Consider the following 57,671-nt stretch of genomic DNA (forward strand, 5'->3'; position numbering starts at 1 on the left):
ACTTGTTCAATATTATTTCCAAAGGAATCTCTTAGCTGCACCCCGCTAGAAACGGGCCACAACCACGAGGTTTTTGGCATTTGACATTGTGCACGCTGTTGAGTTCTCAAGGATCGGACACACCCAGCCGCCGGCCACAAAGACCATTGCACTGGAGTACTTCTCTTATTTCTTGTCGTTCAGCCGAAAGGCAATCACTCGCACTTTCGATGAACTTCATCAAGCCAGTGTCACGCGGAAATTCCGGGCGATATTGACTTGGGATTGGTCCCGCTTGAGGCCGGAAGCACTTGGCTTTTTCCGAACCTGTGGGGTGACTTAGATGACATTACGGTGAATCCTGATACCCCGCAACTCACCACTGCATCCCGGGCGTGTCGGGGGCGGACATCCGCTAAACCCTGCTCGGAATACCACGGTCAGGGTTCGGGGGCGAACGCCACGAATAGTTCGCTCACGGAGTTGTAGTACTGGTCGGTGCGGCCCTGATGTGTCATGCCGACGCGCAGGCATACCCGCTGTGACGGTCGGTTGTTCGGGGTCGTGACGGCCACGACCCGATCGAGACCGGTCTTCCAGCCTTCGGCCAGCACAGCGGATGCCGCTTCGGTCGCGTAGCCCTGGTGCCACGCGTTCGGGTGAAAGTGCCAGCCGATCTCGGTGTCCCCCGACGGCTCCATCGGGGTGACAGCGCTCGACGCGGGGATGGACTTCAGCAGCAGGTTGCCGAAGATCTCACCGGTGTCGGCGTCCGTCACCGCCCGGATGGCATGAATGGGATGCTCCATTCCCTGCCAGCGCTTGATCACGGCGATTGCCTCGGCGCGTTCGGTCATCACCCGCGGGTGCAGTCCGATGTGTTGTTGCACAGACCACAGGGAGTACAGCCCGAAGACGAAGTCGGTGTCATCGAGGGTCCAGGGGCGCAGCAGCAGGCGTTGGGTTCGGAGAGTTTCCACGTCGACATCTTGCCACCCGAGCATCCGCGCCTCCTGCAACCGGGCCGTTCTTCAGTGAAGCCGGCCGGTCCACAAACCCGTGGCGGCGGCAGGATTATTCGCGGAGTTGCGAGTTATGTCTGAGCGGGGAGCTGATGACCCTGTCGCCGCCGTTGCACCACCGCAAGAGCTATTCGACGAAGATGCCCGCGAGCGTCTTCTTGCCGCGACGCAGCACTGCTACTCCCCCGGGCAACACAGATCCTTCGATGGTCAGGTCGACACTCGTGACCTTTTCGTTGTTCAGGTAGACCCCACCCTGCTGCACGGCACGTCGGGCATCACCGAGGCTCTTCGACAGCTCGGTGTCGACGAGTAGCTGCAGCACGGTCGCGTGCGGCGCCGTTGTCGTGTTCGGCAGTTCGCGCAGCGCAGCCTCGAGGGTGTCGGGGTCAAGTTCGGCGAGGTCGCCTTGGCCGAACAGGGCCTCGGCGGCGTGGATGGCAGCATCCGTCGCAGCTTGCCCGTGCACGAGGCTGGTCACCTCGAGGGCGAGCCGGCGCTGCGCCTCGCGGCGGAACGGTTCGTTTTCGACGAGTTCGGCGAACCCCTCAATCTCCAAGCGCGACAGAAACGTGAAGACCTTGAGCCGAAAGACCACGTCGGCATCGTCGGTGTTGAGCCAGAACTGGTAGAAGGCATAGGGGCTCGTGAGGTTCGGGTCGAGCCACACCGCGTTCCCCTCGCTCTTACCGAACTTGGTGCCGTCGCTGTTGGTGATGAGCGGGGTGCCGATGGCATGCACGGTGCCGCTTTCAGCGCGACGAATGAGGTCGGTTCCGCTCGTGAGGTTGCCCCATTGGTCGCTTCCGCCGGTTTGCAGCACACAGCCGTAGCTCCGGAACAGCTCGAGGTAGTCGAGGCCCTGCAGAATCTGGTAGCTGAATTCGGTATAGCTGATGCCGGCGTCGGAATTGAGACGAGCGCTGACGGCATCCTTTTTGAGCATGGTACCCACGCGGTAGTACTTGCCGATTTCGCGCAAAAAGTCGATGGCGCTCAAGGGCGCGGTCCAGTCCAAGTTGTTCACGAGCGTGACGGCGTTGTCGCCCTCGGAGCTCAGGAACCGCGAGACCTGCGCCTGCAGGTAACCGACCCATTCGGCGACGGTGTCGGTGGGAGTCAGCGTGCGCTCGGCGGTGGGTCGCGGGTCGCCGATGAGTCCGGTGGAGCCGCCGACCAGGCCGAGCGGATGATGCCCCGCCAGTTGCAGGCGCCGCATCAGCAGCAGCTGTACCAGGTTGCCGAGGTGCAGGCTCGACGCGGTCGGGTCGAATCCGCAGTAGTACGTGATCGGGTCACCATCGAGCAGCGCTTTGAGCTCGGTCGCGTCGGTGGAGACGTGCACGAGGCCGCGCCAGTTGATCTCCTCCCAGACGGAATCGAAGGAGGGATCATTGGTCTGCTGGGCGAGGATGGCGGGGTCTGACACGCGTTCAGATTACCAGCCGGGGGCGTCTTGCCGAATTGCCGGCAACATCCGCTCGCAGGCCGCAGGGATTCAGGCTAGAGACTGAAGCTGGGTTGATTTAGCCTGTAGGCTCAATTACACTGAATGCAGGACGGAGCCTCACACCATGTTTGTCATCACCGCTGACCAGATCGACAGCCGCAATGATCACGATCGTGCGCGCGAGATGATCGCTCACTTGGTGGCGCAGAACCAACACGCGTTCAGCTTGCCGCCCGACCAGACCGCGGGTGACGAGATTCAGCTGCTGGTGTCGGCTGCCGGCCCGGCGCTCGACGCGATCCTCGCCCTGCACCGTTCCGGCCACTGGAGCATCGGGCTCGGCGTGGGAACCGTGCGCACCCCCCTGCCGGCTTCGACCCGACAGGCCACCGGTGACGCGTTCATCGCGGCACGCGATGCCGTGCTGCGGGCGAAGAAGACCGAGGCCCATTTCGCGCTCGAGCCGGGTCGAACGGATGCTGCCGCCCCCGGCATCGAAGCGCTCCTCACCATGCTTCTGCTGTTGCGTCAACGGCGCACCCCCCAGGGGTGGCAGGCCGGCGACCTGTTCGAGCGCGGACTGCCCCAGACGGATATCGCTGCACAGCTCGGCATCACCACCGGAGCAGTGAGCCAGCGGCTCAAGGCAGCACAGTACCGCGTCGAGCAGGCGGCGCGACCGGCGTTGGCTAGGCTGCTGGAGCAGCTTGATGTTTGCCCGAACGTTGCCACGAACGAAACGGCCAAAATCGAAACGGAAAGCAGGCCATGACCTTCACCATTCTCACGTTCCTATACTGGGTCGCGCTGCTCCTGGTCACGCTCGCCTCGCTCACCTTCGCGGCAATCGCGTTCAAATTGCACCGCCAGCTGTACGCGATCGCCGCCACGGCGGGCCTTGCCGTTGCCCTCGTGCTCGCCGCCGTTCCGGTCGGACCCGGTCCGAGCGCCTTCGGCATCGTGCTCGGAATGCTCGCCCTCGCCCTCGCCGTGATCGGCGGTGGCCCGGCAGCGGTACTCGCCCTCGATCTCGCGACCAACAACTCGGTGCCGCCGGGCCAGCACGGCGGAATTATGGTGCTCAACGCCGGCAAACCGGCCCCCACCATGGCCGGAGTGAGCAACGCTGACACCCACGAGGTGCTGCGCGGCGGGGTGACCATCGGTATCCTGGAGCGTCTCGCCGTGGCCGGCGCGATTCTGGCCGGTTTTCCCGAGGCGATCGCCGTGGTCGTGGCCATCAAGGGCGTTGGCCGGTTCACGGAGCTTGCCGCGGCCGAGTCCCGCGAACGGTTTATCATCGGCACCCTGTCAAGTCTCACCTGGGCCTGCGCCTGCGCTGCGCTCGTGCCGATGGCCCTGGTCTAGGTGATCTTTTCGGCACGTGCGCGCTTGGCCGCGTGCCGTCGATATGGCGAAACGGATGCCTCTCCCGGCACCCGGAACCTTCCCCGGGTGAGCACCGCGCCGAGCAGCAGCGGGGCGACCTCGAGTGCGGGTCGATCGAGCACGCCCGGCGCGAGCGACACTACCGGCTGAGCGCGGCCGTCAGGTCGCGCACGCGGGCCACGAGGTGGGCGCGCTGCTCGGCGACCCGCACCGGGGCGGTTCCGCCGGCGCCGTCGCGGCTGTCGACCGATCCGCGAATGGTGAGCACCTCGCGCACCTCGGCAACGAGGTGCGGGGACAGGGCCAAGAGATCGTCGTCGCTGACCTCGTGCAGATCGAGATTGTGCGTTTCGGCGAACTTCACCAGGGACCCGGTGATTTCGTGCGCATCACGGAACGAGACGTGGCGTTTGACCAGCCACTCCGCGACATCCGTGGCGAGGGAGAATCCCTGCGGCGCGAGTTCAGCCATCCGCTCGGTGTGAAAAGTGAGGGTGGCGACCATGCCGGTGAAGGCGGGCAGCAGCACTTCCAGAGTGTTGATCGAGTCGAGGACCGGCTCTTTGTCTTCCTGCAGGTCCCGGTTGTAGGCCAAAGGCAGACCCTTGAGGGTGGTCAGCAGCCCGGTGAGATTGCCGATCATGCGACCGGACTTGCCGCGCGCAAGCTCGGCGATGTCGGGGTTCTTCTTCTGCGGCATGATCGAGGAGCCCGTGGAGTAGGCGTCGTCGAGGGTGACGAAACCGAATTCGCGGGTGTTCCAGAGAATGATCTCCTCGGCCAGCCGGGACATGTCGATGCCGATTTGGGCGGTGATGTAGGCGAATTCAGCGACCAGGTCGCGGCTTGCCGTGCCGTCGATGGAGTTCTCGACCACGGCAGCGAAGCCGAGGTCTGCGGCGACGAGGCGCGCGTCGAGACCGAGGGTGTTGCCGGCGAGGGCGCCGGAACCGTAGGGGGACGCATCCGCTCTGCGGTTCCAGTCCGCGAAACGGTCGATGTCGCGCACGAGGGGCCAGCAGTGCGCCAGCAGGTGGTGGGCCAGCAGCACCGGCTGGGCGTGCTGCAGGTGGGTGCGGCCGGGCATGATGGCGTCGTCGTGCGCTTCCGCCTGCGCGGCGAGGGCGTCAATCAGTTCGATAACGAGCGACGCGAGGATGGCGGCGTGGTCGCGCAGCCACATGCGCACGAGCGTGGCGACCTGATCGTTACGGCTGCGGCCGGCGCGGAGTTTGCCACCCACTTCGACGCCGATGATGTCGATCAAACCCCGTTCGAGGGCAGAGTGCACGTCTTCATCGGCTTCGGCCGGCAGAAAATCGCCGGCCACGACGGCGCGCTCGAGTTCTTCGAGCGCGCCGACCATCTGGGTCAATTCGGTGTCGGTGAGATACCCGGCGGCGGCGAGGGCCCTGGCATGCGCGCGGCTGCCCTGCAGGTCGTATTCCGCCAGCATCCAATCGAACTGGGTCGACTTGCTCAGCCGCGCCAGTTCCGGCGAGGGTCCCCCGGCGAAACGGCCGCCCCAGAGGGCGCCCGCCTTTCCGGCGCGGTTCGCGTTCTGCTCACTCGACACGCTGCCGCCCTACTTGCTGGTGGCGTCGCGGCGAGCCGCGATCTTGCTCGGCAGCGACCACAGTTCGATGAATCCCTTGGCCATGGACTGGTCGAAGGAGTCACCGGTGTCGTAGGTGGCGAGGTTGAAGTCGTACAGGCTGGTCGTGCTGGAGCGGCCGGTGACGACGGCGGAGCCGGCGTGCATTTTCAAGCGGATGTCGCCGGTCACGTGCTTCTGCGTGTCCTCGATGAACACGTCGAGGCTCTTCTTCAGACCCGAGAACCAGAGGCCGTCGTAGACGAGCTCGGCCCACTTGCTCTCGACGCCGCGCTTGTAGCGGGCGACGTCACGTTCGACGGTCATGTTCTCGAGCTCTTCGTGCGCGGCAATCAGAGCGATACCGGCTGGAGCCTCGTAGATCTCGCGACTCTTGATGCCGACGAGACGGTCCTCGACGATGTCGATGCGACCGACCCCCTGGTCGCCGGCGAGACGGTTCATGAGCTGGATCATCTGCAGCGGGGTGACCTTCTTGCCGTCAATGGCGACGGGCACTCCCTGTTCGAACGAGATGACGACCTCGGTGGGGGCGCGCGTGACCGACGGATCCTGGGTGTAGGTGTAGAGGTCTTCGATCGGCGCGTTCCACGGGTCTTCGAGGAATCCGGTTTCAACGGCGCGACCCCAGACGTTCTGATCAACCGAGTATGGGCTCTTCTTGGACTGCACGATGGGCAGGTCGTGCTTGGCGGCATACTCGATGGCTTTGTCGCGGGTCAGCGCGAAGTCGCGCACCGGGGCGAGCGAGGTCAGGTCTGGCGCGAGGGCCGCGACGGCCGCCTCGAACCGCACCTGGTCGTTGCCCTTGCCGGTGCAGCCGTGGGCGACGCTGTCGGCACCGAGTTCCTTGGCAGTCGAGGCGAGGTACTTGGCGATGAGCGGACGACTGATGGCCGAGACGAGCGGGTAGCGCTTCTGGTACAGGGCGTTCGCCTTGAGCGTCGGCACGATGTAGTCGTTCGCGAACTCGTCCTTGGCGTCGATGACGATGGATTCGACGGCGCCGCAGTCGAGGGCGCGCTGACGGATCACGTCCATGTCTTCGCCCTCCTGTCCGACGTCGACGGCGAGGGCTACGACCTCTTTGCCGGTGGCATCCTTGAGCCAGCCGATGCCGACCGAGGTATCCAGTCCACCCGAGTATGCGAGTACAACGCGTTCCGCCATGCTTCTCCCTAAATCTTGATCTGTCTAAAGTTTACGTGCTGCGGCGCTGGGCCCGGTCAGGCCGCGTTTTGCGCGAGCAGCCAGACCAGCAGGGCCTTCTGGGCATGCAGGCGGTTCTCCGCCTCGTCCCAGATGATGCTCTGCGGGCCGTCGATGACGTCGGCGGTCACCTCGTAGCCGCGGTCGGCAGGCAGGCAGTGCATGAAGTGCGCGCCCGGCTTGGCCTGTGCCATCAGCTCAGCGTCGACCCGGTACTGGCCGAGATCGCCGAGCCGCGTGGCCTTCTCTTCTTCCTTGCCCATTGACACCCACGTGTCGGTGATGACCACGTCGACGCCGGTGACGGCCTCACGCGGGTCGGTGAACAGCGCGACCGAACCGCCGGTGCGCACGGCGATGGCCGTCGCATCCGCTACCACCTGGTCGGTCGGGGTGTACCCGACCGGAGACGCGATGCGCACGTGCATCCCGGCGGTCGCACCGGCGAGCAGGTAGGACTGCCCCATGTTGCAGGCTCCGTCGCCGAGAAAGGCGAGGGTCTGGCCGGCGAGGGCGCCTCGGTGTTCGCGAATGGTGAGCAGGTCAGCGAGCAGCTGGCACGGGTGAAAATCATCGCTGAGCGCGTTGACGACGGGCACGGTCGTGCCGAGTGCCATTTCTTCGAGTCCGGCCTGGCCGTAGGTGCGCCAGACGATCGCGGCCACCTGGCGTTCGAGCACACGGGCGGTGTCGGAGGCGGTCTCTTTGCCGCCCAACTGGCTGTTTGCGGTGCTGATGATGAGCGGGCTACCGCCGAGATCGGCGATTCCGACCGCGAACGACACCCGGGTGCGGGTTGACGACTTGTCGAAAATGACCGCCACGGTCTGCGGGCCGGCGAGCGGGCGAACCGCGAATCGGTCTCGCTTCAGCTCCAGGGCCAGATCGAGAATCTCGGCCTGTTCGGCCGGGGAGATATCGTCGTCGCGCAGGAAATGGCGGGTCACGGTGTCACTTTCGGTTGTCGTTTGAGCACTAGGTGAGCGGATGCCGCTCTCCCCGTTGATAGCCCCCGCGCCGGCAAAACCCGCGCAAAGTGGGATTCGCCCAGCCTAGAGGCTGGCCAGGGCGCGCCCGAACCGCTCCGCGAAGTCGACGAGTTCGGCGTCGCCGATGATCAACGGCGGGGCGATGCGAATACTGGTCTCGTTAGCGGCGTTCACGATGAGGCCGTTGGCGAAAGCGGCAGCGGCCAGTTTTAGCGCAACCGGTTCGGTCAGGCCGACGCCGAGCAGCAGGCCACGTCCGCGTACCTCGTCGATCAGTGGTGAGTTAAAGGCGAGAATGATCTCGCGCAGCTGCTGGCCACGACGGGCGGCGTTGGCGGCGAGGTCGTCACGTTCGATCACGCCGAGCACGGCGTTGGCGGTCGCGGTGACGAGCGGGTTACCGGCGAAGGTCGAGCCGTGCTGGCCGCGGCTAAACAGCAGGGAGGCCCAACCGAAGGTGACGAGTGCACCGATGGGGACACCGCCGCCCATCCCTTTGGCGATGGTGACGGCATCCGGAAGGATGTCGTCGTGGTTGTAGGCGAACCAGGCGCCTGTGCGGGCGATGCCGGTCTGGATTTCGTCGAGGATGAGCAGCACGCCGTGCTCGGTGCACAACTCGCGGGCGCGCTTCAAAAAACCCTCGGGCAGGTCGATGACGCCCGCCTCGCCCTTGACCGGCTCCAGGAACAGGGCGGCGACGGTGTTGTCGATGGTCGCTTCGAGCGCTTTGATCGTGGTGTCGATGTGTTCGACACCGCCGGGCACCGGTTCGAAAGCCTCACGCATGTGCGGTTTGCCGGAGAGGGCGAGCGCGCCCATCGTACGACCGTGAAAAGAGTCGTGCAGTGAGATGATGCGGGTGCGGTGGCCCGTGTTGTTGAGCCTGGCCAGTTTGAACGCGGCCTCGTTGGCCTCGGCGCCGGAGTTGCAGAAGTACACGCGGCCAGCCGAGCCCGCACCGGTGATGCGCTTGAGGCGCTCGGCCAGTTCAATCTGCGGCGGCGTGGCGAAATAGTTGGAGACGTGGCTGATCGTGCCGATCTGCTTCGTCACGGCCGACACGACCTCGGGGTGGGCGTGGCCGAGCGAATTCACGGCGATACCGGCGAGAAAATCGAGGTATTGCGTGCCCTGGTCATCCCAGACGTAGCAGCCCTCCCCGCGCACGAGCATGGCCAGCGGCGGACTGAAGGTGCGCATCATCGAGTCGGCGAACCGGTTCTGCCAGGAAACTTCAGTCATGCGGGTACTACCTCCGTGCCAATGCCGCTTCCAGTGAAAATTTCGAGCAGGATCGAGTGCGGCACTCGCCCATCGATGATCGCAGCCTTGGCCACGCCGCCGTCGACGGCGTCGAGACAGGCCGTCATCTTGGGGATCATGCCCGATTCCAGCTCGGGCAGCAGGTCGCGCAACTCGACCACGTCGATGATCGAAACGAGCGAATCCCGATTCGGCCAGTCGCGGTACAGCCCGGCCACGTCGGTGAGAATCACGAGCTTCGCCGCGCCGAGCGCGATCGCGAGGGCGGCAGCAGCAGCGTCGGCGTTGACGTTGAGGGACTGGCCCGGAACATCCGTATCGGGAGCGATCGAGGAGACCACGGGAATGCGGCCGGCCGCGAGTTGCGCGAGCACCGCTTCGGGGTCGACGCCGATGACGTCGCCGACCAGTCCGAGGTCGACCTCTTCGCCGTCGATGATCACCCCGCGGCGCCGCCCGCGGAACAGGCCGGCGTCTTCACCGGAGAGTCCGGCGGCGAGCGGGCCATGCTGGTTGATGTGACTGACCAGGTCGCGATTGATCTGGCCGGTGAGCACCATGCGCACCACGTCCATCGCCTCGGGCGTAGTCACCCGGTAGCCGCCACGAAATTCGCTCTCGATACCCAGGCGCGCCAGCATGGATGAGATCTGCGGACCGCCGCCGTGCACGACGACCGGGCGGATGCCCGCGTACCGCAGGTAGACCATGTCTTCGGCGAAGGCACGCTGCAGGTCTTCGCTCACCATGGCGTTGCCGCCAAACTTCACGACGATGATCTGGTCGTGAAAACGCTTGAGCCATGGCAGCGCTTCAATCAGCGTTGCCGCTTTAACGGATGCCTCGGCCTGGCTGGTTTCGTCGGCGCTGGTACTCAGTTTCTCGGTCATGATCAGCTCGAGTACGCGCTGTTCTCTTCGACGTAGTCGTGGGTGAGGTCGTTGGTCCACAGGGTGGCCGTTTCGCTACCGGCGTGCAGGTCGATGAGCACAGTCACGCCGCGGCCCGAGAGGTCGACAAGGTCGCGCGGCTGGTCCGGCTCGCCCGCGGTGCACACCTGCACGCCGTTGATGGCAACATCGATGCCGTAGGGGTCGAAGGCGGCGTCCTTGACCGGCACGGTTCCGGCGGCGGCGAGCACGCGGCCCCAATTCGGGTCGTTGCCGAAGATGGCCGACTTGAACAAATTGCTGCGCGAGACCGCGCGGGCCACGGTGACGGCTTCGTCTTCGGAGACCGCGTTGGTGACCGTGATCGCCACGTCGTGCGCGGCGCCCTCGGCGTCGCCCTGCAGCTGCAGCGTGAGGTCGCGACAGATTTCGACGAGCGCCGCCGTGAATTCGGTCAGGTCGGCGGCAACGCCGCTCGCGCCGGAGCACAGCAGGCTCACGGTGTCGTTGGTCGACATGCAGCCGTCGGAGTCGAGGCGGTCGAAGGTGACCCGGGTGGCCGCGTGCAGGGCCGTGTCCAGTTCGGCCGACTCGAGCACGGCGTCGGTCGTGATGACGACGAGCATGGTGGCGAGCCCGGGCGCGAGCATGCCGGCGCCCTTGGCCATGGCGCCGATGCTCCAGCCGGCGGGCGACTCGTGCGACGCCTGCTTCGGACGAGTGTCGGTGGTCATGATGGCCTGCGCGGCCAGAAGGCCGGCGGCGGGCGTGGTGGCGGCATCCGCTTTGATGGCGAGGGTGGCTTCAAAGACGCCCGCGGTAACGAGGTCGAGGTCGAGCTGTTCGCCGATCAGGCCGGTCGAACAAACCAGAACGTCGCCCGCGGAGATGTTGAGGCGGGTCGCGACGGCTTCGGCAGTGGCGTGGGTAATCTGAAAGCCGATGCTGCCGGTGTAGCAGTTGGCGCCGCCGGAGTTCAACACGATCGCGCTGACACGGCCGTCGCTCATGACCTGGGTGCTCCAGATGACCGGGTTGGCCTGGCAGCGGTTGCTCGTGAACACGGTGGCGGCGTTCTGCAGCGGGCCAAGGTTCTGCACGAGGGCGAGGTCGAGCCCGCCGGACTTCTTCAGGCCGGCGGTGACGCCGGCAGCGGCAAAACCGGCGGGAAGGGTGACACTCACGGAGCAACTCCATTCATGGTCAGACCGAGCGTTTCGGTCAGGCCGAGGGCGATATTGGCGGATTGGATGGCGGCTCCGGCGGTGCCCTTGACAAGATTGTCAATGGCCGTGACCGTGACGACACGACCGGCTGCTTCATCGACGGCCAGTCCGATCAGCGCGGTGTTGGCGCCCAGCACGTCATTCGTACGCGGGAAGTGTCCCTCGGGCAGCAGGTGCACGAACGGTTCGTCTGCGTAGGCGTTCTCCCAGGCGGCACGCACGGCGGCGGCGCTCGTGCCCGGGACCAGCCGCGCGGTCGCCGTGGCGAGGATGCCGCGGGCCATCGGCACGATCACCGGGGTGAACGAAATCGTGGCATCGATGGTGCTACCGGCCCAGCGCAGCGACTGCACGATCTCGGGGATGTGCCGGTGGGTGCCGCCGACCGCATACGGGTTGGCCGAGCCGAGAATCTCGGCCGCGAGGTTTGGCAGTTTGAGGCTTTTACCGGCGCCGCTCGGTCCGACGGCGAGCACGGCGACGAGGTCCTGCGCTTCGATCACGCCGGCGTGGATGCCGGGGGCGAGGGCGAGGGCGACCGTGCTGGCGTTGCAGCCGGGAGCGGCGATGCGCCGGGCGCCGACAATTCTTTCGCGCTGTTTGCCCTGCGCGGTGGGCAGCTCAGGAACGCCATAGGTCCAGGCGCCGAAGTGGTCGCCGCCGTAGAACGCGGCCCAGTCGTAGGCACTTTCAAGGCGGTGGTCGGCGCCGCAGTCCACGACGAGGGTCTCGGCGGGCAGGTGCGCGGTGAGCTCGCCGGATTTTCCGTGTGGCAGGGCCACAAAAACCACGTCGTGACCGGTGAGATTCTCCGGCGTCGTATCGACGAGGGTCAGGTGCGCGAGGGAACGCAGCGATGGTTGCACATCGACCAGGCGCTGCCCAGCGTTGCTGTGCGCGGTGACCGTGCGCACCTCGAATTGCGGGTGACCGGCGAGCAGCCGCAGCAGTTCGCCGCCCGCATACCCGCTCGCGCCCGCCACTGCCACCGAAAAAACCATGTGTTAAACCTAGCGCGGCCCCGGCGGCCCCGTTTCCGCGTGCCGCGCGCGGCGTCACGCGCGGGATTGGCCTCCCCCGGCCGTCGCGGTACCCCTGGCACCGGGTGCCCGCTTCCCTGAAGAGTGCCGCGAGACAGCGGATGCCGCGGGCCGACCCCGAGAGGGCGACTTGCGGCATCCGCTGCGCGCTCGCTACGCGGGCACCGAAGGGCTACTCGCGCAGGGTTGCACCGAAGCGCTCGGCGGCGACCGCGACGCCGGCCAGGCGGGCAGCGCTCGCCTCGGCGGCGGTCAGCGTGCGTTCCTCTCGGCGAAAACGCAGCGCGAAGGTAAGCGACTTCTGGCCGGGTTCGACGCCGGCACCGCGGTAATCGTCGACCAGTTCGATGCTCTCGAGCAGGTCGGCGGCGCCCTCGGCGACGGCCGTGCGCACGGCGGCAGCCGGCACGGAGGCCGCGACGACGAGGGAGAGATCCTGTGTGGCCGCCGGCATCGTGCGGATCGGCGTGACCGTGAGGTCCCCGTCAGCCTGCGCGAAGACCAACCCGAGGTTGATCTCGGCGACGGCGACGACGGTGGGCAGGTCATAGTCGTCGGCGACTGCGGGAAGCAGCTCGCCGGCGAATCCAACCGACACCGTCGAGGCGGCGGCGGTCGCGGCGGCAACCGTGACGAACAGCTCGGCGGTGCGCCCCGGGTGCATCGCCGGGTGCCGGCCCTGGCGCACCTCGATGCGCACGCCGGTGGCCAATGCCAGCTGCTGCACGGCGGCCAACGCCGACTGCCAGCCAGCGGCAACCGCGGGCAAGGCCGGCTGGTGCCGCACATCGTTGCCGACGAGAACGACGCCGACCAGCAGCGGCTGCGGCACAATTCCGGTATTCAGTGCCGCCTCAGCCTCGGTGCTCGGACGCTCGGCCCCGGCCGGCAGCACTACCGTGCCGTAGGTCACCCCGACCTCGGGGCGGAAGACCAGTCCCTGCTCGTAGATGGCGACGTCGACCAGTCCGCGTGAACGGTTGCGGTGCGCGATCTGCAACAGGCCCGGCAGCATCGAGGTGCGCAGGAACGGCGCCTCGCCGTCGAGCGGGTTGGCGACCTTCATCTGCGGTACCGGAACCGGGGCAGCGGATGCCGCGTCGGCCATGGGCGCGCCGGCATCCGTTTGAGTCGACATCACGGCCACACCAAACAGGTTGTTTGCCCGCTCCGAAACGAACGGGTAGGTGAGCACCTCGGTGTGCCCGGTAGCGGCCAGGGTCTGCGCGACGGTACGGCGCAGCGTCTGCGTGCGGGTCAGGCCGCGGCCGGGCGGGGCGACGGGCAACACGGAGGGGATGCGGTCGTAGCCGACGATGCGTGCGACCTCCTCGGCGAGGGTCCACTTGTCGGTGAGGTCGGGGCGCCAACTCGGCGGGGTCACCTGCAGGTCGCCATCGGCTTCGACCAACGAAGCACCGACGTCGACCAGGGCATCACGCACCTCGTCGTCGGTGTAGGCGAGGCCGATAAGGCCAGACACGAACCCGGTCGGCAGGAGAATCGGCTGCGGGGCCGGAGCCTCGTCGTAGACCGATCCGAGGTCGTCGGCGACTCCTCCGGCAAGGTCGACGAGCAGCTGCACCACGCGGGCGGCGGCAACGGCAGCAACGCGGGGGTCGACGCCGCGTTCGAACCGCTTGCTCGCCTCGCTCGGCAGCTTGTGGCGGCGGGCAGAGCGTGCGATCGACACCGGGTCGAAGTTGGCCGCCTCGACGAGCACGTTGACGGTCTGCGTGGTGATCTCGGTGCTCGCCCCACCCATCACGCCGGCCAGGCCGATCGGCCCGGATTCGTCGGTGATCAAGAGATCCTCGACGTTGAGCGTGCGAGAGACCGCGTCGAGCGTCGTGAATTTCTCCCCAATGGTCGCGCGCCGCACGATGATTCCGCCGGCCAACTTGTCGAGGTCGTAGCCGTGCAACGGCTGGCCGAGCTCGAACATCACATAGTTGGTGACGTCGACGATGAGGGAGATCGAGCGGATGCCGACCAGCCCGAGCCGAGCGATCATCCACGCCGGGGTCGGGCGGGTCGGGTCGACCCCGCGCACGACGCGGGTGACGAACACGGTCGCGCCGGTTTGCTCGCGAATCGGAGCCTGATCGTCGATCGTCACGGGGAAAAGGGTGACCGGCGCCACGACCGTCAGGGCGAGCGCGGGGTCGCGAAACGGCACTCCGGTGGCGTGCGAGTATTCGCGGGCGACGCCGCGAATGGAGAACGCGTAGCCGCGGTCGGGGGTGACGTTGATCTCGACGGCGCTGTCATCGAGACCGAGCAGGGCGATCGCATCCGTTCCGACCGGGGCATCGATGCCGAGGTTCTTCAGCAGCAGAATTCCGTCGTGCTCGTCTCCGAGTCCGAGTTCGCGGGCCGAAGCGATCATGCCGTCGGACGTGTGGCCGTAGGTCTTTCGGGCGGCGATGGGAAACGGTCCTGGCAGCGAGGCGCCGGGCAGGGTCACGACGACCTTATCGCCCACGGCGAAGTTGTGAGCTCCGCAGATGATGCCATGCACGGCCGGGCCGTCGTCAGCGGCGAGTTCACCATCGGGTGCAACTTGCACCTGGCACCAGTTGATGGTCTTGCCGTTGGTCTGCTCTTCGCCGACGAATTCGAGTACCTCGCCGACCACGATCGGGCCGGACACCTCGAATCGGTGGATGTCTTCCTCTTCGAGGCCGACGCTCACGAGTGCGGCGTGCACGTCTTCCGGCGTGGTGCCGGGCGCGAGGTCGACGAATTCGCCGAGCCAGCTCAGTGGTACCCGCATTAGACCGTCATCCCATACTGCTGGCTGAATCTGATATCGCCCTCGACCATGTCGTGCATGTCCTTTACGTCATTTCTAAACATCACCGCTCGCTCCACACCAACTCCGAACGCGAACCCGGAATACACCTCGGGGTCGATCCCGGCCGAACGCAGCACATTGGCGTGCACCATTCCGCAACCGCCCCACTCGATCCAACGTGCGCCGTCCTTGAAGGTCGGGTGCCAGACGTCGAGCTCGGCGCTCGGTTCGGTGAACGGAAAGTAGTTGGGGCGCAGACGCACCTTGGCTTCGGGGCCAAACAGGGCCTGCACGAAGTGGTCGAGCGTGCCGCGCAGGTGAGCCATGGTGAGGCCCTTGTCGATGGCGATGCCCTCGATCTGGTGGAACACCGGGGTGTGCGTCGCGTCGAGTTCATCGGTGCGAAAGACGCGTCCGGGTGCGACGACGTACACCGGCAGTTCCCGGCTGAGCAACGCCCGCAGCTGCACGGGCGAGGTCTGCGTGCGCAAAACGAGGTGGGCATCCGTCGGTTCGACGAAAAAGGTGTCCTGCATGGCGCGGGCGGGGTGGTCCTCGTCGAAGTTGAGTCCGTCGAAGTTGAACCATTCGCTCTCGAGCTCTGGTCCCTCCGCCACTTCCCAGCCCATCGCGACGAACACGTCCGCGGCACGTTCGCTGAGCAGCGAGATCGGGTGCCGCGCCCCGGCTTTCCACGCGGATGCCGCAGCGGTCACGTCGACCGTCTCGGCGAGCAGCCGGGCGGCCGCTTCGGCCGTGCCGATCTCGTCTTCACGAGCGGTCAACGCCTTCGTGACGGCGCCGCGCGCCTGGCCGACGAGCTTGCCTGCCGCAGCCTTCTGGTTGCCGGGCACGCTGCGCATCAGGGCATTGAGCTTTGACAGCGGTGACGACTCCCCCGCGTGCTCGCTGCGCACTCGCCTGAGGGCGGCGGTCGTGTCGGCGGCGGCAATGGCGGCCAGTCCGGCGTCAACCGCGATGTTGACGGCGGCTTCGGTAATGGCGGGTGGGTCGATGGGACCAGCGGAATCAGACACAGTCCCTGAGTTTAGCCGCCTTGCGACGCGTGGCTTCTGCTCTGGGCATCCACCGCATATGGGTCGCCCGAGTGGGGGTCGACCGGAGGGGCGGAGTCCGTGGTGACGCTGCCAGCCTGCGGCCCGGTGCGCTTGGCGATTCTGCGTGCCAGCCAGGACAGAGACAAGTTCATGGCCAGATAGATGGCGAGCACAATGAAGAAGAACGAGAATTTATATTGATCGCCGAAGAAGTTGGCGAGCTGGTTCAGTCCGGCCCGGAGGAGTTCGTTGTAGCCCACAATGAAAGCCAAGGACGTGTCCTTAAGCAGCACCACCAGCTGGGCGATGATGATCGGCAGCATCTGACGAAATGCCTGCGGAAACTCGATGCGGAACCGGGTGGCCACCGGGGTAAGGCCGATAGCGAGTCCGGCCTCGCGCTGACCACGCGGCAGGGCGTTGATTCCCGCGCGGAGGGCCTCGCCAATGATGGCACCGTTGTACACGGACAGAGCCGCTACACCCGCCCAGAACGACCCGGTGGCGAACACCAACAGGATGAAGAGCATCATGAGCAGTACGGGCATACCGCGGAAGAATTCAAGCAGCACTGTGGTGGGCACCCGAATCCATGCGGATGCCGACAAACGCCCGAAGGAAAACAGTACTCCGATCAGGAGCGCGAAAACGGCGGCGACCGCCGCCATGCGCAGGGTCGCAAGGGCGCCGAACCCGAGGGTACGCCAGACCAGCAGGTCGTTGAAAACGTCCCAGCGGCTGATATCCCAGAGCCCCGGCTGCACTGCGCCGTTGGCGCTGGTCTTGGGCAGGCCGAGCACCACGATCAGAGCGAGCAAGCCAACGATCAAGATAATCGTGCCGATAACGGAGATGAGACGCGATCGCGCGCGGGACTTCGGTCCGGGGGAATCGTACAGGACAGAACTCATCGGAGCACCGCCACCTTCTTCTCGATCCTGCCGGCGATGAGGCCGAGAGGAATGGTGACGACCAGGTAGAACGCCGCGACCGCGAGCAGAATGGGGATCACCGCATCACCCCGGTCGTTGGTAACCCTACGTGCGGCGCCGAAAAGTTCGAATACGAAGAACGCACCGGCGACCGAAGTGTTCTTGGTGAGGGCGATGATCACATTGATCAGGGGTGGCACCACCATGCGGATGGCTTGGGGCATCACCACGAAGGTGAGTGTCTGTCCGAAGGTGAGGCCCACGCTGCGTGCCGCTTCGGCTTGCCCCACGTGCACGCCGTTCACGCCAGACCGAAGGGCCTCGGCTACAAACGGAGAGGTGTAGACCGTGAGCCCGATGGCGGCCAGCTGGAAGTATCCCGGGCTGTACTCGAGAAGGGGCAGAAGGTAGGCGCAAAAGAATAATACGAGCGTAAGCGGGGTGTTGCGAACAAGTTCCGTATAGGCGGTTGCGAAGACGCGGAATGACGAGATCGGTGAGATGCGCATGGCTGCGACGATCAGCCCGAGTACGGATGCGCCCACTCCGGCGATGATGAGCAGGCCCAGAGTGTTCCGGAAACCTTCCAGGAACAGCGGCAGGTTGTCGATCACTGCGTCCACAACTCACCTCCTCGTCTTTTGTATGTCTGTCTGTCGGGCAATGCGTGGAACATGCTGGTTGTTCACTGTAGAGACCCGCCCACTGGGCGGGTCTCTACAGCTCAAAGCTGGCTAACGAATCCGAAGAAAGTAGGCCTAGTAGCGGTCGACGACCGGAGGGGTGGGGGTGTCGAGCACAGCACCCGCGGTGGACTCCCAAGCCGAGACCCAGCTACCGTCCGCATAAGCCGCTTCGAGCACGTCGTTGATGAACGAGCGAAATTCGGTATCGTCATGCGCGAGGCCGATGCCGTAGGGCTCTTCGGTGAATGCGTTATTGACGACCTCGAACTGACCGGAGTTCTGGTCGGCCAGACCGGCCAGGATTACGTTGTCGGTGGTGACAGCGACGACCTCGCCGCTGCGCAGCGGACCGAGGCAGTTGGAGTAGGTATCCGAGGCGATGATATCGGTCGTGAATTCGGCGATGTTCTTCTCCGAGGTGGAACCGCTCACGGTACACACCTTCTTGCCGGCAAGGTCCTCGGGACCGGTGATCTTGTCCGGGTTTCCCGCAAGTACGAGCAGGTCCTGCCCGGCAGAGTAGTACGGTCCGGCGAAGGACACGACCTCCTTGCGGGTGTCATTGATCGTATAGGTTGCGATCACGAGGTCGACCTGACCGTTCTCAATGAACGGCTCGCGGTTGGCAGAAACCGTCTCGCTCCATTTGATGCCCGATGCCGGGATGCCGAGCTTGGCTGCGATGAGCTTCCCCATCTCAACGTCGAAGCCGACTGGATCGCCGCTGGGGCCGAGCAGGCCGAACAGCGGCTGATCGAACTTGGTTCCAATGTTGATGGAACCAGCGTCGGCCAGGCGGGCCATGGTGCTTCCCTCAGGGAACGACACCGCCGTCTCCACTGGGGCGGCGGCATCGGTTGGGGCACCCGAGTCCGCGCAGCCGCTAAGCACGAGCGCACTTGCGATCGCAATGGCCGAAATCACTAGACCTTTTTTGAGTCTCATGGTTTTTCTCCTGATTGCTGGTACTGCTGCTGTGTAAACCCTGTCCACCGATTAGTGGGCAAGTATTTTGGAGAGGAAGTCTTTCGCTCTCGTGCTTTGGGGGTTGGTGAAGAATTCCTCGGGAGTGGTCTCCTCCACGATCTCGCCCTCCGCCATAAAGATGACGCGGTCTGCAGCCTTGCGGGCGAAGCCCATCTCGTGCGTGACGACGATCATGGTCATGCCGTCGTTGGCGAGGTCGACCATGACCTCGAGCACCTCATTGATCATCTCCGGGTCAAGGGCACTAGTCGGCTCGTCGAGCAGGATGACCTTCGGATCCATGGCAAGGGCACGCGCGATGGCGACTCGCTGTTGCTGCCCACCGGACAACTGGGCCGGCATCTTCTTGGCCTGGTTGGCCACGCCGACGCGCTCCAGCAGGGCCATGGCCTTTTTCTCAGCGTCCGCCTTCGACAAGCCACGCACTTTGATCGGGCCGAGCGTGACGTTCTCAAGCACCGTCTTGTGCGCGAACAGGTTGAACGCCTGAAAGACCATGCCGACGTCAGCGCGCAAGTGGGCCAGGGCTTTGCCCTCTTCCGGCAACTTCACGCCGTCGATGGTGATCAAGCCGTCATCGATGGTCTCGAGGCGGTTGATGGCCCGACACAGGGTAGATTTGCCCGACCCACTTGGACCGATGACTACGACAACCTCGCCGCGGTTGACCACGGCGTTGATGTTCTTGAGAACGTGCAGTTCTCCGTAGTGCTTGTTGATGTTCTTGACGACGACTAGCGGTTCACCCCGACGAACGGTGATGTTCGACGTAGCCGGGGACGAATCTGTTGGCTCCATGTCCCCCAACTTAGGTCAGAATAGGAGTTTAGGCATGCCAAATGCCCGGACAGTAACGCATTTGTAACAGTCCGGGCATGGGGAGTTTGTGCTATGGGACAGGTCAGGCGCGCTGGGCGAACGCACTCTCGTACAGGCAGACGGATGCTGCAGTGGCGAGGTTCATCGACTCAGCTTCACCGTAGATCGGCACGCTGATGCTGCGGTCGACCTTGGCCAGGTCCTCGTCGGTCAGGCCGCGTGCCTCGTTGCCGAACAGCCACACGGTCGGAGCGGCGAGCAGCCCCTCGTTGCGCGCACTGAGCAGGTCGGAACCCTTGATGTCCGCCGCGAACAATTGCAGACCAGCGGAACGGGCACGGTCGAGCACGTCGGACAGGTCGGCCGCGATGGCTACGGGCAGGTGAAAGATGGAGCCGGTCGAGGAGCGGATCACCTTGGGGTTGTACAGGTCGACGCTGCGACCGGTGAGAATGACGGCGTCCGCGCCGGCGGCATCCGCTGCCCGGATGATGGTGCCGGCGTTGCCCGGGTCGCGCACCTCTTCGAGGATGGCGACGAGCTTGGGGCCTGCGTTGAAGATTTTCTTCACCGAGGTGGGGAACTGGTGACAGACGGCCACAAACCCCTGCGGGGTGACCGTGTCGGCCATCGCCTCGAGCACCTCCTCGGAGACGAACTCCACCTCCACCTGGGCCTCGACGGCCTTCTGGGCCACGTCGGTGTAGCGGTCGAGAGCTGTGGGCGTGGCAAACAGCTCCACGACGAGCTCTGGACGAAAGGTGAGGGCTTCGGAAACGGCCTGCGGGCCTTCGAGCAGAAAGAGACCGGACTCGAGGCGCGCGTCGCGCTTGGCAAGTTTTGCGACGGCACGGACGCGCGGTGAACGTGGATTATCAAGCATGCCCCCAGTTTAGGTGCACAACGATGCGGTACAGAAAAGGAGCGGGCGACCAGGTCGCCCGCTCCTCATTCTAAAATTTCGGACCGGTCACCACATTCATGCCCAGGAGGCGGCCCGTGATGATCCGATCGGTTGAAGCTACGCCGTGACGGCGACCTTCGGTGCCGATGTGTCGGCGGGAAGGGCTGCCTTGGCGCTCTCGACGAGGGCGGCGAACGTCGCTGCCTCGTTGACGGCCAGGTCGGCGAGGATACGACGGTCAACCTCGATGCCAGCCAGGCCGAGGCCCTGGATCAGACGGTTGTAGGTGAGGCCGTTGGCGCGCGACGCAGCGTTGATCCGCTGGATCCACAGGCGACGGAAGTCACCCTTGCGTGCACGACGGTCACGGTAGCTGTAGGTGAAGGAGTGAGTGAGCTGCTCCTTCGCCTTGGTGACCAGGCGTGAACGCTGACCGCGGTAGCCCTTGGCGCGTTCGAGAATAACGCGGCGACTCTTGTGGGCGTTTACGGCCCTCTTTACTCTTGCCATTTTTTACAAATCCTTATTCGTTTACGAGGCTTGGTATTTACAGACCGAGAAGCTTCTTGATGGTCTTCTGATCCGACTTGGCCAGCACCTGGTCCTGGTTCAAACGGGACTTGCGCTGCGTGCTCTTGACCTCGAGATTGTGACGAAGTCCGGCCTGCTGCTTCATGATCTTTCCGCTTCCGGTGACCTTGAAACGCTTCTTGGTTCCGGAGTGGGTCTTCATCTTAGGCATGTGGTTCCTCCTGTTTTGCTGCCTTATCGGCAACCTTGTCTGCCTTATCGGCTACCTTGTCTGCCTTCTCGGCAGCCTTGTGGGCGTTGATCTCAGCCTTGGCTTCTGACTTGTTCTTCAACGGGCCAATCACCATGACCATGTTTCGACCGTCGATCATCGGAGTAGATTCCACGGAACCGTACTCGGCGACATCCTCGGCAAATTTTTGGAGCAGACGTACGCCCTGGTCGGGTCGGGACTGTTCACGGCCACGAAAAAGAATCATGGCCTTGACCTTGTCACCGCTCTTCAGGAAGCCTTCGGCGCGTTTGCGCTTGGTCTCGTAGTCGTGCGTGTCAATCTTGAGACGGAAACGAACCTCCTTGAGGATCGTGTTCGCCTGGTTGCGCCTGGCCTCCTTGGCCTTCTGCGCAGCCTCGTACTTGAACTTGCCGTAGTCCATGATCTTGGCCACGGGCGGCTTGGCTTCGGGTGCGACTTCGACAAGGTCGAGGTCGGCATCCTGTGCTAGGCGTAGGGCAACATCAATCGCCACGACCCCGACCTGCTCGCCGTTGGGACCAACGAGACGAACTTCGGGGACGCGTATACGGTCATTTGTACGGGGATCGCTGATGCGTCTCTCCTCTTGGTTAACTCCGTGATCACAACCAGACAGCGGATGCCGACTGGGGACGAAGAGAGGAAAATCACGCGTTCTCCAGATCAATTTTTCATTGGACTGCAGAACACGACACCCTGTCTACCTTCGCTTTGCCACCTTCCCGGAGGAGGTGAAAACGCGACGGCGGAGTGCGAACTACCCGGTAACCTTAATGAAGCGGTATGCGCGGGTGGGAGATTCTCCACTTTCGTACCGAGACTATTGTCTCGGAACCGATGATGAGCCTAGCAGAGGAATGCAGTGAGCCAAAGTTTTGAGCACGATACGGGTCTTGAGCAGAATGCGGCACAGGCGACACGCGACATCGCCGATGTGGCCGCGGTGGAGATCATCACCACGGCCGCGGTGCACCTGATGAGTGCCGCCGCCGTGAAGTGCGGGCTCGCCGAAGATCCCGATGCCCAGATCGACCTTGACGAAGCCCGCAAACTCATCACGGCCCTCGCCGGCCTGGTGACGGCCGCGGCCCCCGACATCGCCGACATGCACGCCCGCAGCCTGCGTGACGGCCTGCGTTCCCTGCAGCTCGCGTTCCGCGAGGCCTCCTTCGTACAGGACCCGATCGGCGAGGGCCCCGGCGAGAAATACACCGGCCCGGTCAACTAACCCACTTCCCGACGAGCGGATGCCGCCGGTCACCCCGACCGACGGCATCCGCTTTTCGTTCCCCCGGCAGCAGCTCGAGTCAGGTCTGACAGTGCGGGCACCAGAAGGTGTTGCGCTGCTCGACATCGCTGCGGCCCAGGGTGCTGCGTTGTATGCGGGTGCCGCAGCGCCGGCACGCTTGACCGCTTCGCCCGTAGACCCACAGCTGGGCTCCGCGGCGCAGGTTGCCGGTGGTCGTGCGTTCGTCGCGGTCTTTGTTCGCCAGGAGCAGGCGCCGGGCCAGGCTCACGATCCCGGGTACGTCCGTGACCTCGGCCATGGACCGGGCCGGTAATAGTCCGCGCAGAAAGCAGAGCTCGTTGACGTAAACATTGCCGAGCCCGGCCAAGTTGCGCTGGTCGGCGAGGGCTAGGATGACGGGTTGTTCGGGCCGGGCAGCGAGCCGAGTGGCGGCCTCGTCGCTGTCACCCACGCTCCAGCCGGCATCGAGCAGATCGGGTCCCAGATAGCCGACCACCTCGGACTCGGCCCGGGTCGGAACGAGCTCCAGCACACCGAGGTCGAACCCGACCGCGACCCACTCCGACGTCTGCAGCACGATGCGAGCCTGGAACGCCGGCCGCTGCCACCGTGTGTTTGGCCGGTAGAGGTGCCAGGCACCCTCCATCTTGAGGTGGGAGTGGATGCTCGTCTCGCCGATCCGGTGCAGCAGGTGTTTGCCGCGACTGACGACCTCGAGCACGCTCTGCCCCGCCAGGTCGACGGTGGCGAAAGCGGGTACCCGAATGTCACAGCCGGTCAGGATTCTGCCGCGCAGGGCCTGGTCGAGGGTGCGCGCCGTGCGGTAAACGGTGTCGCCCTCAGGCACGCAGCCTCAGTCCTCTCGGAGTCTCGGTGAACCCGGCGGTGCGCAGGGCCGCACCCACGTCGGTGCCGATCACGAACACACCGTTGGCCGTTTCGACCGCGATCTTCTGCACGCGACCGGTCGTGACCAGGGCGGCCAGGGTCAGGGTGGCCGCCGCGAGCACGGCCTCATCCGTTTCGAAGGCGACCACGGTTTTGCCGCCACGCTCGACATAGAGCACGAGGGCACCGTCGACCAGCACGACGAGCGCACCCGCCTTACGGCCCGGGCGATGGGTGGTGTCGCCGGGCAGGGTCGGCCACGGCAGCGCGGCGCCGTATGCGTTCGCCGGGTCGGTCGCGGCCAGGGCAACCGCGACCAACCGTTCTGTAGGGCGTTGCTTGCTCGACATATCAGACACCCCGGCAGCGAAGGTGCGCAGCCGGTCGATGGTGCCGCCGGTGGCGAACTGGGCCGCGCCGAGCCCCTCGATGAAATACCCGCGTCGACAGCGTGCCATTTCTTCGAACCCGGTGAGCGTGCGGTAGACGAGGGAGAATCCGCCGATGACGCTCTCGGCCATCACCGCCCCACGCGTGACGACGCCATAGCGTTCAAGCAGAGTCTCGCCCAGGGCGTGCGCGCGACGCGTGGGCGAGTCGTCGGCCACCGGCAGGATCGACCAGCGACCCGAGACCGTCGGTGGGCCGCTGCGACTGGGCAGGTTCGGCCGCGGCATCGACCGCCCGCGATGCAGGCGGGTGCGCGGCGCGGCCCGGCTCTGCCGGTGGGCGGTATGGCCGCCGGCCAGAAGCGATCGCACCGGGGCGAAGGTGTCGTTGTTGATCAGCCCGGCCCAGACCAGTTCCCACAGTGCCTGCACCAGTGCGGCGTCATCCTGACTGCCGACGGCATCCGCCAGCTGCCGAAAGAAGTAGGCGCCGCCGCCGCCCAGGGTAGCTAGGATCTCCTGCTGCAGTGGCGTCGTCTCTACGTCGATGGGCAGCGGCAGGGTGAGCTGGGCGGTCTCGGCGAGGTGCAGGCTGACCCAGCCGTCGTTGCCGGCGAGAGGTCCGGCGCCCGCCCAGAGCACCTCCCCCGCGTTGGTGAGTTCATCGAGCATTCCCGGCTGGTAGTCGCTGACGCGGGAGGGCAGAATGAGCGTCTCCCACGCGGAGGCCGGAATGCGCGCACCCTCGAGCTGCTCCACAACGGATGCGACGCCGTCTATTCCGCGCAACTTGCCGCCCACGTGTTGCCACGCCGGCAGGAACCGGCCGATGGCCTGCTGGTCCACCGGTTCGACCTCGTGCCTCAGCGCCGCGAGGGAACGTCGGCGGAGCCGCCGCAGCACCTCAGCGTCGCACCATTCCGGGCCGGTGCCGTTCGGTCGGAATTCGCCGGCCACGATGCGCCGGGCGTCGGCGAGGCGGCCGAGGGCAATCTTTACGACGGCGGTGCCGAGACCGAACCGGTCGGCGACGGCGCTGGTGGTGAACGGTCCGTGCGAGCGTGCGTAGCGGCTCACCAGATCGCCGAGCGGATCCGCGACGGGTTCGGTGAACGCGGCCGACACCCCTATCGGCAGGGGAACGCCGAGGGCGTCGCGCAACCGACTGGCGTCTTCAACCGCTGCCCAGCGCTGTTCACCTCCCATGCTCATGCGCATTGCGCGGCGCGCGTCGACGAGACTGAGCAGCGCCTGCTCGGCCAGGAGGAGTCCAGGCGCATCGGTCGCGGACGGCGACTCGGGCAGGAGCATCCGCTCGGCGACCTCGCTGGTGCTGAGCGGGCCGAGGGTGCGCAGCAGATCGGCGACGCCTTCGACCCCCTTGGCCAGGTAGTCGGGGGCGAGTCGTTGCAGTTCCCGGTCGGTCTGGTCGATGACGCTCGGATCGAGGAGTTCACGAAGTTCGACCCGCCCGAGCAGTTCGGCGAGCAGGCTCGAGTCGATCGCGAGGGCGGTGGCGCGCCTTTCCGCCAGTGGGGTGTCTCCCTCGTACATGAAGGCGGCGACGTAGCCGAACAACAGGGTGCTCGCGAACGGGCTGGCGGTGTCGGTCGTGGTCTCGACCAGGCGCAGTTCGCGCGAGGCGATCTGTCGCGCCAGCGCCCCGAGGGCCGGAAGGTCGTAGACGTCTTGCAGGCATTCCCGCAGGGTCTCGAGAATGATGGGAAAGGTGGGAAAGGTGCGGGCGACGTCGAGCAGCTGCGCGGCCTTTTGCCGTTGCTGCCAGAGCGGCGAGCGGGCACCGGGCTTGTATCGGGGCAGGAGCAGGGCCCGGGCCGCGCACTCGCGAAACCGGGAGGCGAACAGAGCCGAACCGCCAACCTCCTCGGTGACCAGCTGCTCGAGCTCATCGGGGTCGAAGATGAACAGTTCGCTGCCGGGTGGTTCGGTTTCGGTGTCGGGGATGCGCACGACGATACCGTCGTCGCTCGCGACGCAGGAACCGTCGATTCCGTAGCGTTCGCGCACGCGGGCCCCGACCGCGAGTGCCCACGGTGCGTGCACCGGCGCGCCGAACGGGGAGTGCAGCACGACGCGCCAGTCCCCGAGTTCATCGCGGAACCGTTCGACCACGAGGGTTCGGTCGGTCGGCAGCTGGCCGGTGGCGGCGCGCTGCTCATCGAGGAAGGCTAGCAGGTTGGTGGTGGCGCGCGCGTCGAGGCCGCCAACAGCGCAGCGGGCCCGTGCGTCGGCGGGTGGCAGGCTCCCGACCTCGCGTACGAAAGCACCGATGGCCTGGCCGAGTTCGGTCGGGCGGCCGAGACCATCACCCTTCCAGAAGGGCAGCCGCCCCGGCTGCCCGAAGGCCGGTACGACAAGAACCCGATCGTGGGTGATCTCCTGGATGCGCCAGCTCGTGGTGCCGAGCGCGAACACATCATTCACGCGTGACTCGTAGACCATCTCCTCGTCGAGTTCACCGACGCGTTTGCCGGTGACCTGTTCACCACCCACCATGAAGACGCCGAACAATCCGCGGTCGGGTATGGTGCCGCCACTCGTCACTGCGAGCCGTTGTGCTCCCGGGCGGCCCGTGAGCGTGCCGGCGTCGCGATCCCAGACGATGCGCGGGCGGAGTTCGGCGAACCGGTCGGAGGGGTACCGACCGGCGAGCAGATCGAGGGTCGCCTCATAGGCGGAGCGCGGCAGGGTCGCGAACGGCGCACTGCGCCGTACAGAGTCGAACCACGTTTCTACGTCGATGGGCTCGAGCGCGCAGGCCGCCACGGTCTGCTGGGCGAGGATGTCGAGTGGGTTGGTGGGCACCCGCAGCGATTCGATCGCACCGGCAACCATGCGTTCGGCGGCGACCGCTGCATGGATGAGGTCGGCCCGATGCTTGGGGTAGATCACCCCGCGAGAAATCTCACCGACCTGGTGCCCGGCCCGGCCCAGCCGCTGCAGTCCGCTAGACACCGACGGTGGTGACTCCACCTGCACGACCAGGTCGACGGCGCCCATGTCGATGCCGAGTTCGAGGCTCGACGTGGCGACGACGCAGCGCAGCCGTCCCGATTTCAAGTCGTCTTCAATGAGCGACCGCTGCTCTTTGCTGACCGAACCGTGATGCGCGCGTGCGAGCAGCGGTTCAGCGCCCGCACTCTCGCCGCTGGCCCCCATCAACTCGGCCGGCGGGCGCACTGCCGGCGCGGCGCCCACCATGCTGAGTTCTCCCCGCGAATCGGGCACTAAAGTCGGCACCGGCACCAGAGCGGATGACTCCTCCCCGGCCAACCGTTCGGCATAGATCTCGTTGAACCGGGCCGTGAGCCGTTCGGTGAGCCGCCGCGAATTCGCGAAGACGATGCTCGAGGAATGCGCGAGCACCTCGTCGACTATGGCCTCCTCGACGTGCGGCCAGATCGACCCGGTCTGCGGTGCCGCGGCCGAGGTGACACCCTCGCGTTGCGGAACTGGCCCGAGGTCGCTCATGTCGTCGACCGGAACGACCACGCGCAGGTCGAAGCGTTTCAGCGCCGGCGGTGCCACGACTTGCACGGGGGCAGCTCCACCGAGAAAGCGTGCCACTTCGCTCTGCGGGCGCACGGTGGCCGACAGCCCGATGCGTTGGGCCGGGTGGCTGAGCAGGGCATCGAGTCGTTCCAGCGAGACGGCCAGGTGGGCGCCGCGCTTGCTTGCCGCCACCGCGTGCACCTCGTCGATGATGACGGTCTGCACACCGCGCAGCGATTCGCGCGCCGCCGAGGTCAGCATGAGAAACAGCGACTCCGGAGTGGTGATGAGGATATCGGGCGGCGAGGTGACCAGTTTGCGCCGGTCGGCGGCTGGGGTGTCTCCCGACCGTACGCCGACAGAGACGTGCGGCGGCTCCAGGCCGAGCCGCTCGGCCTGGCGGCTGATTCCCACGAGCGGAGCGGTGAGGTTGCGTTCCACGTCGACGCCGAGAGCCTTCAACGGCGAAATATAGAGCACACGGGTGCCGGTCTCGGCCCCTGTCGTCACGTCGGTCGCCAACCGGTCAATTGCCCACAGAAAGGCAGCAAGGGTCTTCCCCGACCCGGTCGGCGCCACGACGAGGGCGTGCGAACCCTCAGAAATGGCATTCCACGCGCCCAGCTGCGCGGCCGTCGGCGCGGCGAACGCCTCGGCGAACCAGGCCCGAGCTGCCGGGGAGAAGCGATTGAGAACGTCGGTCATACCGTCATTCTCACCGAAGCCGCCGACAATACCCTTAATACGCCAGACCCTCGTGCTACGCCGACGCGACGAGCTTGACCCGCAGCGAATCGACGCCGGCCGTGATGATCTCGTTCTCAGACCACCGGATGCCGAGCCGGCTCAAAATCGCGTCGAGATCTGCTTGGGTCAGCCCGTCGACCAGCTCGAGCTGCACCACGAGTTCGGGGCCGGCAAGCCGTGCCAGCGGATCACCGGCGGAGAGTGCAACGGTCAGGACCGAGAGCTCAGTCGCGATCGACGCCCGGAATGCGTCAGCGACACGGTGACTCGCGTAACTCGGTGTCCACGGCAAGGATTGGGCGATCGCCCACAGCGCCGGCCGCCGAATGACGAATTCACCGGGCGACGCCGGATCGAGAACTACGATACCGGTATTTTCCTGCGCGGCGGCTAGGGCGACGCGTACGGCATCCGCTGGAATGGGCCGCGCAAGCGGGTTCCACGCGTTCATGGCGGCGGTCGAAGAGAAGGCGGGCAGCACGGTGCGACCGTCGGGGCCGGCCACGGTGATGATCGAGAGTTCCTGCATTTTATCGATCGTCTGGCCACGCGCGTTCAGCGCTGCTTCCCCGAGTTTGGTAACCAGCGGAATCAGCAGTCGGGAACCGCGGATGGCGTCGATGACGCTTTCTTCACCGGCCTCTCTGGCTTGGAAATGAGCGAGGGCCGCGGCGAGAGCGGCGGGAGCAGTCCCGTCGTCGCCGGCATCGAGGTTGGCTTCGAATCGACGGCCGGCCCAGGGCTGGCCAGCCGAGTCAGCGAGCTCGTTCAGTTCACCGGACTGGCCCGGCGAACCCGGCCGCCCCGAAGGATCGCCGGTGGAGCCGAGGTTACGCGCCTTGGCCATTAGTCACCCGCGACGTCCAGGGCCTCGGCCAGGGTGAATGCGCCCGCGTAGAGCGCTTTTCCTACAATGGCGCCTTCCAGCCCCAGCGGCACGAGCCTGCGAAGCTCTTCGATGTCATCAAGGCTGGAGATGCCGCCGGAGGCGATGACCGGCTTGCGCGTGCGGTCGAGGACCTGACGCAACAGGTCGATGTTCGGGCCCTGCAGGGTGCCATCCTTGGTGACGTCGGTCACCACGTAGCGGGCACAGCCGGCCGCTTCCAGGCGTTCGAGCACTTGCCACAGATCTCCGCCGTCCTTGGTCCAGCCGCGGGCGGCGAGCGTCGTGCCTCGTACGTCGAGGCCGACGGCAACGGCTTCGCCGTACTGCGCGATCACGCTGGCCGCCCATTCCGGGTTTTCGAGCGCCGCGGTGCCGAGGTTGATGCGTTTCACGCCCGTGGTCAGTGCGGCTTCGAGTGACTCGTCATCGCGGATTCCGCCGGACAGTTCGATCTTGACACCCTTGACCTGACGAATGACCTTCTTGATCACGCCGGTGTTGTTACCTCGACCGAACGCGGCGTCGAGGTCGACGAGGTGGATCCATTCGGCGCCCTGCCTCGCCCAGTCGGCCGCAGCGTCGACGGGATCGCCATAGTTCGTTTCCGTGCCCGCCTCGCCCTGCGTCAGGCGAACAGCCTTGCCGTCGGCCACATCGACGGCGGGCAGGAGGACGAGCCTCGGTGTCTTGTTGAACTCGCTCATTGGTGTCCTTGATTGGTGCGGTCGCATGCTGCGGCCAATTTCATGGCAGGTGCCGGTGGTGATGATGCGGGTCGTGAAGTCTAGGCGCGCCTGACTATTGGCGCAGCGTGCCGATCCAGTTCTTCAACAAGCGGATGCCAGCCTCCCCCGATTTTTCCGGGTGGAACTGGGTGGCGCTAAGCGGACCGTTCTCGATAGCGGCCAAAAACGGCGCCCCGTGTTCAGCCCAGGTCAACCGAGGTTCGGGAAACGGCGGCATGACCTCGAGCGTCCAGGACTGAGCGGCGTAGGAGTGCACAAAATAAAACCGTTCCTCTTCGATTCCGCGAAAGAGCTCAGAACCCAGCGCGCTCGTGACGGTGTTCCAGCCCATGTGCGGCAGGATCGCGGCGGGAAGCTCGGTTACGATTCCGGGCCACTCGCCGAGGCCCTCGGTGTCAATGCCGCGCTCGACACCGTGTTCGAACAACACCTGCATCCCCACACAGATACCCAGTACCGGGCGACCTCCGGCCAGGCGACGATCAACGATCTCGTCGCCGTGCACCGCTTTGAGGGCCTGCATCACGGCACTGAACGCACCGACACCGGGTACGACGAGTCCGTCGGCTTCGAGGGCGACCTTCCGGTCACTCGTCAGTGTGACGTCAGCGCCGGCCAGTTCGAGCGCCTTGACCGCGGAGTGCACATTGCCGGTGCCGTAGTCGAATACGACAACCCTGGTCACAAGGCCCCCTTGGTCGAAGGGATGCCGTGCACGAGCGGATCGAGGGCTTTCGCGAGGCGGAACGCACGGGCGAAGGCCTTGAACTCGGCTTCGGCGATGTGGTGGGGGTCGCGACCGCCCAACAGGGTGACGTGCACGGTCAACCCGGCGTGGAAGGTGATGGCTTCGAAAACGTGACGAACCATGGAACCGGTGAAGTGACCGCCGATGAGGTGAAATTCGAAGCCAGCCGGTTCGCCGGTGTGCACGAGATACGGGCGGCCAGAGATGTCGACGACTGCCTGCGCGAGCGCTTCATCGAGCGGTACCAGGGCGTCACCGTAGCGGGAAATGCCCGACTTGTCGCCGAGGGCCTGGCGGATAGCCTGTCCGAGCACTATTCCCACGTCTTCAACGGTGTGGTGCACGTCGATTTCGATGTCGCCGGTGGCGCGCACTGTGAGATCGGTCAGTGAGTGTTTTGCGAAGGCCGTCAAGAGGTGGTCATAGAACGGAACCGAGGTGTGGATGTCGCTGACACCGGTGCCATCCAGGTTCAACGAGAGATCAATGCTCGATTCACTCGTCTCCCGTTGCAGGTGTGCGACGCGGGGCGCGGACGTGCCAACAGATGAGCTCATACCGCTAGCTTATTCGGCTCGGGTCGACTCGGTTTGACGGGACCGATCCGTGCGTCCCAGACGGGCCAGGGCCTCCAGGAACAGGGACGTCTCCTTCTCGGTGCCGGCCGTCACCCGCAAGTGGCCGGGAATGCCGACGTCGCGAATGAGGATTCCCTCGGCGAGCAGCGCCGTAAACGTCTCCTGCGGGTCAGCCACTCCGCCGAACAGAACGAAGTTGCTCCAGCTCCGGTGCGGGGCATAGCCCAGGCCAACCAGCTCGACCGCGAGCCGGTCGCGCTGTCCACGAATGTCGTCGACCATCGCGAGCATCTCGACGCTGTGGGCCAGGGCGGCGTTTGCCGCAGCCTGCGTCAGGACGGAGAGGTGGTACGGCAGACGGACCAGGCGCAGGGCATCCGTCACCGCCGGATCGGCCGCTAGGTACCCCACTCGGGCACCAGCAAAAGCAAAGGCCTTGCTCATCGTGCGCGAAACGAGCAGGCGTTCCCGACCCGGCAGAAGGGTGAGCGCGCTCGGCGTGCCGAGGGGCGCGAATTCGGCGTAAGCCTCATCGACGACGACGATACCGTCGGTCGCGTCGTAGGCGGCGGCGATGGTCTCGAGTGAGAGCGGGGTGCCGGTGGGGTTGTTCGGCGAGCACAAAAAAATGACATCGGGGCTGGTGCGGATGATTTCACTCACGGCGGTGGCCGGCGACAACTCGTAGCCAGCGTCACGGGCGCCCGGAATCCAGGTGGTGTCGGTTCCCGACGCGAGGATCGAGTACATCGAGTAAGTGGGGGTGAAGCCGAGTAGGCTGCGCCCAGGTCCACCGAAAGCCTGAAGCACCTGCTGGAGCACTTCGTTGGAGCCGTTGGCCGCCCAGATGTTTTCGGCACTGAGTATGCTGTCGGCACCGAGCCCTTCGCTGAGATAGCGGGCGAGCGCCTCGCGCAAGGCGGTGAATTCGCGGTCAGGGTACCGATTCACCGAGCGGATGGCCTCGGCCAGGTTGGCGAGGATGTCGCGGGCGACCGCCTCGGGAATGGGGTGCGTGTTCTCGTTGACGTTCAGGGCCACCGGCACGTGCAATTGCGGAGCACCGTACGGGGTCAGGCCTTGCAGGTTGTTGCGGAGCGGAAGGTCATCGAGGCTGGTCACACTATCTATGCTACGACCCTGTGCTGTTGCACCTGGCCCGTTAAGAAACGGCGGGTTCTCAGGAGTCGGTGGGGACCTCCAGGCGCTGGCCAGGCTGCAAAGTTTCAACCGACAGCGCGTTCAGGCGTTTGATGTCGGCGACCAGGTCTCGCGGATCTGCGGATGGAGAGATCTCTTCGGCAAGGTCCCACAGGGTCTGGCCGGGTTCGACCGTGATGAATCGGGCTGAGCCGACGTCGGTCGGTGAGTAGGCAAGCGTGGCGATGATTCCCGAGTCCGTGGTGTACGACATGACGTCGATACCCGTGGCGGAATCCGACGCATCGGCCGCTCCCCCATTGATGGCGAAGGCGACGGCACCGAGCACGAGCGGCACGGCGGCCAGGGCTGTGAGCACGACGCGCCCGCGCCGGGTGAGGCGAAGATGGGTGATGGGGGCGTTGTGAAGAGGTAGTGCGGGTGCAAGTGCTGTGGTCATGTCAAACCTCCAGGGTTGGCGGGCTGCGAGTCTCGTATCCGGCCCTCGGCCGGGACGGCCGAATACGAAACTATGTTCCGAATATAACTTCGAACAATCGAACATGCAAGCCTTTTCTGGTCTTGGCCCGGAATTTCGAGCAACACACTCGAATAAGTGTTTGTTTCAGGGCGGGGAACTGGATAAACTTTCGATAGATCAATTGCGTGATTTACACTCAACCAGACACCACCGACATTCCCGCCAGGCATGGTTTTAGGCCAGGCGGGACCGACTCCAGAAGGGCAGATCGTGACACAAGATTCCGGCGCTACCCGCGACAAGGGCGGCACCCGACGCCGCAAGAGTTTGAGCCAACGCCAGCTCGCTATTCTCGACGTGATCCAGCGTTCGGTGAGCTCGCGCGGCTACCCGCCGAGCATGCGTGAGATCGGCGACGCGGTCGGTCTCGCCTCACTGTCGAGCGTGACCCACCAGCTCAACCAGCTGGAGCTCAGCGGCTATCTGCGCCGCGACCCGAATCGCCCCCGGGCACTCGAGGTACTCATCGAGATTCAGCGTGCCCCCGAAGACGTCGGTACCGGCGACCAGGACACCTTTCACCCCGGCGTTCAGGTCGGCGACGCCGCAATGGTTCCCCTAGTTGGTCGAATTGCTGCCGGCATCCCGATAACAGCCGACCAGCAGATCGACGAGATCTTCCCGCTGCCCCGCCAGCTCGTGGGGCAAGGCGAGCTGTTTATGCTCAAGGTCGTCGGGGAATCCATGATCGACGCTGCCATCTGTGACGGCGACTGGGTGGTCGTGCGGCAGCAGAAGACCGCGGAGAACGGCGAGATCGTCGCGGCCATGCTCGACAACGAAGCCACCGTCAAGGTGCTGCGCAAGCGCGACGGCCACACCTGGCTGCTTCCGCGCAACAGCAACTTCGAACCGATCGTGGGCGACTTTGCCGACATTCTCGGCAAGGTCGTCGCGGTGTTGCGCTCGGTCTAGTCGTTTTACGTACACTTTGGTGCCACATGACAGGCCCGACCACCATTCGGTGATCGGGCCTGTTACTGTCCCGAATCTGAAGCTAGGCACCAACCCGGGCATCGCGGCGTTCGCGCACCACCCGGGTCGCGGCGAGCATGTTGTGCAGGGACTGCACGGTCTCCTCGTAGCCACGGGTCTTCAACCCGCAGTCCGGGTTCACCCAGACCTGGCGTTCGGGAATGGATTCCAGGGCGGTGTCGAGCAGGGTCGTCATTTCGTCGACGCTCGGCACCCGCGGCGAATGGATGTCGTAGATTCCGGCACCGATCCCGTGGTCGAAACCGCCAGCCTCGATCTCCCGCACCACCTCCATGCGCGACCGCGCCGCTTCAATACTCGTCACATCGGCGTCGAGGTTGCGGATGGCTTCGATGACGACGCCGAATTCCGAGTAGCAGAGGTGCGTGTGAATCTGGGTCGCATCCGATACCCCGGCTGTGGCGAGCCGGAATGAGCCGACCGACCAGTCCAGATATTCGGCCTGATCCCCCGTCTTCAACGGCAGCAACTCACGAAGAGCCGGCTCGTCCACCTGGACGATCTTGATGCCCGCGGCCTCGAGGTCCCCGATTTCATCGCGCAGGGCAAGTGCCACCTGGCGGGCCGTCTCACCGAGTGGCTGGTCGTCGCGCACGAACGACCAGGCCAGTATCGTAACCGGACCAGTGAGCATGCCCTTGACCGGCTTCGATGTGAGGCTCTGCGTATACACCGACCAGTCAACCGTGATCGGTGCCGGGCGCGACACGTCACCCCACAAAATTGATGGCCGGGTGCAGCGGCTGCCGTAGGACTGTACCCACCCGTTCTCGGTCACGGCGAACCCGTCGAGGTTCTCCGCGAAGTACTGCACCATGTCATTGCGTTCGGGTTCGCCGTGCACGAGCACGTCGAGGCCGATCTCTTCCTGCAGCGCCACGACGCGGCCGATCTCGGCGCGCATCAGGTCACGGTAGTCGTTGGCAGGGAGAGCTCCCTGGAGAAACTGGGCGCGTGCCCGGCGAATATCTGCGGTCTGCGGGAACGACCCGATCGTGGTGGTCGGCAACATCGGCAACTGCAGCGCAGCGTCCTGGGCGATCAGGCGATCAGCGTAGGCCCCGCGGGTGAAGTCGGCGTTGATCAATGCGGCGGCACGATCACGCACAGCGTCAACGCGCACACCGGGAGCGGTCCGCCGTGCGGCCAGCGCGGCCTCGGCAGCGGCCAGCGGCTCGGCAATGGCCACCCGGCCGGCGCTGAGGCCGCGGGCGAGTGCCGCGACCTGTGCGACCTTTTGGTCGGCGAATGCCAGCCAGCTCACGAGCGAACCCGACAGCGACGTTTCATCGAGCACGTCGTGCGGCACGTGCAGCAGGGAAGTCGAAGTGCACACGGCCACGGACTCGGACAGTCCGCGAACGCTCTCGGCGGTGTCGAACGCTCCAGCCAGGTCGCCGCGCCAGATGTTGTGCCCGTCGATCACCCCGGCGACCAGGGTCTTGCCGGCCAGCCCGGGCACCGCCTGCGGCAAGGCGCCCCGCACCAGGTCGAGCCCAATCGCTTCAACGGCCGTGGCGGCGAGCACCGGCAGGGCATCGTCAAGGCTGCCGTAGGGTGCCGATACGAACAGGGCCGACCGCCCGGTCAGCCGGCCGAGCACGCCATAAGCGGATGCGACGGCCGCCAGCGTGTCCGCGCGCGCGACGTCGATGGATTCGCTGACCAGACCCGGTTCGTCGAGCTGCACCCACTCGGCGCCGGCATCCGCTAGCCGCGTCAGCAGCGCCGCGTAGACAGGAATGAGATCGTCGAGCCGCGACAGCGGGGAGAACCCGGCCGGGGCATCGTCGCTTGCCTTGCTGAGCAGCAGGAAGGTCACCGGGCCGACGAGCACCGGGCGTGTGAGAAAACCGGCCGCTTTCGCCTCGGCGAATTCCCGTACGATACGGTCACCAGCGAGGGAGAACACGGTCTCCGGGCCGATCTCGGGCACGAGATAGTGGTAATTGGAGTCGAACCATTTGGTCATCTCCAGTGGCAAGTTCTCACCTTCGCCGCGGGCCAGAGTGAAGTATCCGGCGAGGTCCAGGGTTCCGTCAGCGGCGACGAGCGAGGCGAACCGGGACGGAATCGCCCCCACGGCGACGATGGTATCGAGCACCTGGTCGTAGTAGGAGAACGTCTCGGGAATCGAGGAGTCCGTGCGTCCCAGACCGAGTTCAACGAGCCGATCACGAGTGGTCGCGCGAAGCTCGGCAGCAACGCTTTCGAGATCGGAGGCGTTGATCGTACCCGACCAGAACGCTTCAACGGCCTTCTTTAGCTCCCGCCGCCGCCCGATGCGCGGATAACCGAGGATGGTGCCGGTGGGAAAGGCGGGAGACGCAGAAATGGGCATGATAATTCCTTCACTGGAGCAATAGTGGCTGGACCGATCGGAGAAAACGAACGTGATGGGGGTGGGCCTGCGCGCTTGAGCGCGCGAGGCCTAGGGCATGGCAGCGGGCACCGGCAGCGCCCCACACCCCTCAAGTACCGACAGCACAGTCTCGTGCTGGTTGAAGGCATAGAGGTGCAGGCCGGGAGCACCGCCCGCGAGAACGTCCTGGCCGAGGCGGACGGCGTGGTCGATGCCGATCTGCCGCTGACCTTCCTCGGTCGGTTCGACCTCAAGCTCGATGGAGAGTGCGGCCGGCAGTTTTTCACCGGAGAGCTGCAGAATGCGACGCAACCGGTTCGGGCTGGTCACCGGCATGATACCGGGAAGAATGGGAAAGAATACCCCGGCGGAGCGGGCACGCTGGATGAAGCTCAGATAGTCGTCGGCGTGGAAGAACAGCTGGGTGATCGCGAGATTGGCCCCGGCGGCCTGCTTGGCCAGCAGGGTGTCGATGTCCTGGGTGACCGACCGCGAGTTGGGGTGGCCGTTCGGGAAGGCGGCGACACCGATGCGCACCTTGCTGCGTTCGGTTTTCACCCCGCGGGCGGCGGGCAGTCCCGGGATCACGGTTTCAATGTACGGCACCCGCTCGGTCTGCACCCGGTGGATGAGCTGCACCAGCTCCCCCGCGCTGTGCAGGTCGCCGAGAAAGGAGGTGTCGCCTTCGATCGCACCCTGCGGTGCGTCGCCGCGAATGGCGAGGAAGCTGCGGATGCCGGCGTCGAGAAACTGCCGAATGAGCCGACTCGCCTCCGCGTGCGAGGAGCCGACGCAGGTAAGGTGCGCCATCGCATCCACTGTCGTGTGGTCCTTGATGTAGCGCAGCACGTCGAGCGAGGAGTCGCGCGACGAGCCGTTGGCACCGTAGGTAACGGAGATGAACTCGGGCCCGGCCGCGGCCAGGTGATCGATGGTGCGCGTCAGAGCTGCTGCTGCCGCCACCGATTTTGGCGGATACACCTCGAATGAGAACGCCGGGCGGGCGTTGCACGCAGAAATCCCTGTCGTGGTCATAGTTCCTCATTCGGCAGAAGCTGTGCAGCGGTGGTGGCCGGGCGGCCGCGGACGCCGCCAGCAGGCTGGCGGTTCTTCGCGGGCGGATGCCGGGCTCGGCTGTCGCTCCATGCCGGGGAACGGATTCCGTCGGCAACGATTGATTAGACACTAACAACCCGAACGCTGACGTTGGCGAATATGACAATTCATGTCATCCCGCGGTCACTGTTGTTACGTTCGGACATCGATGAAAACTCGGTCTGCCCGTGGCTGGCCTCTTCACGACACCATCTTGGCCGCACGACACAATTACGACGCCTGCAGGAACACGTTCCCCAGGCTGGAGAGGTGCCGCTTCCGGAACCGGGCGAAACACCATGACAGACGATTCTGCGGCATCCACTCATCCAAAGACGGCGGCACCAACATCGCCGCCACTGCCACCGCCACCGCCACTGCCAACGTCGCCGCCACCGCCACCGGTCAGCATGCTCAAGCTCCGTCGAGGGAACTGACCATCAGAATCGCTCAGAAGCAATTTCCCGGACCGATGCAGAAGGCCCGGGACTCAACCTGCGTTCTCAACTTTGCTGTTACTGAACCACGCGCCTAAGAGGACACTGCGGGCAGAATGACGAACGGCGCGAACTGTGGTTCGATCTCGGGGGTGACAAACGCCGTCACGTGAGTACCATCCTCCACGTAGTCCGTGACCTCAATGCGCCCCTGATCGTGCAGCACGGCGATGAGATCGCCGCGGTCGTAGGGAATGAGCAGGTCGAGTTCAATCTGCGGCGTCGGCAGCAGCAGCGCCACTGCGGCCAGCACGGTGTCGATGCCCTCCCCGGTTCGCGCAGACACGAACGTTGCTTTCGGCTCGAGACCGCGCAGCACGAGCCGGTCGTCGTCGCTGATCAGGTCACTCTTGTTGAAGACGACTAGTTCGGGAATATCGCGTGCACCGACCTCGGAGATGACGTCGCGCACGGTGGCGAGTTGCGCGACGGGGTCGGGGTGGGATGCGTCGACGACGTGCACGATGACGTCGGCGTCGGCGACTTCTTCGAGGGTCGAGCGAAAGGCTTCGACCAATTGGTGGGGCAGGTTGCGCACGAACCCCACCGTGTCGGTCAGCGTGTACAGGCGGCCGTCGGCGGTCGTCGACTTGCGCACGGTAGCGTCGAGGGTCGCGAATAGGGAGTTCTCGACCAGCACTCCGGCCTTGGTGATGCGGTTGAGCAAGCTGGACTTGCCGGCGTTGGTGTACCCCACGATGGCCACCGATGGTACGGCATTGCGCTTGCGGTTGGCGCGTTTGGCTTCGCGGGCCGGCTTCATCTCGACCATCTGCTTGCGCAGTTTGGACATCCGGGTGTGGATGCGACGTCGGTCGAGTTCGATCTTGGTCTCACCGGGGCCGCGCGAACCCATTCCGGCTCCGGTGCCACCGACCTGACCACCGGCCTGGCGGGACATGGAGTCGCCCCAGCCGCGCAGGCGCGGAAGCATGTAGGCCATCTGGGCCAGTTCGACCTGCGCCTTGCCCTCGCGGCTCTTGGCGTGCTGGCTGAAGATGTCAAGGATCACGGCGGTGCGGTCGATGACCTTGACCTTGACCACGTCTTCGAGGGCACGCCGCTGGCTGGGAGCGAGTTCGGTGTCGGCGATGACGGTGTCGGCGCCGAGCGCCTTCACGATGTCAGCCACCTCCTGGGCCTTGCCCTTGCCGAGGTAGGTGCTCGGATCTGGCGTGGCCCGACGCTGGAGCAACCCGTCGAGCACGGTCGCCCCGGCGGTTTCTGCGAGGGCGGCGAGTTCCCGCATGGAGTTTTCGGCGTCGTCGACGGTGCCGTGGGTATATACGCCCACGAGCACGACGTTTTCCAGCCGCAGCTGCCGGTATTCGACCTCTGTGACGTCTTCGAGTTCGGTGGAAAGCCCTCCTACTCGGCGCAACGCATTGCGATCGGCACGTTCGGATTGGTCACCGTCGTGGTCACTGCCGTCGTACTCGCCGGAGGCCTGGTCTTGCAGGGCCTGGGCCGACCCGCTGCGGAACAGGGAGTAACCGGCACTTTTGCTGTCGGCGCTGGCCAATACGCGCGCGACAACATCGTCTGCGTCGAGGGCTTCTGCGCCTGGGTTTACTACCGCTTCGTTGCCCGAAGGCGCCGTTGGATCATTCATCCCATTAACCTTAGTTGAACGAACTTGAAAGGTTCCTCTTATGTCGTCCGACCACTATTTTTCTCCGGCGCCCGGCACCGTACTTAAAACACGCCAGATCACGGTGGAGTTGCACGGGCAGGATCGGCTCCTGACGACCGCCAATTCGGTGTTCAGTCCCGCCCATATCGACACCGGCACCGAGGTCCTGCTCAAGTACGCCCCCGAGCCGCCCCTGTCCGGTCATTTTCTCGATCTCGGCTGCGGCTGGGGCCCGATCGCCCTGCACCTCGCCCTGGCCTCTCCCGAGGCGACCATCTGGGCCGTCGACGTCAATGAGCGGGCACTTGACCTCGTGCGCACCAACGCCGCGTCCCTCGGCCTGACCAACGTCAAGGCCGTGCTCGCCGCCGACGTGCCGACAGATATCTCGTTTCGTACCATCTGGTCGAACCCGCCCATTCGCGTCGGAAAAGATGTACTGCACGGTCTCATGCAGACCTGGCTTCCCCGACTCGAGCCCGAAGCGGATGCCTGGCTCGTCATCCAGCGAAACCTCGGCGCGGACTCGCTCCAGCGCTGGCTCGCCGCCGAACTCCCGACCGACTTCGAGACCACCCGCGAGGCCATCAGCAAGGGCTTCCGGGTACTAGCAGTGCACCGCGGCTAAGGCCAAGTAGTCCCAGTCAGTCAGGTCGGGTCGTGGTGGCAGGGTTGCCTGCGGGATTGCGAGTTTTCGGGTCTTTCGGGAGGTCTGCGAATGCTTTTCGCGGAGGCCTCCTGGTCGAAGCGAATGTCTGAGCGAGTAGCGGATGGCCGTGCCGCCACGGCCCCACTCGAAACTACAAGCGCTACCCGAGGTTCAGAACCCCGTCGAAGACCAGCTCCGCCGGCCCCGACAACGACACATGTTCCCCGTCCTCGGCCGCAAACATCCGCACCCCGAGCACACCGCCCGGCAGCTCCACCCGCCACTGATGCGGCGCCGCCTTACCGGCCCAGTGTCGTGTGGCCAGGGCGGCAGCGGCCGCCCCGGTGCCGCACGACAGGGTTTCTCCGCTGCCGCGTTCGTGCACCCGCATGCGGAAGCGCCCAACGCCGTTGACGACGAGAGGTTCGTTCGGCACGACGAATTCGATGTTCACCCCGCCGACTGGTTCCGGGTCCAGTTGCGGGATGAAGGTGAGATCGGCGGCATCAAGTTCGTCGTCGTCAGCGAGGGCCACGACCGTGTGGGGGTTGCCAACGTTGATGCCCAGGCCCGGACGTGCCACGGGTAGGTTCTTGGTGCGCACGAGCGGTTCGGTGCCGTCAAGCTTCCACCGACCGAGATCGACCTGAAAACCCGAGGCGTTGCGCTGTACGTCGCGCACACCGCCGCGGGTTCCTATTGTGAGGGTGTCGCCGGGCAGCAGCTCGGCGAGGTTGTTTTCAATCAGGAATTTAGCGTAGACACGGATGCCGTTGCCGCACATTTCCGAGACGGTTCCATCGGCGTTCCAGTAGTCCATGAACCAGTCGGCCGCATCATCTTCGGCGAGGGCAGCCGCTCCGTCTGGCAGGTTCTTGCTGTGCACCGCCCGGATGATGCCGTCCGCGCCAACGCCGAACTTGCGGTCGCACACTGCGCGAATCTGCGCCGGGGTGAGTTCCATGGTGCCGTCGGGATCAGCGAACAGCACGAAGTCGTTGCCCGTGCCGTGGCCCTTGGTGAAGTTCAAAGTGATGCCCATGCTGCCAGCTTACGGGGCAGCCGCTGGCAGGTCTTCCGCGGGAAAGGTGGGTGCACCGCCCCGGTCGATGTGCGCGAGGGCGTCCTCGACACGATCCGCCGCATCGGAATCCATCCAGTGAGTATGGGCGTAACGTTTGAACCAGCTCACCTGTCGGCGTGCGTACCGCCGGGTGAGTTGCTGGGTCGCTTCAATGGCCTCCGCCGCGCTGAGGGCGCCGTGCACCTGCCCGAGGGCCTGCGCGTAGCCGATCGCGCGGCTTGCAGTGACACCGTCCTCGATGCCGGCGGCGAGCAGGCCGCGGGCTTCGTCGACGATGCCGGCCGCCCACATCCGTTCGACCCGCGCGTCGAGCCGGGGCGTGAGCCGCTCTCGCGGCGTGCGCAGCCCGAGCAGCACGCTGGGCTGCCAATACACCGGCTCTGCCGGGAGCGCGGCGAGGTGTGGGGCGCCGGTGAGCTCGACAATTTCGAGCGCCCGAACGAGGCGGCGCCCGTTGCTCGGGCCGATCCGCAGCGCGGCCTGCGGGTCGACAGCCTGCAGTCGGGAGTACATCAGGCCCGGTCCGGTTTGCAGGAGCTCCGATTCGAGCCTGGTCCGCAACTCCGGATCAGTACCCGGGAACCGAAAATCGAAGACGACCGACGACACGTAGAGACCCGAGCCGCCAACCAGGATGGGGACGACTCCGCGCGCGAGGATCTCGGTGATGGCCTTGCGGGCATCCGTTTGATAGTTGCTGACTGTGGCTTCGTCGGTCACCGTGAGTACGTCGAGCAGGTGATGGGGAATGCCACGGCGCTCCGCAAGGGTGAGTTTGGCCGTGCCGATGTCCATGCCGCTGTAGAGCTGCATGGCATCGGCGTTCACGATTTCAGCCGGCTGACCGCGCGCGCTGAGCTGTTCGGCCAGGTCGAGGGATAACTCGGACTTGCCGGTGCCGGTCGACCCGATGACGGCGATCAGCAGGAGTGGAGCAGGGCTCACCAGGTTTAGCGCTCGTCGTCGTTCACGTTATAAATGGGGATGGTGGTGGCACCGCTTTCGAGTCGCAGGCCGATCGTCGGCAGGCCAAGCGAGACGGGGCCGGCTCCGCCGGATGCACCACCATGAGTGGGTACTCCACAGGATTCGGCTTCCATGCGGTCCCAGGCGTCTCCGGCCCGGGTCGAGCGGATGCGCAGCGGCGCACCGTCGGTCGAGTCGGCGATGAGGTGGAACGGTGCCGCCTGGGTGACGACGACGGTGACCATGTCACCGGGCCGGGGCCGGGCAGAACCGGCCGGAACATCGAAGTGCACGAGTCGGCTGTCGGGCGCCCGCCCACTGAGGCGGTGGGTGTCGCTGTCTTTGCGGCCACTGTTGGCGACGAGAAGCTCCACCTCGAGGCCGATCATCCCCTGGTTCTCTTCGAGGGAAATTCGTTCTTGCAGGGCGGCGAGGCGCTCATAGCGGTCCTGCACGATCGCCTTGGGAACCTGGTCGCGCATTGTCGCGGCCGGAGTGCCGGGGCGAATGGAGTACTGAAAAGTGAACGCTGTCGCAAACCGGGCCCGTTCAACGACGCGCAGGGTTTCCTGAAAGTCTTCTTCGGTTTCGCCGGGGAAGCCGACGATGATGTCGGTGCTGATGGCCGCGTTCGGAATCTGAGCGCGCACCCGGTCGAGAATGCCGAGGAACTTCGCGCCACGGTAGGACCGACGCATCGACTTGAGAATGCGGTCGGACCCGGACTGCAGCGGCATGTGCAGCTGCGGCATGACGGCGGGCGTTTCAGCCATGGCGTCGATGACGTCGTCGGTGAACGCGGCAGGATGCGGGCTGGTGAAGCGGATGCGCTCCAGCCCCTCGATCTTGCCGGCCGCGCGCAGCAGCTTGCCGAAGGCGAGGCGGTCACCAAACTCGACCCCGTAGGAGTTGACGTTCTGGCCGAGCAGGGTGACCTCAATGGCGCCGTCGTCGACGAGCGCTTGGATCTCGGCGAGAATCTCTCCGGGGCGGCGGTCTTTCTCCTTGCCCCGGAGCGCTGGCACGATGCAGAAGGTGCAGGTGTTGTTGCAGCCGACCGAGATGGAGACCCAGCCGCTGTAGCTGGAGTCACGCTTGGTCGGCAGGGTCGACGGGAACGTCTCGAGGGAATCGAGAATCTCTAACTGGGCCTCACCGTTATGCCTGGCTCGTTCGAGGAGGCTGGGTAGGGAGCCCATGTTGTGAGTCCCGAAGACCACGTCGACCCACGGCGCTTTCTCAAGGATGGTGGTCTTGTCTTTCTGGGCGAGGCAGCCGCCGACGGCAATCTGCATGCCGGCGTGCTTGCGCTTGACCGAGGCGAGGTAGCCGAGGTTACCGTAGAGCTTGTTGTCGGCGTTCTCGCGCACCGCGCAGGTGTTGATCACGACGATGTCGGCCTCGCCACCGACGGCTGCGACGTAGCCGGCCGCTTCGAGTGAACCACTCAGGCGTTCGGAGTCATGCACGTTCATCTGGCAGCCGAACGTGCGCACCTCATAGGTGCGAGCACGCCCCGACTCGTCGATCGCGGCTACCGAGGGCGTGATGACGGTTCGGCGGGCTTGTTCGGGGGCGACGATACTCATAATACCTATAGTTTACGCGAGCAATTCGGTGTGCGGGCCGTGTGGCCTGGCCCAATCGAGAGCATCACCGGAATCGGACTTTAGAGCCGCCACCGCCACCACGGCTGTCCATGGCGGCCCTGACGGCGAGTCGTACCGCTGCCGAACCGTAGCCCTTACGCATGAGAAAGCCGGTGAGACGGCGGTCGATGGTCTGATCGTCGAAGCGTTCCATCTGCCCGATCCGCTTGGTGGCCAGGTCGATGGCGCGTTCAGCTTCGTCGTCGGGAAGCTCCTCGAGTTTGTCGAGCATGACGCCCGGGTCGAGCTTGCGCCGACGCATCTCGGCCTCGACGCCGGTGCGGCCAAGGCCCTTGCGCACGTTGTGGCTGTGGATAATCTGGTCCGCGAGCTTGGCCTCGTCGAGGTACTCCAGCTCAATAAACTTCTCGATGATCTCACTCGCTTCGCCCGAGTCGACACCGGTGGCGTTCAGCACCAGTAAGGCCTCGACCATCGACAGGGAACGACCGCGCAGCCGGTGCAGCAGCACCTTCTCCGCCCGCTCACGCTGGTCGAGTGCATCGGCCGCAGCATCAGCCTCATCGTCGTCACCGTTGGCTGCCAACTCGACATTGGCCTCGTCAGCGGCAGCGGCAGCCTTGCTGGCGGCTGCCGCTGAAAATCTGTCGATCTCGATCGGACCAGCCTCGAGCGGGGTGGCTTCGAGCGAGGAGGCTTCGAGTAAGGAGGCCTCGAGCGGGGAGCGTCGTTTCATTCCCGGCGCCGCACCGTGCAGGTAGGTCACGGGAGCCAAATCGGCGTCTGCGCGTTCTGCTGCATCATCCTGGGGTTCGAAGTGAACCATTCCCGTGACCTGCCTTTCACTGCTTCTGCTGGGCTGTGCTGCGGTGTGGTGCTGCCTGGTTAGGCGGTCTTGCGGGCGGGCGGGGCCTTCGCGACGACCGGCCCACCGGACAGGAGGGCCTCAGCATCAGCTTCGGCCTTGGCCTTCGTCTCTGCCTCCAGCGCGATGGCGGCGGCCACCTTTTCGGCAGCCTTGGCGGCGATACCTTCGGGGCCGATGCCGAGCTTTATCAAAATCTTGCGCTCGATCTCGTTGGCCATTTCGGGGTTCTTGAGTAGGAAGTTGCGCGAGTTCTCTTTACCCTGGCCCAGCTGATCGCCGTCATAGGTGTACCAGGCGCCGGACTTCTTGACGATGCCCTGGTCGACACCGAAGTCGATCAGGCTGCCCTCGCGGGAGATACCGATGCCGTAGATAATGTCGAACTCTGCCTGTTTGAAGGGCGGCGCCATCTTGTTCTTGACGACCTTGACCCGGGTGCGGTTACCGATGGCCTCTGTTCCGTCTTTCAGGGTCTCAATGCGGCGAATGTCGAGGCGCACCGAGGCGTAAAACTTGAGTGCCTTACCGCCAGAGGTCGTCTCGGGGCTGCCGAAGAACACGCCGATCTTTTCGCGCAGCTGGTTAATGAAGATCATGGTGGTGTTGGTCTGACTGAGGCCACCGGTGAGCTTGCGGAGGGCCTGGGACATGAGGCGGGCCTGGAGGCCGACGTGAGAGTCACCCATCTCGCCCTCGATCTCGGCGCGCGGTACGAGGGCCGCAACGGAGTCGACGACGATGAGGTCGATGGAGCCGCTTCGCACGAGCATGTCGGCGATTTCGAGGGCCTGTTCACCGGTGTCGGGCTGGGAGACGAGAAGGGCATCGATGTCGACGCCGAGCTTCTTGGCGTATTCCGGGTCGAGGGCATGCTCGGCGTCGATGAAGGCGGCTATGCCACCGTTCTTCTGCGCATTCGCGATGGCATGCAGGGTGAGTGTGGTCTTTCCCGAGGATTCCGGGCCGTAGATTTCGACGATGCGTCCACGCGGCAACCCGCCAACGCCGAGCGCGACATCCAGGGCGATCGACCCGGTAGAAATGGTTTCAACGGGCGCACGTTCGTCGCTGCCGAGGCGCATGACCGATCCTTTGCCGAACTGACGATCGATTTGCGCGAGAGCGGTTTCGAGTGCTTTCTCGCGGTTCGCTTGTGATGCCATGGTCGTGATCTCCTAGGTTCTGCACGGTCGCTATGACCCGTGCATGGTGGCGCCTGTAGGCTGTCGGCCCGCGTATCGGGAGCACCCCGGTACTTGTTTCGACAAGGCAATTGCTGACTTTGTCTGACAAATGCGACTGTACGCCGCACCTCCGACACTGGCCGGGGGCACGATCGAGCAGTGCACAATCTGTTAGATGGTCTGCTGTGGAGGAGCCTATCAAGGCCGAACAGGTATTCGAGCATTGTGCGTGATATTTTTTTGCGTGTCGAACTGTCGGCCTAACCGGGGGTGTAAACAGCGCGCTACAGACGGGGAGCGGGGATACCGGCGCCGTACCAGCGACTGCGCGGCACGTCGACTTCGGCGCAAAGAGCCAGCCAGACATCCCGGGCAGGTACACCGGCCGCGAGGGCCTGGTCGGCGGTTCGCCCGCCGAGCGGCGTGAGCACGAGGTCTCGGGTGAGTACGCGCCCGTAGGCGTCGCCGAACTCGTCCTTCATGGCGGTGCGAAATTCGCTCAGTCGCACAAGACTCCTTCACGCTGCCCTGACAGGCAGCAACTCCTGAAATGAAAACCACCGCCGACACTCAGTGTCGGCGGTGGTTGACGATGATGTAATTCCTGAGGATGCTGTCGGTCGGTGGTTATCGCACCATGAAGTCTGCATCAAACGTGGTGACGAAGTCGTCCGGTACCGTATCGGGGAACTGATCAATTCCCTCGATGACGGCGAGACGGTCACCAACTTCACGCATGATGACCGAAATCGGGGTTTCCAATGCGTCGGCGACAGAGGCGAGGATCTCGGATGAGGCCTCTTTCTGTCCTCGTTCTACCTCGCTGAGGTAGCCGAGCGCGACGCTGGCTTTGCTTGCGACCTGACGCAGGGTACGCCCCTTTTGCAGGCGGAAGTCCCTGAGCACATCGCCGATCTCCTGACGAACAAGAATCATCGGAACCTCCTTCTTATGACTGATATCCGAAGCCTATAACTGCCGGGTTGCTGTGCTGGATGCTTACAATACTGCATTCATCCGACACGTTGACACTACCGAGAATCATTGGGCTTTACTTGTGAATGTCCTCGATGTAACCAGCCCGTAACAGGAACTATTCCGGGTCACCCTGCGCTATCAGCGCACGCACAGCATCGATGGCCTGGCGCACGGTTTCGGCACGAATTTCGGTGCGGTCGCCGTGCAGTTGGAGCGGCACGGCCCAGGAACCGGTGCCTTTGGACAGGCCGATGAACACCGTACCGGCGGGATGACCACCGTCCTGACCAGGCCCGGCCACACCCGTGGTCGACACACCGACATCTGCACGCACGTCGTCCACGGCAAGCAGGGTGCGTACGCCGCCCGCCATTTGCTTGGCGACGTCGGCGTGTACGGGCCCGTGCACGTTGAGCACACTGCTGTCGACGTGGAGCAGGCTGCGTTTGAGCGCGGTGTCGTAGGCGACCAGTCCCCCACGCAGCACAGCGGATGCGCCGGGGATACGCACGAGTTCGGCCACAAGCAGGCCCCCGGTCAATGACTCAGCGACGGCGATGGTGAGACGGCGGGCGGTGAGCTCCGCGATCAGCTCGGCCGCCGTATCCACCTGACCAGCCGCCGGCCCGGCTGATTCAGGCGAGTAAATGACGGGCATTGACGACGTGATCGGGGCAGGGTCAGGCAACGTCATGCTTTCGCAGTCGCCAGGCCGAGACGAGGTAGTCGAGGCCGGATGCCACGGTCAGTACGAGAGCAATGGTCATGGTGGCCGTGTTGACCCAGTCCACCCAGTCGCCGAAGACCAGCTGGAACGGGAGTAGCGCTAGCGAGATAGCCACGGACTGAGCAATGGTCTTGAGCTTGCCGCCGCGGCTGGCCGGAATGACCCGGTCACGCAGCATGACGAACCGAAACACGGTGATGCCGACTTCGCGGACGAGGATGACGATGGTCACCCACCAGGGCAGCTCTCCGAGGATGGACAGGCAGACCAAGGCACCACCGGTGAGGATCTTGTCGGCGATCGGGTCGAGAATTTTGCCGAGGTCGGTCACGAGGTTGTAGCGGCGAGCGATCATGCCGTCGATGCCGTCGGTGGCGATCGCGATGATGAACAGCACGGCGGCCGCCCAGCGCAGGGCATCGTGGGCACCGTTGTCGGCGAGCAGCATCCAGATGAAGACGGGCGCGAGCAGAATACGCACGACCGTGATCAGGTTGGGCACATTCCAGTTGCTGGGGCGGGTGAAGGATGGTTGCGGTGTTGCCATAGTTCAGTCCCTGCCGGTTAGTTTCCAGGCATCCTCGTCATCCTCGGTGCCGTCCACCTCAGGATACCCCTGTGACATTTTCTCCACGGGGTCGTCGGCGTAGCGCGGATCGGGCGCCGATTCGGCGCGCCCGTCGGACTGGGCCTTGAGGGCGTGCTGCTCATCATCGGAGCCGCGCAGGCGGGCGAGCACGCTCGGCAGCTGCTCGGCATTGACGAGCACATCGCGCGCCTTCGAACCTTCGGACGGGCCGACGATCTCTCGGGATTCAAGCAGGTCCATCAGGCGGCCCGCCTTGGCAAATCCGACGCGCAGCTTGCGCTGCAGCATCGAGGTCGATCCGAACTGGGTCGAAACGACAAGTTCGGCGGCCGCGAGCAAGACCTCGAGGTCATCGCCGATGTCTGAGTCGATCTCCTTGCGCGGGGCGACCATGGAGACGTCGGGTCGGTAATCGGGCCGGGCCTGCATGGTGACGTGCTTGACGACCTTCTCGATTTCGTCTTCGGTGACCCAGGCACCCTGCACGCGCACGGCTTTCGAAGCGCCCATCGGCAGAAACAGCGCGTCGCCCTGACCGATGAGTTTGTCGGCACCGGGCTGGTCGAGGATGACCCGGGAGTCGGTGACGCTCGTGACGGCGAAGGCCAGGCGCGAGGGAACGTTGGCCTTGATCAGCCCGGTGACGACGTCGACGCTCGGCCGCTGCGTGGCCAGCACGAGGTGGATTCCGGAGGCACGGGCGAGCTGCGTGATGCGCACGATGGAGTCTTCGACGTCGCGCGGCGCGACCATCATGAGGTCGGCGAGCTCATCGACCACGACGAGCAGGTAGGGGTAGGGCTTGAGCTTGCGTGCGCTACCGACCGGCAGCACGATCTCCCCGTTGACGACGGCCTTGTTGAAGTCGTCGATGTGGCGAAAGCCGAAACTGGCCAGGTCGTCGTAGCGCATGTCCATCTCTTTCACGACCCACTGCAGCGCTTCCGCCGCTTTTTTCGGGTTCGTGATGATGGGCGTGATGAGGTGCGGAACGCCGGCGTAGGCGGCGAGCTCGACCCGCTTCGGGTCGATGAGTACCATGCGTACGTCGCTCGGCTTGGCACGCATCAGCAGGCTCGTGATCATGGAGTTGACGAAGCTCGACTTGCCCGAGCCGGTGGAACCGGCCACGAGCAGGTGGGGCATTTTCGCGAGGTTGGCGATGACGAAGCCGCCGCCGACGTCTTTACCGACGCCGATGGTCATCGGGTGGGTGGCGTTGGTGGCGGTGCTCGAGCGCAACACGTCACCGAGGGTGACGATTTCACGGTCGGTGTTGGGAATCTCGATACCGATGGCGCTTTTGCCGGGAATGGGCGAGAGGATACGCACCTCGTTCGAGGCGACCGCGTAGGAGAGGTTCTTGCTGAGCGCGGTAACGCGCTCGACCTTAACCCCTGGGCCGAGTTCGATCTCGTACTGGGTGACCGTTGGACCCCGAGAGAAACCGGTGACCTTCGCGTCGACCTGGAATTGGCGCAGCACCTCGGTGATCGACTTGACGACGTCATCGTTCGCGGCCGAGCGTGCCTTGGCCGGCGGTCCGGCGGTAAGAGTAGAAGCCGCGGGCACGAGATAGGGAATGGCCGATTGCGGGTCGGCCAAGTCGGAATCGGAGCCTGCAAGCGGCGGGATGGCGGCGCCGTCGGCATCCACTGCCTGGCTCAGTTCGGGGAAGACGTCGTCGAAGCCGGGGAGCGCCTCGGTGTGGCCTGCCGGGTCGTCGGAGTGCAGGCCGGTGGACGGACCCGTGCCGAGGTCGACTTCGCCGGTGAACCGCTTGACGGCGAGTTCGGCCTTGCGCAGGTCTTCGAGCACCTCCGTGCCGTAGTGATCTCGCTCCGGCGGCGCCGTGTGGTCGGTGACCTCGGATTCGATGGCGCTATCGAAACCGCCGCGGGACTGGGCACCGCCGAGCAGCACGCTGAGCGGGTCGGGGGCTTCGGTAGCCGCTGCTGCCATGGATTCACTCGACAAGGGGCCGCCAAAGTCGGGGTCCTCCTCCCGCTTGCTGTTGTTGCGGCGCCACCACGGCAGGGCACCCTCTGGGCCGTCTTCGGCGTCGACGCCGTCGAGCTCGACCTGCGCGGTCTTGCCCGGCTTGTCGCGCTTAGTGTCCTTGGCCGCCGCACGCTCTTCGTCGTCGGTGAGCTGCGCGCCGAACAGCCAGTCGTAGAGCTCGCGGGAGCGCTGGCCGATGCGATTCGGCGGGGTTTTAGTGATGATGAACAGGCTCAGCAGCAGCAACAGGATGACCACGATCGTGGCGCCGATCGAGGTGGTCAGCATGATAAGCGGGGCGGCGATCATCCAGCCGATCACCCCACCGGCCAGCGCGAGCTCCGGCATGCCGTCTTGAGGCTGCGGCTGCACGCCGAAGATGTGGCAGAGCCCCGAGATGGTCACGAGCAGCAGGCTGAGTCCGATTCCGATGCGGCCGTTGTCGTGCACGGAACTTGGTTTGCGAAACAGCCAGACGGAGAACAGCAGCAGGATGACGGGCAGGGCGAAGGCCACCCGGCCGAACAGGCCGCCGAAGGTGTATGCGTCGAGCTTCTGGGCGACGACGTTGTTGATCAGGAACCATTCGACGATGGCGCCAGAGATGGCGAGCAACACGAGAAAGAACGGCAGGCCGTCGCGGCGTTCGTCTTTGGAAAGTTTTTCGGGGCCGAGAGCGCGGGCGGCACCGCCCGTGAGGTGGGCCAGGCCCATCCACGCGCGCGCGCCGAGGCTGGGCTTCACGTCGACGGCGGTGAACTTGACCGTCTTCTGGGCGGCGGTACCGCCGTTGCGGATCGGCGGTTTGCGCGCCGGAGCGCCCTTCGGTGCCGGGGTGCGGGCACGCCCGCTCGACTTAGTGCTCGTAGCCATAAAATAACGCTACCAAGCACCGGTGACATTTTCGGGGCCCCACGCCCACGGCCGGCGGGAGCGGCCTTCGAATGCCGCGCGCCGGCATCCGTTTGCGGCGTCGTGGCCGGCATCAGTAGCGGATGGCGTCGATCACTTTCACCCGCACCGCGACGAGGGCCGGGATAAGCCCGGCAAGGGCACCGACGACGGTCGCACAGACCAGACCGAGAACGGCCGCTTCGACCGGAAACGGCGGAAAATCGGTGACCTGTCCCTGGCTGATGAAGTCCTCCACGAAGGGGCTCTTCACGATGAGCACGGCGGCGATCACCCCGACAATACCGGCCACGACGGTCGCGACGACGCTTTCCATCATGACCGCAAAGAACACCCGGGCAGCGGTCGCGCCGAAGCTGCGTCGAATGCCGATCTCCCGAATGCGCTGCTTGAGGGTGACCAGGGCAATGTTGACCAGGCCGAGGGCGCCGAGAAGCAGCACGAGTCCGGCGATGGCGCCGACGGTGAGCTTGAGCGAAAGGTACGGGTCGCCGACCGTGTACGCCGCGTAGTCCTGCCGGTTCAGCTGAACGGATGCCTCACTCCCCAGAGCACCCTGCACGTCACGCTGCAGCGCGGTCACCAGCTGTTCGGACACGTCGACCGGCACCCACAGCTCGTAGGACGGCGGTCCGAATTGCAGGTTCGGGTCGGCGACAACCGGCGTGATGGCGGTGAGCGCATCGGCGAGCATGTACATAACCGGCTCGGTCTCATACGGGAGCGCCGGGAAGACACCGGTAATGACGGCCGTCGTGGTTCGTTCGCCCACCAGGGTCGCGGTCGGGTGAGTGCGCAGGTCGGGGCGGCCGAGGCGGTCCCAAAAGACGGAGTTGACCAGCACGGCTGGCGCGAGCCGGGCCTGATCCTCGTCGGTGAACCAGACGCCCTCCTCGAGTGTCATGCGGTGCATGGTGCCGTAGGGCTGGTCGACGCCGACGGTGCGCACCGGGACAGCGCCGTCGGCGAATTGCACCGTCTGGCTGGTGTTGACAACCCGGCTGGCATAGTCGATTTGGTAGCGTTCGAGCGCCGTGCGCCAGATTTCGGGCATTTCAGGCGGGGTAGAGCCGTCATTCATCGACACGAATAAAGACAGGCTGGCGGCGCGCCCCCCCGACCGCTCGCTCGATTCAACGGTCGCCTGCTGGGCGACCGCGCCGAGTCCGACGACGGTGGTGATGGCGCAGACGGCAACGGCCACGCCGATCAGTGAAAGCATGACGCGGGTTTTGTGGATTCGCACCTCCTGCCAGGCTTCGATGACGGAGCCAGCCAGGTTGCTCGCGATGCGCTTCATGCTGGCACCGCGCTGGTGACTTGCAGAACCCCGTGGTCGAGCCGCAGGTGCCGGTTGGCACGGGCGGCGATGGCCGGGTCGTGTGTGATGGTAATGAGGGCGGCTCCGGACTCGGTGGCGACCTCGTCGATGAGGTCCATCACCGTCTCGCCGGTTTCGAGGTCGAGGGCGCCCGTGGGTTCGTCAGCCAGGATCAGTCGCGGGCCGCGCACCAGCGAACGGGCGATCGCCACGCGCTGTTGCTCACCGCCGCTCAATCGGTCGGGCAGCGAGCCGAGCCGGTTGCCAAGGCCGACCCGTTCAAGCATTTCGGTGGCGATGCGGGCGCGCTGCCAGAACTGGCGACCCTCGGCGTAGAGCAACGGGGTCATCACGTTCTCAAGGGCGGTGCGACCCTGCAGAAGGTTGAACTGCTGAAAGATGAACCCAACCTCACGGCCGCGGAGGCGGTCCCGGGCACCGGACGACAGCGATTGCACCGGGCGGTCTTCGAACAGCATGGTGCCGCTCGTGGGGTTGTCGAGCAGCCCCAGCAGGTTTAGCAGGGTGGTTTTGCCCGAACCCGACCGGCCGACGATCGACACGCGGTCGCCCACCTCGACGTCGAGGTCGACGCCGGAGAGAATCGTGAGTGGCGGCGCATCGATAAGTTGCACGGTGCGGGTCACGCCCGCGAGGTGCAGGAGGGTCATCGGGAGATCCCGGTGCTCGAGATGCTGGGGCTGAAGCAGACCTCGCTGCCGTCGGGCTGAAGTTCGCAGCCCGAGCCGCCGCCGACGACGGCACCGGGAACGAACTGGTTGATCAGGTCACCCGCGACGAGTCCGTCGATGACTTGCACGTTGACGCCGTCGGTCATGCCGAGCGTAACCGGGCGTTCTTCGGTACCGCCGTCGGGCAGCACGAACCAGACAACGCCGGTTTCGGCGGAGCCCTTCACAGCGGTGGTAGGCACCACGAGCACGTTCTCGGCCAGCCCGGCGGCGATGGTGATCTGCGCGGCCAGGCCGGAGAAGACGGTCACCTCGGCCGGAATCGCGCAGGTCACAGTGGTGCCGCTCGTGCCGTTCTCTCCGCCGGTCCCGCCGTCACCGCCGACCTGGGCACCAGCCAGCGGGGTGGTGATGGTCAGGCCGGTGCAGGTGAACGGCGCCGGCCCGTTCGTGATCGCAACGGATGCCTCGGTCGGCCTGGTCAGCAGCCGATACTGCTGCTCGGGGCTGAGCGCTCCGCTCACCGAGAAGCTCGGTGGCGCGACCTGTCCGGTGGCATCTCCCACGGCCACGCTCTGGCCGTGGATCACAGTGAGCGAGCTGAGGATGCCGGTGATCGGGGCAAGGACCCTGACGAAGGTGACCACCGGTTTCGGTTGGGTAATAGTGACGTTGCCATCGGCACCCGTTGTTTCGACGGGGTCCTTGATCGTTTCGACCCGGATGTCGTAGATCTTGTCGTCTTTGTTCACGGCCTGGCCGGACGCCACGAAGATCTCATCGACCGTGCCGATGGCGGTCGCTTTGACGGCGACGGCCGGATCGGCGCTGACCGTGCCGGGTAGGGTCACGTCGTTGCTGATGGTGCCGAGGCCCACCGGAATCTGCGGTTCAACGATGACACCGGTCGGTTCGGCGGGATTGCTGTCGGCGGCAGCGTCTGGGTAGAACGCGAGCTTCACGAGAGCTACGGCGATCGCGGCAATGACGATCAGTCGAAGGATTGGAAAGACCCATTTGCGTGCAATGTTCACAACACTCCCCACACGGCCGACCGGAAGTGGTCAAGCTCGATGGCCCGATCCTAGCGTTTTGAGAGTTCGTAGGGCTCAGGACGTGCGATCAAGATCGCCACGGATATTCCCCGCGATCCTTGCCTCACTGACCGTCTCGGAATACTATCCGCTCGATAACGGGACTATTTGGACACTAACGGCGCTGTCACGGCGCTGAGTTGAGAGGCGCCATGCGCGGGTCACTGGTTCGGGGAACTATCGCTGTGACAATCGGCGGTCTGTTGCTCGCCGGGCTGACGCCCCATGCGCAGGGCGCGGCGGCCGCCAGCAAGACGATCGACGTACCAGATCCCTACAGCCACGGCCTGCGCGTATCCGCGGACTCGAGATACCTGCCCGACCCGATGGTGGTGCCACGGTCGGCACGAAGTATCCGCCTCGACCTGGCAGACCCAACATTGCTCCTGGATACCGCTTCGTACCGTATTTATGGTGACAACTTTGAAGTGCGGGGAACGGCAACGGTCGGCACTGCGTCGCACAGCATCGTGGTGCCCCTCCCGACCGACTTCTTTCAGGTCAGCGCTGGACATTCGCCGATTCGACTTATCGATTCAGCTAAAGACTTCTATGGAATCGAAGTCGAAGCATCTGGTGCTGCAAACGGGCCGACACCCCCGAGCGAATACGAGCTCCGTCCGGGCGACGGTCGGAGTCATCTCAGTGTCAGCGTCGTCTTCCAGGCGGGCACGGCGACATCGGACACTCTGGGAGTGTTGGATCTGACCCTCCCGCTCAGTGAGGCCTGGGCCCCGGGCGGTGATCGGACCTACTCGCACAGCGAGGTCACCTGGACTCCACAAAAGCAGGTTGTCGCTGCAGGCGACACGATAACGCTGGTGGGCGCACCCGGGCAATGGAAAACCAATTTTCGCGGAGAGTCTGTGAATCCCTACGCAATAGTTTGGTACGCGAATGAAATTGATAACTACAACCAGTTGGACCTTCCGACAGCAACGTCTTTGGACGGTAGCCGTTTGACGATCACCATCCCGGAAACGATCGACCGGTATATCTACAACGCACCGCCACGAATTGAGATTTACACCAATACCGGTCCCGAAGGCGAAAACACGGTCGAAACTTTTGTACCCATCGCTATCAGCTACCGGTCGATCGCTCCCGGAGTGCCTGTTGTGGATTCGGTTCGCGCGGGCAATGGCTTTGTCGATCTGTCTTGGGGGGCACCGACCACCGGCGGGAGAGTCGAAACGTACCGGGTTCGGTCGTTCTCCGGCGCCACTGTCGTCAAGACTCAGGTCGTGGCGGGTCGGCTCGATTTCGCAACAGTTGTTGGTCTGACCAACGGCAGGCCATACAGCTTCGACGTAACCGCAACGAACGCGTCGGGCAGCGGCGCTCCCTCAGCCCGCACCGCGATCGTTACGCCACGAACGGAATTCGTGCCCCCCACGGTCATCAACAAGAATCCTGCGTCCGATGCACGTTCGATCAGCCAAACGGCCAATGTGACCGCGGTCTTCAGCGAAGCGGTGACGAATGTGAACGCGACCTCTGTTTCGCTTCGGTACGGCACAACGTTGATCCCGGCTGCAGTGACCTACGATTCGGCCACCCGCACCACGACGTTGAACCCGACTTCTACGCTGGGCCCAGATCGTCTCTACTCGGCGTTCATCTCGGGCATCCGGGACCTGGCCGGCAACCTCATATCTCCAATGACCTGGTCGTTCAAAACCGGGCCGGCTCCCACGATCGTGAGTAAAACGCCGACGAGCGGTGCAAACTCGGTCGCACAAACGTCAAATGTCTCGATAGTCTTCAGCGAACCGGTGACCAAGGTCTCTGGAGCCTCGATTTCGCTGCGGCGCGCAGGCGCCGTCATCCCGGCGACGATCACCTACAATTCCGTCACACGAACGGCCCTCCTGAACCCCTCTTCGACACTGTCAGCGGATGTCGTGTACACGGTTGATGTGACGGGGGTGCTCGACGCAGTCGGCAACCCGCTCGTTGCTACGACCTGGTCGTTCACGACGGGCCCGGCTCCGTCCGTTCTGAAAACCGCGCCGGCAAGCGGCGCAACGACCGTTCAGCGTACCGTCAGCCCTACAGCCACTCTCAGCGAGACGATCACAGGCTACACTTCGGCAACCGTGCGCGTCACTCAAGCGGCCACAGGCGCCGCCATCGCCGCAAGTGTGTCCTTCAATTCGACTTCAAAGATTCTGACGGTGAATCCATCTTCGATCTTGGCGGCGAACACGAAATATCTGGTGACGATCACCGGAGGGACTGGTGCCGTCCGAGACTTGGCCGGCAACCCGCTGGCAACCAAAACCTGGACCTTTACCACGGGAAGCAGCCTTTAGCGGAAGAAGGCTGGAACCCACGGATAGGTCGCGTTGGGCGATGGCGGTCGCAGCAGCCTTGGATCGAGCTAGTCGATATTTCAACCAGCGGAAAGGGATGTGTTGGCGTGTCGCTCACCGTGTATGGCGAGCTCGCGGCGCCTGTGGTGGTTCGTGGCCCCCTCAAAACGGGTGCCTCCGAACGTCAAGGAGTGTCGCGAGCACGCGAGCATCGGCTCAGCGGGTGGTGCCGGCGACCTTGGGCAGCGATCCGCCGGCGGCCGCGTTGCGGTCCGGGCGGAAGTTTGAGAAGTCGACGCCGGGGATATTCCTGACCAATGACAGCTCGTCTTCGATCTGTGCGGCTTCGGAGTCTTCCGGGCCGACCAGGGGCAGCCGCACCCGCGGGCTGCCGATGCGGCCGAGGCCGTGCAGAATGTACTTCACCGCGACGGTTCCGGGAACGTGGGTCATCACGGCGCGCACGAGCGGTTCCAGCTGCTGGTGGGCGGCGGTGGCGACCTTGAGGTCACCACGGTTGACGGCGTCGACCATCTGTCGGTATGGGGTCGCCGTGATGTTGCCGGTGACGCCGATCAGGCCGGTCGCGCCGATCGACAGGTGCGCCAGCACATTCGGGTCATCGCCGGAGAAGTACATAAGGTCGGTTTGGTTGAGCACCCGGCTCACCTGGGCGAAGTCGCCCTTGGCGTCCTTCATGGCAAGGATGTTGGGGTGTTTGGCCGCACGCAGGATGGTCTCGTAGGCGATCGCGACACCGGTGCGTCCCGGGATGTCGTACAGAATCACGGGGAGATCCGTGGCATCGGCGATCATGCGGAAATGCGTAAGGATGCCGGCCTGAGTTGGCTTGTTGTAGTACGGGGTGACGATCATGTTGCCGTCGGCGCCGGCTTTCTCGCTCTGCCGGGCGAGCTGCATTGCGTGGGCGGTCTCGTTGGAGCCGCCGCCGGTGATGATCTTAGCCCGGCCGTTCGCGACCGACTTGCCGACCTCGACCAAACGGATCTTCTCCGGGTCGGTCAGGGTGCTCGTTTCCCCGGTCGTGCCCGTGACGACGATGCCATCGGCACCGGCGTTGATGACGTCGTCGATGTGCTTCTCCACCCCGGCCCAGTCCACTTCGCCATCAAAGGTAAACGGGGTGACCAGCGCGACCAGCACCTGGCCAAAGGGATTCGTAGAGGTAGACACGAGGTACAGGTTATCGCTTCCCCGTCCCCGCCCCGCATACCCGGTTACGGCGAGACTCGACCGTTCTGATTGAAGGCGTCGTAGGTGAGAGGCATGAGCTTCTCGAAGTGGGTCTCCATCTGCTCGGCGCACATTTCGATCTCGCGCTGCGGGAACGACGGGAACGAGGAGTCCTCGCGTTTGGTGCGCAGGCTGAGGAAGTTCATTAGCGAGCGAGCGTTGAGCGTGACATACATCGAGGAATAGATGTTGAGCGGCAGCACAATGCGGGCGACTTCACGGGCTACGCCGGCTTCGAGCATCCGTTGATATGCCTCGTAGGCGTGAATCGCGGCGGCGCGGGTCTGCTGCTGCACGAGCGCGGTCTGCTCGGCCGAGCCGGGCAGAAATTCGTAGGCGCCCGGCTTGCCGACCTGCACGAGGTTGCGCTC

At 64.9% G+C, this 57,671-nt stretch carries 52 protein-coding genes (1 of these 52 running past the window's edge); 6 read left to right on the top strand and 46 right to left on the bottom strand.

The window, feature by feature from the left end:
* Nucleotides 1-419: 419 nt before the first annotated feature.
* Together E3T47_RS14205 and tyrS are read right to left on the bottom strand one after the other, a co-directional pair.
* Nucleotides 420-983 carry a GNAT family N-acetyltransferase gene (locus tag E3T47_RS14205; protein ID WP_198416643.1) on the bottom strand — a complete coding sequence of 188 codons (564 nt, stop codon included), beginning with the start codon at nt 981-983 and terminating at the stop codon, nt 420-422.
* A 145-nt stretch (nt 984-1,128) separates the two neighbouring features.
* Nucleotides 1,129-2,430, bottom strand: a complete 1,302-nt coding sequence (gene tyrS / locus E3T47_RS14210) for a tyrosine--tRNA ligase (protein ID WP_134556710.1) — start codon at nt 2,428-2,430, stop codon at nt 1,129-1,131.
* Nucleotides 2,431-2,575: 145 nt separating this feature from the next.
* Between tyrS and E3T47_RS14215 the strand changes: the two genes are divergently transcribed.
* On the top strand, nt 2,576-3,223 hold the full coding sequence (locus E3T47_RS14215; protein WP_134556711.1) for a DNA-binding protein: 648 nt from the start codon (nt 2,576-2,578) through the stop codon (nt 3,221-3,223).
* Nucleotides 3,220-3,819: a hypothetical protein gene (locus E3T47_RS14220; protein ID WP_134556712.1), complete on the top strand. Its 600-nt coding sequence runs from the start codon at nt 3,220-3,222 to the stop codon at nt 3,817-3,819. Before E3T47_RS14215 ends, E3T47_RS14220 begins: the two co-directional genes overlap by 4 nt.
* Here the strand turns inward: E3T47_RS14220 and E3T47_RS16000 are convergent.
* The 18 genes from E3T47_RS16000 to infC form a co-directional block, all read right to left on the bottom strand.
* Nucleotides 3,816-3,962 carry a hypothetical protein gene (locus E3T47_RS16000; protein WP_206751340.1) on the bottom strand — a complete coding sequence of 49 codons (147 nt, stop codon included), beginning with the start codon at nt 3,960-3,962 and terminating at the stop codon, nt 3,816-3,818. The two genes, E3T47_RS14220 and E3T47_RS16000, sit on opposite strands and share 4 nt — an antisense overlap.
* Nucleotides 3,963-3,979: 17 nt before the next feature.
* Nucleotides 3,980-5,416 (bottom strand): argininosuccinate lyase, encoded by a 1,437-nt coding sequence (argH, locus tag E3T47_RS14225; RefSeq protein ID WP_134556713.1) that lies wholly within the window; start codon nt 5,414-5,416, stop codon nt 3,980-3,982.
* Between the two features lie 9 nt (nt 5,417-5,425).
* Complete coding sequence (locus E3T47_RS14230; protein WP_134556714.1) at nt 5,426-6,625, bottom strand: argininosuccinate synthase; 1,200 nt, start codon at nt 6,623-6,625, stop codon at nt 5,426-5,428.
* A gap of 56 nt (nt 6,626-6,681) precedes the next feature.
* Nucleotides 6,682-7,611: an ornithine carbamoyltransferase gene (argF, locus tag E3T47_RS14235; RefSeq protein WP_134556715.1), complete on the bottom strand. Its 930-nt coding sequence runs from the start codon at nt 7,609-7,611 to the stop codon at nt 6,682-6,684.
* A 105-nt stretch (nt 7,612-7,716) separates the two neighbouring features.
* Nucleotides 7,717-8,898, bottom strand: a complete 1,182-nt coding sequence (locus tag E3T47_RS14240; protein WP_134556716.1) for an acetylornithine transaminase — start codon at nt 8,896-8,898, stop codon at nt 7,717-7,719.
* Nucleotides 8,895-9,809 carry an acetylglutamate kinase gene (argB, locus tag E3T47_RS14245; RefSeq protein ID WP_134556717.1) on the bottom strand — a complete coding sequence of 305 codons (915 nt, stop codon included), beginning with the start codon at nt 9,807-9,809 and terminating at the stop codon, nt 8,895-8,897. The genes E3T47_RS14240 and argB overlap by 4 nt, the downstream gene beginning before the upstream one ends.
* 2 nt (nt 9,810-9,811) lie before the next feature.
* Nucleotides 9,812-10,993: a bifunctional glutamate N-acetyltransferase/amino-acid acetyltransferase ArgJ gene (argJ, locus tag E3T47_RS14250; protein WP_134556718.1), complete on the bottom strand. Its 1,182-nt coding sequence runs from the start codon at nt 10,991-10,993 to the stop codon at nt 9,812-9,814.
* Nucleotides 10,990-12,036, bottom strand: coding sequence for an N-acetyl-gamma-glutamyl-phosphate reductase (gene argC / locus E3T47_RS14255; RefSeq protein WP_134556719.1), 1,047 nt, complete (start codon nt 12,034-12,036; stop codon nt 10,990-10,992). Before argC ends, argJ begins: the two co-directional genes overlap by 4 nt.
* A 211-nt stretch (nt 12,037-12,247) precedes the next feature.
* Nucleotides 12,248-14,851, bottom strand: coding sequence for a phenylalanine--tRNA ligase subunit beta (pheT, locus tag E3T47_RS14260; protein WP_134556720.1), 2,604 nt, complete (start codon nt 14,849-14,851; stop codon nt 12,248-12,250).
* Nucleotides 14,851-15,888, bottom strand: coding sequence for a phenylalanine--tRNA ligase subunit alpha (gene pheS, locus E3T47_RS14265; RefSeq protein WP_422386503.1), 1,038 nt, complete (start codon nt 15,886-15,888; stop codon nt 14,851-14,853). Before pheS ends, pheT begins: the two co-directional genes overlap by 1 nt.
* A 32-nt stretch (nt 15,889-15,920) precedes the next feature.
* A complete protein-coding gene (locus E3T47_RS14270; RefSeq protein WP_134556722.1) occupies nt 15,921-16,841 on the bottom strand; it encodes an amino acid ABC transporter permease in 921 nt (306 codons plus the stop codon).
* Complete coding sequence (locus E3T47_RS14275; RefSeq protein ID WP_134556723.1) at nt 16,838-17,485, bottom strand: amino acid ABC transporter permease; 648 nt, start codon at nt 17,483-17,485, stop codon at nt 16,838-16,840. The genes E3T47_RS14270 and E3T47_RS14275 overlap by 4 nt, the downstream gene beginning before the upstream one ends.
* 135 nt (nt 17,486-17,620) lie before the next feature.
* On the bottom strand, nt 17,621-18,493 hold the full coding sequence (locus E3T47_RS14280) for a glutamate ABC transporter substrate-binding protein (protein ID WP_134556724.1): 873 nt from the start codon (nt 18,491-18,493) through the stop codon (nt 17,621-17,623).
* Nucleotides 18,494-18,544: 51 nt separating this feature from the next.
* On the bottom strand, nt 18,545-19,333 hold the full coding sequence (locus E3T47_RS14285) for an amino acid ABC transporter ATP-binding protein (RefSeq protein WP_134556725.1): 789 nt from the start codon (nt 19,331-19,333) through the stop codon (nt 18,545-18,547).
* Nucleotides 19,334-19,436: 103 nt separating this feature from the next.
* Entirely contained in the window at nt 19,437-20,237 is an 801-nt protein-coding gene (locus E3T47_RS14290; protein WP_134556726.1) for a TrmH family RNA methyltransferase, read from the bottom strand.
* A 138-nt stretch (nt 20,238-20,375) separates the two neighbouring features.
* Entirely contained in the window at nt 20,376-20,768 is a 393-nt protein-coding gene (gene rplT, locus E3T47_RS14295; RefSeq protein ID WP_104196972.1) for a 50S ribosomal protein L20, read from the bottom strand.
* 37 nt (nt 20,769-20,805) lie between these two features.
* A complete protein-coding gene (rpmI, locus tag E3T47_RS14300; protein ID WP_092111710.1) occupies nt 20,806-21,000 on the bottom strand; it encodes a 50S ribosomal protein L35 in 195 nt (64 codons plus the stop codon).
* Complete coding sequence (gene infC, locus E3T47_RS14305) at nt 20,993-21,619, bottom strand: translation initiation factor IF-3 (RefSeq protein ID WP_104127223.1); 627 nt, start codon at nt 21,617-21,619, stop codon at nt 20,993-20,995. Before infC ends, rpmI begins: the two co-directional genes overlap by 8 nt.
* A gap of 288 nt (nt 21,620-21,907) precedes the next feature.
* Between infC and E3T47_RS14310 the strand changes: the two genes are divergently transcribed.
* Entirely contained in the window at nt 21,908-22,273 is a 366-nt protein-coding gene (locus E3T47_RS14310) for a DUF1844 domain-containing protein (protein WP_134556727.1), read from the top strand.
* 79 nt (nt 22,274-22,352) lie between these two features.
* On the opposite strand, the gene E3T47_RS14315 is transcribed toward E3T47_RS14310, so the two are convergent.
* From E3T47_RS14315 to E3T47_RS14350, 8 genes are all read right to left on the bottom strand, one after another.
* A complete protein-coding gene (locus E3T47_RS14315) occupies nt 22,353-23,141 on the bottom strand; it encodes a DNA-formamidopyrimidine glycosylase family protein (protein WP_134556728.1) in 789 nt (262 codons plus the stop codon).
* The gene (locus tag E3T47_RS14320; RefSeq protein ID WP_134556729.1) at nt 23,134-27,789 is read right to left on the bottom strand and encodes an ATP-dependent helicase; all 4,656 of its coding nucleotides are present in this window, start codon (nt 27,787-27,789) and stop codon (nt 23,134-23,136) included. The genes E3T47_RS14315 and E3T47_RS14320 overlap by 8 nt, the downstream gene beginning before the upstream one ends.
* 55 nt (nt 27,790-27,844) lie before the next feature.
* Nucleotides 27,845-28,678, bottom strand: a complete 834-nt coding sequence (locus E3T47_RS14325; RefSeq protein ID WP_134556730.1) for an SseB family protein — start codon at nt 28,676-28,678, stop codon at nt 27,845-27,847.
* The gene (gene priA, locus E3T47_RS14330; protein ID WP_134556731.1) at nt 28,678-29,424 is read right to left on the bottom strand and encodes a bifunctional 1-(5-phosphoribosyl)-5-((5-phosphoribosylamino)methylideneamino)imidazole-4-carboxamide isomerase/phosphoribosylanthranilate isomerase PriA; all 747 of its coding nucleotides are present in this window, start codon (nt 29,422-29,424) and stop codon (nt 28,678-28,680) included. The genes E3T47_RS14325 and priA overlap by 1 nt, the downstream gene beginning before the upstream one ends.
* 94 nt (nt 29,425-29,518) lie before the next feature.
* The gene (gene hisH, locus E3T47_RS14335; RefSeq protein WP_134556732.1) at nt 29,519-30,151 is read right to left on the bottom strand and encodes an imidazole glycerol phosphate synthase subunit HisH; all 633 of its coding nucleotides are present in this window, start codon (nt 30,149-30,151) and stop codon (nt 29,519-29,521) included.
* Complete coding sequence (gene hisB, locus E3T47_RS14340) at nt 30,148-30,771, bottom strand: imidazoleglycerol-phosphate dehydratase HisB (protein ID WP_134556733.1); 624 nt, start codon at nt 30,769-30,771, stop codon at nt 30,148-30,150. Before hisB ends, hisH begins: the two co-directional genes overlap by 4 nt.
* Nucleotides 30,772-30,780: 9 nt before the next feature.
* Nucleotides 30,781-31,914: a histidinol-phosphate transaminase gene (locus E3T47_RS14345; RefSeq protein WP_134556734.1), complete on the bottom strand. Its 1,134-nt coding sequence runs from the start codon at nt 31,912-31,914 to the stop codon at nt 30,781-30,783.
* A gap of 58 nt (nt 31,915-31,972) precedes the next feature.
* Entirely contained in the window at nt 31,973-32,392 is a 420-nt protein-coding gene (locus tag E3T47_RS14350; RefSeq protein WP_134556735.1) for a LysM peptidoglycan-binding domain-containing protein, read from the bottom strand.
* Between the two features lie 291 nt (nt 32,393-32,683).
* Here E3T47_RS14350 and lexA point away from each other — a divergent pair, with 291 nt between their 5' ends.
* The gene (gene lexA, locus E3T47_RS14355; RefSeq protein ID WP_241982286.1) at nt 32,684-33,388 is read left to right on the top strand and encodes a transcriptional repressor LexA; all 705 of its coding nucleotides are present in this window, start codon (nt 32,684-32,686) and stop codon (nt 33,386-33,388) included.
* Between the two features lie 82 nt (nt 33,389-33,470).
* Here the strand turns inward: lexA and metE are convergent, their stop codons facing one another.
* The 3 genes from metE to hflX all read right to left on the bottom strand — a co-directional run bounded on the left by metE (nt 33,471) and on the right by hflX (nt 39,035).
* Nucleotides 33,471-35,810: a 5-methyltetrahydropteroyltriglutamate--homocysteine S-methyltransferase gene (metE, locus tag E3T47_RS14360; RefSeq protein WP_134556737.1), complete on the bottom strand. Its 2,340-nt coding sequence runs from the start codon at nt 35,808-35,810 to the stop codon at nt 33,471-33,473.
* Nucleotides 35,811-35,900: 90 nt separating this feature from the next.
* On the bottom strand, nt 35,901-36,866 hold the full coding sequence (locus E3T47_RS14365) for a methylenetetrahydrofolate reductase (protein WP_174844686.1): 966 nt from the start codon (nt 36,864-36,866) through the stop codon (nt 35,901-35,903).
* Nucleotides 36,867-37,457: 591 nt separating this feature from the next.
* On the bottom strand, nt 37,458-39,035 hold the full coding sequence (hflX, locus tag E3T47_RS14370) for a GTPase HflX (protein WP_134556738.1): 1,578 nt from the start codon (nt 39,033-39,035) through the stop codon (nt 37,458-37,460).
* A 40-nt stretch (nt 39,036-39,075) separates the two neighbouring features.
* Between hflX and E3T47_RS14375 the strand changes: the two genes are divergently transcribed.
* On the top strand, nt 39,076-39,684 hold the full coding sequence (locus tag E3T47_RS14375; RefSeq protein WP_134556739.1) for a class I SAM-dependent methyltransferase: 609 nt from the start codon (nt 39,076-39,078) through the stop codon (nt 39,682-39,684).
* Between the two features lie 181 nt (nt 39,685-39,865).
* On the opposite strand, the gene dapF is transcribed toward E3T47_RS14375, so the two are convergent.
* The 13 genes from dapF to E3T47_RS14440 form a co-directional block, all read right to left on the bottom strand.
* The gene (dapF, locus tag E3T47_RS14380) at nt 39,866-40,747 is read right to left on the bottom strand and encodes a diaminopimelate epimerase (protein WP_134556740.1); all 882 of its coding nucleotides are present in this window, start codon (nt 40,745-40,747) and stop codon (nt 39,866-39,868) included.
* Between the two features lie 9 nt (nt 40,748-40,756).
* Nucleotides 40,757-41,734, bottom strand: coding sequence for a tRNA (adenosine(37)-N6)-dimethylallyltransferase MiaA (gene miaA / locus E3T47_RS14385; protein WP_241982287.1), 978 nt, complete (start codon nt 41,732-41,734; stop codon nt 40,757-40,759).
* A gap of 5 nt (nt 41,735-41,739) precedes the next feature.
* Complete coding sequence (miaB, locus tag E3T47_RS14390) at nt 41,740-43,344, bottom strand: tRNA (N6-isopentenyl adenosine(37)-C2)-methylthiotransferase MiaB (RefSeq protein WP_134556741.1); 1,605 nt, start codon at nt 43,342-43,344, stop codon at nt 41,740-41,742.
* Between the two features lie 64 nt (nt 43,345-43,408).
* Nucleotides 43,409-44,191, bottom strand: a complete 783-nt coding sequence (locus E3T47_RS14395) for a regulatory protein RecX (RefSeq protein WP_134556742.1) — start codon at nt 44,189-44,191, stop codon at nt 43,409-43,411.
* 59 nt (nt 44,192-44,250) lie between these two features.
* A complete protein-coding gene (gene recA, locus E3T47_RS14400; protein ID WP_134556743.1) occupies nt 44,251-45,396 on the bottom strand; it encodes a recombinase RecA in 1,146 nt (381 codons plus the stop codon).
* A 305-nt stretch (nt 45,397-45,701) separates the two neighbouring features.
* Nucleotides 45,702-45,926, bottom strand: a complete 225-nt coding sequence (locus E3T47_RS14405; protein ID WP_134556744.1) for a DUF3046 domain-containing protein — start codon at nt 45,924-45,926, stop codon at nt 45,702-45,704.
* Nucleotides 45,927-46,044: 118 nt separating this feature from the next.
* Nucleotides 46,045-46,353 carry a helix-turn-helix domain-containing protein gene (locus E3T47_RS14410; protein WP_134556745.1) on the bottom strand — a complete coding sequence of 103 codons (309 nt, stop codon included), beginning with the start codon at nt 46,351-46,353 and terminating at the stop codon, nt 46,045-46,047.
* A 157-nt stretch (nt 46,354-46,510) separates the two neighbouring features.
* A complete protein-coding gene (locus E3T47_RS14415) occupies nt 46,511-47,089 on the bottom strand; it encodes a CinA family protein (protein WP_241982288.1) in 579 nt (192 codons plus the stop codon).
* Complete coding sequence (gene pgsA, locus E3T47_RS14420; RefSeq protein WP_134556746.1) at nt 47,076-47,669, bottom strand: CDP-diacylglycerol--glycerol-3-phosphate 3-phosphatidyltransferase; 594 nt, start codon at nt 47,667-47,669, stop codon at nt 47,076-47,078. Before pgsA ends, E3T47_RS14415 begins: the two co-directional genes overlap by 14 nt.
* Nucleotides 47,670-47,672: 3 nt before the next feature.
* Nucleotides 47,673-50,585 (bottom strand): FtsK/SpoIIIE family DNA translocase, encoded by a 2,913-nt coding sequence (locus tag E3T47_RS14425; protein ID WP_134556747.1) that lies wholly within the window; start codon nt 50,583-50,585, stop codon nt 47,673-47,675.
* A 112-nt stretch (nt 50,586-50,697) separates the two neighbouring features.
* Nucleotides 50,698-51,924, bottom strand: coding sequence for an ABC transporter permease (locus tag E3T47_RS14430; protein WP_134556748.1), 1,227 nt, complete (start codon nt 51,922-51,924; stop codon nt 50,698-50,700).
* Complete coding sequence (locus tag E3T47_RS14435; RefSeq protein WP_134556749.1) at nt 51,921-52,616, bottom strand: ABC transporter ATP-binding protein; 696 nt, start codon at nt 52,614-52,616, stop codon at nt 51,921-51,923. Before E3T47_RS14435 ends, E3T47_RS14430 begins: the two co-directional genes overlap by 4 nt.
* The gene (locus E3T47_RS14440) at nt 52,613-53,671 is read right to left on the bottom strand and encodes a permuted SH3 domain-containing protein (protein WP_174844687.1); all 1,059 of its coding nucleotides are present in this window, start codon (nt 53,669-53,671) and stop codon (nt 52,613-52,615) included. The genes E3T47_RS14435 and E3T47_RS14440 overlap by 4 nt, the downstream gene beginning before the upstream one ends.
* Before the next feature lie 263 nt (nt 53,672-53,934).
* On the opposite strand from E3T47_RS14440, the gene E3T47_RS14445 reads away from it, so the two are divergent.
* Nucleotides 53,935-56,046 (top strand): Ig-like domain-containing protein, encoded by a 2,112-nt coding sequence (locus E3T47_RS14445; RefSeq protein WP_166805731.1) that lies wholly within the window; start codon nt 53,935-53,937, stop codon nt 56,044-56,046.
* A gap of 216 nt (nt 56,047-56,262) precedes the next feature.
* Here E3T47_RS14445 and dapA read toward each other — a convergent pair whose 3' ends face one another.
* On the bottom strand, nt 56,263-57,240 hold the full coding sequence (gene dapA, locus E3T47_RS14450) for a 4-hydroxy-tetrahydrodipicolinate synthase (protein ID WP_134556751.1): 978 nt from the start codon (nt 57,238-57,240) through the stop codon (nt 56,263-56,265).
* A gap of 44 nt (nt 57,241-57,284) precedes the next feature.
* Nucleotides 57,285-57,671 carry the 3' portion of an FAD-dependent thymidylate synthase gene (gene thyX, locus E3T47_RS14455; RefSeq protein WP_241982295.1) on the bottom strand. The gene runs 324 nt beyond the window's last position, so only the last 387 of its 711 coding nucleotides appear in the window; its start codon lies beyond the right edge, outside the window — the gene reads right to left on this strand; its stop codon occupies nt 57,285-57,287.

Source organism: Cryobacterium ruanii, from assembly GCF_004404055.1.
Lineage (GTDB): Bacteria > Actinomycetota > Actinomycetes > Actinomycetales > Microbacteriaceae > Cryobacterium > Cryobacterium ruanii.

Coding starts and splice junctions, on each gene's coding strand:
- hisB (WP_134556733.1), bottom strand. CDS start 30,771: ATGAGCTCATCTGTTGGCACGTCCGCGCCCCGCGTCGCACACCTGCAA.
- dapF (WP_134556740.1), bottom strand. CDS start 40,747: ATGGGCATCACTTTGAACTTCACCAAGGGCCACGGCACGGGCAACGAC.
- recA (WP_134556743.1), bottom strand. CDS start 45,396: ATGGCATCACAAGCGAACCGCGAGAAAGCACTCGAAACCGCTCTCGCG.
- metE (WP_134556737.1), bottom strand. CDS start 35,810: ATGCCCATTTCTGCGTCTCCCGCCTTTCCCACCGGCACCATCCTCGGT.
- E3T47_RS14280 (WP_134556724.1), bottom strand. CDS start 18,493: ATGAGACTCAAAAAAGGTCTAGTGATTTCGGCCATTGCGATCGCAAGT.
- E3T47_RS14290 (WP_134556726.1), bottom strand. CDS start 20,237: ATGCTTGATAATCCACGTTCACCGCGCGTCCGTGCCGTCGCAAAACTT.
- E3T47_RS14410 (WP_134556745.1), bottom strand. CDS start 46,353: ATGATTCTTGTTCGTCAGGAGATCGGCGATGTGCTCAGGGACTTCCGC.
- E3T47_RS14205 (WP_198416643.1), bottom strand. CDS start 983: ATGCTCGGGTGGCAAGATGTCGACGTGGAAACTCTCCGAACCCAACGC.
- E3T47_RS14365 (WP_174844686.1), bottom strand. CDS start 36,866: ATGACCACGACAGGGATTTCTGCGTGCAACGCCCGCCCGGCGTTCTCA.
- argB (WP_134556717.1), bottom strand. CDS start 9,809: ATGACCGAGAAACTGAGTACCAGCGCCGACGAAACCAGCCAGGCCGAG.
- E3T47_RS14325 (WP_134556730.1), bottom strand. CDS start 28,678: ATGGCCAAGGCGCGTAACCTCGGCTCCACCGGCGATCCTTCGGGGCGG.
- priA (WP_134556731.1), bottom strand. CDS start 29,424: ATGAGCGAGTTCAACAAGACACCGAGGCTCGTCCTCCTGCCCGCCGTC.
- E3T47_RS14425 (WP_134556747.1), bottom strand. CDS start 50,585: ATGGCTACGAGCACTAAGTCGAGCGGGCGTGCCCGCACCCCGGCACCG.
- hflX (WP_134556738.1), bottom strand. CDS start 39,035: ATGAATGATCCAACGGCGCCTTCGGGCAACGAAGCGGTAGTAAACCCA.
- E3T47_RS14435 (WP_134556749.1), bottom strand. CDS start 52,616: ATGACCCTCCTGCACCTCGCGGGCGTGACCCGCACCGTGCAACTTATC.
- E3T47_RS14220 (WP_134556712.1), top strand. CDS start 3,220: ATGACCTTCACCATTCTCACGTTCCTATACTGGGTCGCGCTGCTCCTG.
- pgsA (WP_134556746.1), bottom strand. CDS start 47,669: ATGGCAACACCGCAACCATCCTTCACCCGCCCCAGCAACTGGAATGTG.
- E3T47_RS14230 (WP_134556714.1), bottom strand. CDS start 6,625: ATGGCGGAACGCGTTGTACTCGCATACTCGGGTGGACTGGATACCTCG.
- argC (WP_134556719.1), bottom strand. CDS start 12,036: ATGGTTTTTTCGGTGGCAGTGGCGGGCGCGAGCGGGTATGCGGGCGGC.
- E3T47_RS14240 (WP_134556716.1), bottom strand. CDS start 8,898: ATGACTGAAGTTTCCTGGCAGAACCGGTTCGCCGACTCGATGATGCGC.
- E3T47_RS14270 (WP_134556722.1), bottom strand. CDS start 16,841: ATGAGTTCTGTCCTGTACGATTCCCCCGGACCGAAGTCCCGCGCGCGA.
- E3T47_RS14350 (WP_134556735.1), bottom strand. CDS start 32,392: ATGACCACAGCACTTGCACCCGCACTACCTCTTCACAACGCCCCCATC.
- rpmI (WP_092111710.1), bottom strand. CDS start 21,000: ATGCCTAAGATGAAGACCCACTCCGGAACCAAGAAGCGTTTCAAGGTC.
- E3T47_RS14215 (WP_134556711.1), top strand. CDS start 2,576: ATGTTTGTCATCACCGCTGACCAGATCGACAGCCGCAATGATCACGAT.
- E3T47_RS14375 (WP_134556739.1), top strand. CDS start 39,076: ATGTCGTCCGACCACTATTTTTCTCCGGCGCCCGGCACCGTACTTAAA.
- miaB (WP_134556741.1), bottom strand. CDS start 43,344: ATGAGTATCGTCGCCCCCGAACAAGCCCGCCGAACCGTCATCACGCCC.
- E3T47_RS14395 (WP_134556742.1), bottom strand. CDS start 44,191: ATGGTTCACTTCGAACCCCAGGATGATGCAGCAGAACGCGCAGACGCC.
- E3T47_RS14285 (WP_134556725.1), bottom strand. CDS start 19,333: ATGGAGCCAACAGATTCGTCCCCGGCTACGTCGAACATCACCGTTCGT.
- E3T47_RS14320 (WP_134556729.1), bottom strand. CDS start 27,789: ATGACCGACGTTCTCAATCGCTTCTCCCCGGCAGCTCGGGCCTGGTTC.
- rplT (WP_104196972.1), bottom strand. CDS start 20,768: ATGGCAAGAGTAAAGAGGGCCGTAAACGCCCACAAGAGTCGCCGCGTT.
- E3T47_RS14415 (WP_241982288.1), bottom strand. CDS start 47,089: ATGACGTTGCCTGACCCTGCCCCGATCACGTCGTCAATGCCCGTCATT.
- E3T47_RS14430 (WP_134556748.1), bottom strand. CDS start 51,924: ATGAAGCGCATCGCGAGCAACCTGGCTGGCTCCGTCATCGAAGCCTGG.
- pheT (WP_134556720.1), bottom strand. CDS start 14,851: ATGCGGGTACCACTGAGCTGGCTCGGCGAATTCGTCGACCTCGCGCCC.